At 64.4% G+C, this 54,994-nt stretch carries 60 protein-coding genes (2 of these 60 running past the window's edge); 26 read left to right on the top strand and 34 right to left on the bottom strand.

All coding sequences use genetic code 11. The features are described from left to right. On the bottom strand, positions 1 to 3 hold the beginning of the coding sequence (locus tag XW59_RS02165; RefSeq protein ID WP_047145453.1) for a DUF2628 domain-containing protein. 489 nt of this gene lie to the left of the window's left edge; the window shows 3 of its 492 coding nt (coding positions 1-3); the start codon lies at positions 1 to 3; its stop codon lies beyond the left edge, outside the window. Between the two features lie 9 nt (positions 4 to 12). Next, positions 13 to 618, bottom strand: a complete 606-nt coding sequence (hisB, locus tag XW59_RS02170) for an imidazoleglycerol-phosphate dehydratase HisB (RefSeq protein ID WP_047145454.1) — start codon at positions 616 to 618, stop codon at positions 13 to 15. Positions 619 to 813: 195 nt separating this feature from the next. On the opposite strand from hisB, the gene hslV reads away from it, so the two are divergent. The 4 genes from hslV to XW59_RS02190 all read left to right on the top strand — a co-directional run bounded on the left by hslV (position 814) and on the right by XW59_RS02190 (position 4,267). Next, entirely contained in the window at positions 814 to 1,362 is a 549-nt protein-coding gene (hslV, locus tag XW59_RS02175) for an ATP-dependent protease subunit HslV (RefSeq protein WP_047145455.1), read from the top strand. Next, complete coding sequence (locus XW59_RS02180) at positions 1,352 to 1,873, top strand: GNAT family N-acetyltransferase (RefSeq protein WP_047145456.1); 522 nt, start codon at positions 1,352 to 1,354, stop codon at positions 1,871 to 1,873. The genes hslV and XW59_RS02180 overlap by 11 nt, the downstream gene beginning before the upstream one ends. Then, positions 1,870 to 3,183, top strand: coding sequence for an ATP-dependent protease ATPase subunit HslU (hslU, locus tag XW59_RS02185; protein WP_047145457.1), 1,314 nt, complete (start codon positions 1,870 to 1,872; stop codon positions 3,181 to 3,183). The genes XW59_RS02180 and hslU overlap by 4 nt, the downstream gene beginning before the upstream one ends. Positions 3,184 to 3,307: 124 nt before the next feature. After that, the gene (locus XW59_RS02190) at positions 3,308 to 4,267 is read left to right on the top strand and encodes a DUF1402 family protein (protein ID WP_047145458.1); all 960 of its coding nucleotides are present in this window, start codon (positions 3,308 to 3,310) and stop codon (positions 4,265 to 4,267) included. A 9-nt stretch (positions 4,268 to 4,276) separates the two neighbouring features. On the opposite strand, the gene XW59_RS02195 is transcribed toward XW59_RS02190, so the two are convergent. The 4 genes from XW59_RS02195 to XW59_RS02210 are packed head-to-tail and all read right to left on the bottom strand — an operon-like array spanning position 4,277 to position 7,070. Beyond that, positions 4,277 to 4,663, bottom strand: a complete 387-nt coding sequence (locus XW59_RS02195) for a helix-turn-helix transcriptional regulator (RefSeq protein ID WP_047145459.1) — start codon at positions 4,661 to 4,663, stop codon at positions 4,277 to 4,279. After that, positions 4,660 to 5,217 carry a Smr/MutS family protein gene (locus XW59_RS02200; RefSeq protein ID WP_047145460.1) on the bottom strand — a complete coding sequence of 186 codons (558 nt, stop codon included), beginning with the start codon at positions 5,215 to 5,217 and terminating at the stop codon, positions 4,660 to 4,662. Before XW59_RS02200 ends, XW59_RS02195 begins: the two co-directional genes overlap by 4 nt. Continuing rightward, entirely contained in the window at positions 5,214 to 6,308 is a 1,095-nt protein-coding gene (locus XW59_RS02205) for a murein transglycosylase A (protein ID WP_047145461.1), read from the bottom strand. The genes XW59_RS02200 and XW59_RS02205 overlap by 4 nt, the downstream gene beginning before the upstream one ends. 60 nt (positions 6,309 to 6,368) lie before the next feature. Next, positions 6,369 to 7,070 carry a Tim44/TimA family putative adaptor protein gene (locus tag XW59_RS02210; RefSeq protein ID WP_047145672.1) on the bottom strand — a complete coding sequence of 234 codons (702 nt, stop codon included), beginning with the start codon at positions 7,068 to 7,070 and terminating at the stop codon, positions 6,369 to 6,371. Between the two features lie 167 nt (positions 7,071 to 7,237). Here XW59_RS02210 and XW59_RS02215 point away from each other — a divergent pair, with 167 nt between their 5' ends. Both XW59_RS02215 and secB read left to right on the top strand, forming a co-directional pair. Continuing rightward, positions 7,238 to 7,729, top strand: a complete 492-nt coding sequence (locus XW59_RS02215; protein ID WP_047145462.1) for an FxsA family protein — start codon at positions 7,238 to 7,240, stop codon at positions 7,727 to 7,729. A gap of 111 nt (positions 7,730 to 7,840) precedes the next feature. Beyond that, a complete protein-coding gene (gene secB / locus XW59_RS02220) occupies positions 7,841 to 8,347 on the top strand; it encodes a protein-export chaperone SecB (RefSeq protein ID WP_047145463.1) in 507 nt (168 codons plus the stop codon). A gap of 55 nt (positions 8,348 to 8,402) precedes the next feature. Here the strand turns inward: secB and dnaQ are convergent, their stop codons facing one another. From dnaQ to XW59_RS02245, 5 genes are read right to left on the bottom strand one after another with little or no spacing between them, the layout of a single operon-like run. Further along, positions 8,403 to 9,131, bottom strand: a complete 729-nt coding sequence (gene dnaQ / locus XW59_RS02225) for a DNA polymerase III subunit epsilon (protein ID WP_047145464.1) — start codon at positions 9,129 to 9,131, stop codon at positions 8,403 to 8,405. A gap of 49 nt (positions 9,132 to 9,180) precedes the next feature. Further along, positions 9,181 to 9,786: a dephospho-CoA kinase gene (coaE, locus tag XW59_RS02230; RefSeq protein ID WP_047145465.1), complete on the bottom strand. Its 606-nt coding sequence runs from the start codon at positions 9,784 to 9,786 to the stop codon at positions 9,181 to 9,183. After that, a complete protein-coding gene (locus XW59_RS02235) occupies positions 9,783 to 10,613 on the bottom strand; it encodes a shikimate dehydrogenase (protein ID WP_047145466.1) in 831 nt (276 codons plus the stop codon). Before XW59_RS02235 ends, coaE begins: the two co-directional genes overlap by 4 nt. Beyond that, positions 10,606 to 11,205, bottom strand: a complete 600-nt coding sequence (locus XW59_RS02240) for a Maf-like protein (protein WP_047145467.1) — start codon at positions 11,203 to 11,205, stop codon at positions 10,606 to 10,608. Before XW59_RS02240 ends, XW59_RS02235 begins: the two co-directional genes overlap by 8 nt. 43 nt (positions 11,206 to 11,248) lie before the next feature. Beyond that, the gene (locus XW59_RS02245; RefSeq protein WP_047145468.1) at positions 11,249 to 12,070 is read right to left on the bottom strand and encodes a pyruvate, water dikinase regulatory protein; all 822 of its coding nucleotides are present in this window, start codon (positions 12,068 to 12,070) and stop codon (positions 11,249 to 11,251) included. A 402-nt stretch (positions 12,071 to 12,472) separates the two neighbouring features. Here XW59_RS02245 and hemE point away from each other — a divergent pair, with 402 nt between their 5' ends. The 8 genes from hemE (at position 12,473) to XW59_RS02285 (ending at position 21,330) form a co-directional block, all read left to right on the top strand. After that, on the top strand, positions 12,473 to 13,507 hold the full coding sequence (gene hemE / locus XW59_RS02250) for a uroporphyrinogen decarboxylase (RefSeq protein WP_047145469.1): 1,035 nt from the start codon (positions 12,473 to 12,475) through the stop codon (positions 13,505 to 13,507). Next, positions 13,504 to 14,046, top strand: coding sequence for a protoporphyrinogen oxidase HemJ (gene hemJ / locus XW59_RS02255; protein WP_047145470.1), 543 nt, complete (start codon positions 13,504 to 13,506; stop codon positions 14,044 to 14,046). The genes hemE and hemJ overlap by 4 nt, the downstream gene beginning before the upstream one ends. Positions 14,047 to 14,208: 162 nt before the next feature. After that, the gene (gene rho / locus XW59_RS02260) at positions 14,209 to 15,474 is read left to right on the top strand and encodes a transcription termination factor Rho (RefSeq protein WP_136068182.1); all 1,266 of its coding nucleotides are present in this window, start codon (positions 14,209 to 14,211) and stop codon (positions 15,472 to 15,474) included. Positions 15,475 to 15,578: 104 nt separating this feature from the next. After that, complete coding sequence (gene mnmE / locus XW59_RS02265; protein ID WP_047145471.1) at positions 15,579 to 16,910, top strand: tRNA uridine-5-carboxymethylaminomethyl(34) synthesis GTPase MnmE; 1,332 nt, start codon at positions 15,579 to 15,581, stop codon at positions 16,908 to 16,910. A 161-nt stretch (positions 16,911 to 17,071) separates the two neighbouring features. Next, positions 17,072 to 18,946: a tRNA uridine-5-carboxymethylaminomethyl(34) synthesis enzyme MnmG gene (mnmG, locus tag XW59_RS02270; protein WP_137326964.1), complete on the top strand. Its 1,875-nt coding sequence runs from the start codon at positions 17,072 to 17,074 to the stop codon at positions 18,944 to 18,946. Further along, entirely contained in the window at positions 18,943 to 19,584 is a 642-nt protein-coding gene (gene rsmG, locus XW59_RS02275) for a 16S rRNA (guanine(527)-N(7))-methyltransferase RsmG (protein ID WP_047145473.1), read from the top strand. The genes mnmG and rsmG overlap by 4 nt, the downstream gene beginning before the upstream one ends. 27 nt (positions 19,585 to 19,611) lie before the next feature. Then, positions 19,612 to 20,412, top strand: a complete 801-nt coding sequence (locus tag XW59_RS02280) for a ParA family protein (protein ID WP_047145674.1) — start codon at positions 19,612 to 19,614, stop codon at positions 20,410 to 20,412. Between the two features lie 39 nt (positions 20,413 to 20,451). Further along, positions 20,452 to 21,330, top strand: coding sequence for a ParB/RepB/Spo0J family partition protein (locus tag XW59_RS02285; protein ID WP_047145474.1), 879 nt, complete (start codon positions 20,452 to 20,454; stop codon positions 21,328 to 21,330). Between the two features lie 65 nt (positions 21,331 to 21,395). Here the strand turns inward: XW59_RS02285 and holA are convergent, their stop codons facing one another. Next, positions 21,396 to 22,436 carry a DNA polymerase III subunit delta gene (gene holA, locus XW59_RS02290; protein ID WP_047145475.1) on the bottom strand — a complete coding sequence of 347 codons (1,041 nt, stop codon included), beginning with the start codon at positions 22,434 to 22,436 and terminating at the stop codon, positions 21,396 to 21,398. 251 nt (positions 22,437 to 22,687) lie between these two features. Here holA and XW59_RS29505 point away from each other — a divergent pair, with 251 nt between their 5' ends. Next, positions 22,688 to 23,086: a hypothetical protein gene (locus tag XW59_RS29505; RefSeq protein WP_052958134.1), complete on the top strand. Its 399-nt coding sequence runs from the start codon at positions 22,688 to 22,690 to the stop codon at positions 23,084 to 23,086. 76 nt (positions 23,087 to 23,162) lie between these two features. Here XW59_RS29505 and lpdA read toward each other — a convergent pair whose 3' ends face one another. After that, positions 23,163 to 24,569 (bottom strand): dihydrolipoyl dehydrogenase, encoded by a 1,407-nt coding sequence (lpdA, locus tag XW59_RS02300; protein ID WP_047145476.1) that lies wholly within the window; start codon positions 24,567 to 24,569, stop codon positions 23,163 to 23,165. Between the two features lie 61 nt (positions 24,570 to 24,630). Between lpdA and XW59_RS29765 the strand changes: the two genes are divergently transcribed. Then, the gene (locus XW59_RS29765) at positions 24,631 to 24,753 is read left to right on the top strand and encodes a hypothetical protein (protein WP_281406215.1); all 123 of its coding nucleotides are present in this window, start codon (positions 24,631 to 24,633) and stop codon (positions 24,751 to 24,753) included. On the opposite strand, the gene XW59_RS02305 is transcribed toward XW59_RS29765, so the two are convergent. From XW59_RS02305 to mdh, 8 genes are all read right to left on the bottom strand, one after another. Further along, positions 24,750 to 25,511 (bottom strand): SDR family oxidoreductase, encoded by a 762-nt coding sequence (locus XW59_RS02305; RefSeq protein WP_047145478.1) that lies wholly within the window; start codon positions 25,509 to 25,511, stop codon positions 24,750 to 24,752. The genes XW59_RS29765 and XW59_RS02305 overlap by 4 nt on opposite strands. Next, positions 25,499 to 25,993 (bottom strand): hypothetical protein, encoded by a 495-nt coding sequence (locus tag XW59_RS02310; RefSeq protein WP_047145479.1) that lies wholly within the window; start codon positions 25,991 to 25,993, stop codon positions 25,499 to 25,501. The genes XW59_RS02305 and XW59_RS02310 overlap by 13 nt, the downstream gene beginning before the upstream one ends. After that, the gene (locus tag XW59_RS02315; RefSeq protein WP_047145480.1) at positions 25,990 to 26,412 is read right to left on the bottom strand and encodes a VOC family protein; all 423 of its coding nucleotides are present in this window, start codon (positions 26,410 to 26,412) and stop codon (positions 25,990 to 25,992) included. The genes XW59_RS02310 and XW59_RS02315 overlap by 4 nt, the downstream gene beginning before the upstream one ends. 98 nt (positions 26,413 to 26,510) lie before the next feature. Next, complete coding sequence (gene odhB / locus XW59_RS02320; RefSeq protein WP_047145481.1) at positions 26,511 to 27,734, bottom strand: 2-oxoglutarate dehydrogenase complex dihydrolipoyllysine-residue succinyltransferase; 1,224 nt, start codon at positions 27,732 to 27,734, stop codon at positions 26,511 to 26,513. 40 nt (positions 27,735 to 27,774) lie between these two features. Further along, positions 27,775 to 30,762 (bottom strand): 2-oxoglutarate dehydrogenase E1 component, encoded by a 2,988-nt coding sequence (locus tag XW59_RS02325; protein WP_137326965.1) that lies wholly within the window; start codon positions 30,760 to 30,762, stop codon positions 27,775 to 27,777. Positions 30,763 to 30,905: 143 nt separating this feature from the next. Beyond that, positions 30,906 to 31,808: a succinate--CoA ligase subunit alpha gene (gene sucD / locus XW59_RS02330; protein WP_047145483.1), complete on the bottom strand. Its 903-nt coding sequence runs from the start codon at positions 31,806 to 31,808 to the stop codon at positions 30,906 to 30,908. A 6-nt stretch (positions 31,809 to 31,814) separates the two neighbouring features. Continuing rightward, the gene (gene sucC / locus XW59_RS02335) at positions 31,815 to 33,011 is read right to left on the bottom strand and encodes an ADP-forming succinate--CoA ligase subunit beta (protein WP_047145484.1); all 1,197 of its coding nucleotides are present in this window, start codon (positions 33,009 to 33,011) and stop codon (positions 31,815 to 31,817) included. 12 nt (positions 33,012 to 33,023) lie between these two features. Next, positions 33,024 to 33,989 (bottom strand): malate dehydrogenase, encoded by a 966-nt coding sequence (mdh, locus tag XW59_RS02340; protein ID WP_047145485.1) that lies wholly within the window; start codon positions 33,987 to 33,989, stop codon positions 33,024 to 33,026. Positions 33,990 to 34,252: 263 nt separating this feature from the next. Between mdh and XW59_RS02345 the strand changes: the two genes are divergently transcribed. Next, the gene (locus XW59_RS02345) at positions 34,253 to 34,672 is read left to right on the top strand and encodes a GNAT family N-acetyltransferase (protein WP_047145486.1); all 420 of its coding nucleotides are present in this window, start codon (positions 34,253 to 34,255) and stop codon (positions 34,670 to 34,672) included. Between the two features lie 4 nt (positions 34,673 to 34,676). Here XW59_RS02345 and zapE read toward each other — a convergent pair whose 3' ends face one another. Next, positions 34,677 to 35,846: a cell division protein ZapE gene (gene zapE / locus XW59_RS02350; protein WP_047145487.1), complete on the bottom strand. Its 1,170-nt coding sequence runs from the start codon at positions 35,844 to 35,846 to the stop codon at positions 34,677 to 34,679. A 37-nt stretch (positions 35,847 to 35,883) separates the two neighbouring features. Next, the gene (locus tag XW59_RS02355; RefSeq protein ID WP_047145676.1) at positions 35,884 to 36,432 is read right to left on the bottom strand and encodes a protease inhibitor Inh/omp19 family protein; all 549 of its coding nucleotides are present in this window, start codon (positions 36,430 to 36,432) and stop codon (positions 35,884 to 35,886) included. A 274-nt stretch (positions 36,433 to 36,706) separates the two neighbouring features. Between XW59_RS02355 and XW59_RS02360 the strand changes: the two genes are divergently transcribed. The 7 genes from XW59_RS02360 (at position 36,707) to XW59_RS02390 (ending at position 43,702) form a co-directional block, all read left to right on the top strand. Continuing rightward, the gene (locus XW59_RS02360) at positions 36,707 to 37,747 is read left to right on the top strand and encodes an MBL fold metallo-hydrolase (RefSeq protein ID WP_047145488.1); all 1,041 of its coding nucleotides are present in this window, start codon (positions 36,707 to 36,709) and stop codon (positions 37,745 to 37,747) included. Positions 37,748 to 37,814: 67 nt separating this feature from the next. Then, a complete protein-coding gene (locus XW59_RS02365; RefSeq protein WP_047145489.1) occupies positions 37,815 to 38,333 on the top strand; it encodes a DNA starvation/stationary phase protection protein in 519 nt (172 codons plus the stop codon). A gap of 92 nt (positions 38,334 to 38,425) precedes the next feature. Then, on the top strand, positions 38,426 to 39,307 hold the full coding sequence (gene dapF / locus XW59_RS02370) for a diaminopimelate epimerase (RefSeq protein WP_047145490.1): 882 nt from the start codon (positions 38,426 to 38,428) through the stop codon (positions 39,305 to 39,307). Next, complete coding sequence (gene mtaB / locus XW59_RS02375; RefSeq protein WP_047145491.1) at positions 39,307 to 40,590, top strand: tRNA (N(6)-L-threonylcarbamoyladenosine(37)-C(2))-methylthiotransferase MtaB; 1,284 nt, start codon at positions 39,307 to 39,309, stop codon at positions 40,588 to 40,590. Before dapF ends, mtaB begins: the two co-directional genes overlap by 1 nt. Before the next feature lie 10 nt (positions 40,591 to 40,600). After that, a complete protein-coding gene (ftsY, locus tag XW59_RS02380; protein WP_170990091.1) occupies positions 40,601 to 42,427 on the top strand; it encodes a signal recognition particle-docking protein FtsY in 1,827 nt (608 codons plus the stop codon). Next, positions 42,427 to 43,077, top strand: coding sequence for a septation protein A (locus XW59_RS02385; protein ID WP_047145493.1), 651 nt, complete (start codon positions 42,427 to 42,429; stop codon positions 43,075 to 43,077). The genes ftsY and XW59_RS02385 overlap by 1 nt, the downstream gene beginning before the upstream one ends. Before the next feature lie 10 nt (positions 43,078 to 43,087). Beyond that, entirely contained in the window at positions 43,088 to 43,702 is a 615-nt protein-coding gene (locus XW59_RS02390) for a pyridoxamine 5'-phosphate oxidase family protein (RefSeq protein WP_047145494.1), read from the top strand. Positions 43,703 to 43,768: 66 nt separating this feature from the next. Here the strand turns inward: XW59_RS02390 and XW59_RS02395 are convergent, their stop codons facing one another. The 6 genes from XW59_RS02395 to XW59_RS02420 form a co-directional block, all read right to left on the bottom strand. Next, a complete protein-coding gene (locus XW59_RS02395; RefSeq protein WP_047145495.1) occupies positions 43,769 to 44,548 on the bottom strand; it encodes a succinate dehydrogenase iron-sulfur subunit in 780 nt (259 codons plus the stop codon). A gap of 15 nt (positions 44,549 to 44,563) precedes the next feature. Beyond that, positions 44,564 to 46,396, bottom strand: coding sequence for a succinate dehydrogenase flavoprotein subunit (gene sdhA, locus XW59_RS02400; protein WP_047145496.1), 1,833 nt, complete (start codon positions 46,394 to 46,396; stop codon positions 44,564 to 44,566). Positions 46,397 to 46,420: 24 nt separating this feature from the next. Further along, positions 46,421 to 46,804 carry a succinate dehydrogenase, hydrophobic membrane anchor protein gene (sdhD, locus tag XW59_RS02405; RefSeq protein WP_047145497.1) on the bottom strand — a complete coding sequence of 128 codons (384 nt, stop codon included), beginning with the start codon at positions 46,802 to 46,804 and terminating at the stop codon, positions 46,421 to 46,423. 2 nt (positions 46,805 to 46,806) lie between these two features. Continuing rightward, positions 46,807 to 47,211 (bottom strand): succinate dehydrogenase, cytochrome b556 subunit, encoded by a 405-nt coding sequence (sdhC, locus tag XW59_RS02410; RefSeq protein WP_047145498.1) that lies wholly within the window; start codon positions 47,209 to 47,211, stop codon positions 46,807 to 46,809. Between the two features lie 265 nt (positions 47,212 to 47,476). Next, the gene (locus XW59_RS02415) at positions 47,477 to 47,830 is read right to left on the bottom strand and encodes a hypothetical protein (RefSeq protein WP_052958135.1); all 354 of its coding nucleotides are present in this window, start codon (positions 47,828 to 47,830) and stop codon (positions 47,477 to 47,479) included. A 79-nt stretch (positions 47,831 to 47,909) separates the two neighbouring features. Next, entirely contained in the window at positions 47,910 to 48,374 is a 465-nt protein-coding gene (locus XW59_RS02420; protein WP_047145499.1) for a GNAT family N-acetyltransferase, read from the bottom strand. 157 nt (positions 48,375 to 48,531) lie between these two features. Here XW59_RS02420 and XW59_RS02425 point away from each other — a divergent pair, with 157 nt between their 5' ends. After that, positions 48,532 to 48,894 (top strand): hypothetical protein, encoded by a 363-nt coding sequence (locus XW59_RS02425; protein ID WP_047145500.1) that lies wholly within the window; start codon positions 48,532 to 48,534, stop codon positions 48,892 to 48,894. A gap of 8 nt (positions 48,895 to 48,902) precedes the next feature. After that, on the top strand, positions 48,903 to 49,712 hold the full coding sequence (locus tag XW59_RS02430; protein ID WP_047145501.1) for a hypothetical protein: 810 nt from the start codon (positions 48,903 to 48,905) through the stop codon (positions 49,710 to 49,712). Here the strand turns inward: XW59_RS02430 and XW59_RS02435 are convergent. The 5 genes from XW59_RS02435 to XW59_RS02460 form a co-directional block, all read right to left on the bottom strand. Further along, positions 49,684 to 50,892: a GGDEF domain-containing protein gene (locus XW59_RS02435; protein ID WP_047145502.1), complete on the bottom strand. Its 1,209-nt coding sequence runs from the start codon at positions 50,890 to 50,892 to the stop codon at positions 49,684 to 49,686. The genes XW59_RS02430 and XW59_RS02435 overlap by 29 nt on opposite strands. A 95-nt stretch (positions 50,893 to 50,987) precedes the next feature. Then, entirely contained in the window at positions 50,988 to 52,196 is a 1,209-nt protein-coding gene (locus tag XW59_RS02440; protein WP_136068184.1) for a GGDEF domain-containing protein, read from the bottom strand. Between the two features lie 131 nt (positions 52,197 to 52,327). Beyond that, positions 52,328 to 53,737 carry a 3-isopropylmalate dehydratase large subunit gene (gene leuC / locus XW59_RS02445; RefSeq protein WP_047145503.1) on the bottom strand — a complete coding sequence of 470 codons (1,410 nt, stop codon included), beginning with the start codon at positions 53,735 to 53,737 and terminating at the stop codon, positions 52,328 to 52,330. Positions 53,738 to 53,971: 234 nt separating this feature from the next. Further along, on the bottom strand, positions 53,972 to 54,487 hold the full coding sequence (locus XW59_RS02455; RefSeq protein ID WP_047145504.1) for an MgtC/SapB family protein: 516 nt from the start codon (positions 54,485 to 54,487) through the stop codon (positions 53,972 to 53,974). A 116-nt stretch (positions 54,488 to 54,603) separates the two neighbouring features. Beyond that, positions 54,604 to 54,994, bottom strand: the 3' portion of a protein-coding gene (locus XW59_RS02460; protein ID WP_047145505.1) for a GNAT family N-acetyltransferase. The gene runs 131 nt beyond the window's last position; only the last 391 of its 522 coding nucleotides appear in the window; its start codon lies off the right edge, out of view; its stop codon occupies positions 54,604 to 54,606.

Here is a 54,994-nt window from a genome sequence, read left to right on the forward strand (position 1 = left end):
CATGGCGCGAGCTCATCCGTTCAGGGTTCCCTTGGTGGAGGGAATGGCACCCTCCTGGCGCGGATCGGGCTCCACCGCCGCCCGCAGCGCGCGCGCAACCGCCTTGAAGCAGGTTTCCGCGATATGGTGATTGTTGGCGCCGTAATGGTTGAGAACGTGCAGCGTGATGCCGGCGTTCTGCGCCAGCGCCTGGAAGAACTCGCGCACCAGCTCGGTGTCGAACGTGCCGATCTTCGCCGCCGGGAAAGCAACGTTCCAGACGAGGAAAGGCCGTCCCGAGACGTCTATCGCCGCCTTGGTCAGCGTTTCATCCATGGCAAGGTCGATCGAGGCGTAGCGGGCGATCCCGCGGCGCTCGCCCAGCGCCTTCGCCAGCGCCTGGCCGATGGCGATGCCGGTATCCTCGACCGTGTGGTGGTCGTCGATGTGGAGGTCGCCTTTCGCCGCGATCTTCATGTCGATCAGCGAGTGGCGCGAAAGCTGCTCCAGCATGTGGTCGAAGAAGCCGACGCCCGTGGCGATTTCCGAAACGCCCTTGCCGTCGAGATCGACGGAAACGCTGATCTCGGTTTCCCTGGTCTTGCGGCTGACGCTCGCCTTGCGCTCTGTTGCGGCCATCGAAGGCAACCTTTCCGATCGTGAAAGCGTGTGCGTCTTACCAGCATGATCGGCGAATTGCCAGCGTGCCGGAGGGCGCGGCATATAGCGAACGAGGGCGATTTGCATTCGGCCTGCAGCGACATACATATGCGTTCAGGCGGGCGGCGCTGCTTCAATCCCCTAGGCCGCCCGAAGGACAGTATCGGAGTTGATATGTCGAACGAATTGACAATGCACGCGACGACCATCGTCACGGTGCGCAAGGACGGAAAAGTGGTGATCGCCGGCGACGGGCAGGTAAGCCTCGGCCAGACGATCATGAAGGGCAACGCCCGCAAGGTGCGCCGCATCGGCAAGGGCAATGTGATCGCCGGTTTCGCCGGCGCGACGGCGGATGCCTTCACGCTTCTGGAACGGCTGGAAGCGAAGCTCGAACAATATCCCGACCAGCTCACCCGCGCCTGCGTCGAACTCGCCAAGGACTGGCGTACCGACCGCTATCTGCGCCGCCTCGAGGCGATGATGCTGGTGGCAGACAAATCGGCGACCCTGGCGCTCACCGGCAATGGCGACGTGCTCGAGCCCGAACAGGGCGTGATGGCGATCGGCTCCGGCGGCAATTACGCGCTCGCCGCGGCACGCGCGCTGATCGACACGGACAAGAGCGCCGAGGACATCGCCCGCAAGGCGATGCAGATCGCCTCGGAGATTTGCGTCTACACCAACTCGAACTTCGTGATCGAAACCCTCGATGCCGACTGACGGCCGCCCCCGCTACGGCTTCCGGCCGGTGGTCGAGGCCGATCTGCCGGTGATCACCGGCTGGCTGCGACAGCCGCATGTCGCGGAATGGTGGGATGATCCGGAGACGGAAATCGAATCGATCCGTGAGCATATCGACAGTGTTTCGGTCGAACCGCTGATCATCGAGCTGGACGGCCGGCCCATCGGCTACCTGCAGAGCTACGATCCGCATCTGGAGGATGACCATCCCTACCAGGACCAGCCGACCGGCACGCTCGGCATCGATCTTTCGATCGGGATTCCGGAGCTTGTCGGCAAGGGCCACGGCTCGGCGATCCTGCGCCAGTTCGCCGACGAGCTCTTCGCGGAAGGGACGCCGCGCGTGATCATCGATCCGGATCCGGCCAACGGCCGGGCAGTGCGGGCCTATGAGAAGGCGGGTTTCAAGGCATTCGACACCAGGACATCGCAATATGGTCCCGCCCTCATGATGGCGCTGGACGCACCAGAAGAAACGGAACAGCAATGACCACTTTCTCCCCCCGGGAAATCGTCTCGGAACTCGACCGCTACATCATCGGCCAGAAGGATGCCAAGCGCGCCGTGGCCATCGCGCTCAGGAACCGCTGGCGGCGCCAGCAGCTCGAGGGTCAGATGCGCGAGGAGGTGATGCCGAAGAACATATTGATGATCGGCCCCACCGGCGTCGGCAAGACCGAGATTTCGCGCCGCCTGGCGAAGCTCGCCGGTGCTCCCTTCGTCAAGGTCGAGGCCACGAAATTCACCGAGGTCGGCTATGTCGGCCGCGACGTCGAGCAGATCATCCGCGACCTCGTCGAGGTGGCGATCGGGCTCGTGCGCGAGAAAATGCGCGAGGACGTGAAGGCGCGCGCGCATATGAATGCCGAGGAGCGCGTGCTGGAGGCCCTCGTCGGCAAGACCGCAAGCCCGGCGACGCGCGATTCCTTCCGCAAGAAGCTGCGCGACAACGAACTCGACGACAAGGAGATCGAGATCGAGGTGGCCGACACCGGCAGCGGCGGCATGCCGGGCTTCGAGATTCCCGGCATGCCGGGCGCCAATATCGGCGTGCTCAACATCAACGAGATGCTCTCCAAGGCGATGGGCGGCCAGCGCACCAAGACGATCAAGACGACCGTCAAGGAATCCTACGCGATGCTCATCAGCGACGAGTCCGACAAGCTGCTCGACCAGGACGAGGTCGTCCAGCGGGCGTTGTCGGCGACCGAGAACGACGGCATCGTCTTCCTCGACGAGATCGACAAGATCGCGACGCGCGACGGCGGGCTCGGCGCCGGCGTCTCGCGCGAGGGCGTGCAGCGCGACCTGCTGCCGCTGGTGGAAGGAACCACGGTAGCGACGAAATACGGGCCGGTGAAGACCGACCACATATTGTTCATCGCTTCCGGCGCCTTCCACGTCGCCAAGCCTTCCGACCTGCTGCCGGAGCTTCAGGGCCGCCTGCCGATCCGCGTCGAGCTACGCGCGCTAGAGAAGGAGGATTTCCGCCGCATCCTGACGGAAACCGAGGCGAGCCTGATCAAGCAGTACATCGCATTGATGAACACCGAGGGCGTGACGCTGTCCTTCACCGACGACGCGATCGACGCCTTGGCCGGCATAGCGGTGGAGCTGAACGCCAGCGTCGAGAACATCGGCGCGCGCCGGCTGCAAACGGTGATGGAACGCGTGCTCGACGAAATCTCCTTCCATGCGCCCGACCAGTCGGGCTCGGAGACCACGATCGACGCCGATTACGTCGCCAAGCATGTCGGCGATCTCGCCAAGAACACAGATTTGTCGCGTTTCATCCTCTAAGGGTGGGCCGCATCCGAACCGCGACGCCGGGAGCCCTGACGAACGATTGATTCGCGGGGCTCTCGACTTGTCCGGCGCGGAACACTAATTTGCGGCTCCTCTCAATGGTCTCTCGCGGCAAATCATGAAGCTTTTCCTGCGGCTGTTCCTGTGCCTGGCCTTGTCGGCACCTGCTCTTCCGGCGGCGTCGGCAACCCTGGTTCCACCCGGCAACCGCTCAGCCGAACAACCAAACGTGCCATCGGCCTCGGCCAACCGCACGCGCGCGATGAAGAGCACCTACGACGCGAAGTACCAGAAGGTCTACGCGCTCTTCAAGAACGACGCCGCGCTGCGCGAGAAGATCCGCTTCTTCGCCGGCCAGTACGGCATCGACCCGCTTCACATCGTCGGCGCCATCGTCGGCGAGCACACCTACAATGTCGACGCCTACGACCGGCTGCAGACCTACTACGTCAAGGCGGTCTCCTATCTCGGCACCAATTTCGGCTTCAAGCACGATGGCGAGACCGTCGACGTCTTCATAGCGAGACCGCAATTCGCCGCCTGCGAGGGCAGGAAGGACAGCTACAGCCAATGGGCCTGCCGGGAAAACGTCTGGGACCGCGAGTTTCGCGGCAAGACCGTGGACGGCAGGAAATTCCCCAACGATCGGTTCGGGGCGGTCTTCTTCCAGCCCTTCTATGCGGGCCAGACCTTCGGCATCGGCCAGCTCAACCCGCTGACCGCGCTGCAGATGGGCGATCTCGTGCATAGGGTCTCCGGCTTTCCGAAGCTCGATCACCGCGATCCGCAGCAGGTCTACCGGACCATCATGGACCCCGACCTGACGCTGGCCTATGTCGCGGCGACGTTGAAGAAGTCGATCGACGCCTATCGTAACATCGCCGGCTTCGACATCTCGCAGAATCCCGGCATCACCTCGACACTCTACAATATCGGCAATCCGGAAGCCCGCGCCTATGCCCTGAAGGTGGAGAACGAGAGGCTGCGCCGCGAGGGCAAGCCGCCCCGCATGCCGCAGGAGAACTATTACGGCTGGCTCGTCAACGACAGGCTCGAAGAACTGAAGGCGCTCTTCTGATCCCGACGGCTATCGCCGCTTGCCTTTCGTCCTTCGCTTCTCCGCCATCTTGCCGATGCGCCCGGTCAGTTCGGCGATCTCCTCGGCGCTCAGCTTGCCGATCTCGCCGGCAACGAGATTGGCCAGATGGGTCGCCGGCGCCGAAAGCCGGGTCGTGTCGACGACGACGCGCGGATGCGAGGCCTGGGCGAGTTGCTGGAGCTCCTCCGCCTCGTCCCAGATGACGTTGAAATAGCCGACTATCTTCTGCAGGAGCGGCCAGCTCGGCGCGCCGCGCCGGCCATGCTCGAGCGCCGAAAGATAGGCTGGACTTACGCCGATCGCCTCGGCCATCTGTTTCTGGTTGACGCCCTTTTGCCGGCGAAGCAACCGCATCTTCTCCCCGAAGGGCGTCATGCGCCTCTGTCCTCCCGTCGCCGCAGGCGCACATAGATCGCGCCGCTGCCGCCATGGCGCCGTTCCGCGTCCTCATGGGCGCCGACCAGCGCCCTGAAGGGCGGCGTGGCGAACCAGGCCGGCACCGCCCGGCGCAGTACACCGTCGCTGCCCAGCGACGAGCCCTTGCCGGTGACGATCAGAACATGCCGCCGCCCGGCCGCATAGGCCTGGTGCAGGAAGGACAGAAGCAGCGAATGCGCCTCAGCCTGGGTCAGGCCGTGCAGGTCGACCTTGCCATCGATCCGCAGCTTGCCCTTCGCGAGCTTGCGATGGGTGGTGCGGTCGAGGCGATGCGGGTTGGGAGGCTGCGAGGCGGGGTTGTGCGGACGGGCCGGCGGCTCGGAGGCGACTTTTCTCGGCTTCGGCTTCTCTTCCAAAAGCGCGGCGAAGCTCTCGTCCTTCTCCGTTTCGTCCTCCACCACCTTGCCCGGCAGCGGGATCGCGGTTCGCGCCACCTTGGACCAGAGTATCCGGTCCTCCATGGAAAGGTTCTTCTCGTTGCGCCGACTCATCGACGCGCCCCGCCGAGAAGGCTGCGCGGAACGAGCGCATGGAAAACGGCAGCGTGCTTGACGACCCCGGCGATGTCGCCCGCGGCGTCGCCCGAACCCGCGAAGAGGTCGCCCCGCGCCGGGCCGACGATCGCCGAGCCGGTGTCCTGGGCGATCATCAGGCGACGAAAGGCGTCGCCGCCGAAGGCGCCGAGCGCCGGCGCATCGACATAGAAGGGCGTGCCGAACGTATGCAGCAGACGGTCCACCGCGATCGAACGACCAGGCGCCAGCGGCACCTTGGCGGCGGCGATCGGCCCGAGTTCCGGATCCTCGACCGGGGCTTCCGCAAAGAAGATATAAGAACGATTCTGCCGCAGAATCTCGTCTATTCTCGATGGATTTGCGCGAAACCAGGCCCTGATCGACTGCATCGTGACGTCTTTTGCGGGGATTTCGCCCAGTTCCACGAGGATTTTTCCCGCTCCGGTGAACCGCTGGCCGGATTTCGCCGCATAGGTGACGCGCTGCGTGCGGCCGTCCGGAAACCGCAGCCGCGCCGATCCCTGCACGTGGATGAAGAAGGCGTCGACCGGATCGTCGAGCCAGGCGATCGCCCTCGCGCTCTCGCCGAGAACGCCGGTCTCGATCGCCGGGCGGTCGAAATATTCGACGATACCCCGCCCCGTCCGGCGGCCGAAGGCGAGATAGGGATCGAGATCGGCCGGGCGGTTGTCGTCGTCGAGCGGCACCAGATCAGCCGGCGGCGCAAGCAGCGGAACGCGGCAGAGCCCGGTTCTCACGGGCGATGCATCGACGATCGGCTCGTAGAAGCCGGTGACGAAGCCGTCCTCGGCTATCCGGCAAGGCCGGAAATGACGTTCGAAAAAGGCGCGCGCGCCGGCCGTATCCAGCACGCCGAGGCCGCGGGCCTCGCGATAGGCTTCGTCGAAGGCCTCGAAGGCGACGCCGAGCGCGCCGGTTCTGTAGGGCTTTTCGGCCGCATGAACGGCGCACCGGCGGAAAGCCGTGAAGGCCTCCGCCGCGTCGTCCCGCGACCATCCGGGCAACTCGTCGTATGAAATCGGCCGGAACAATGAGGAAAGCGTCACCGGCGCGGTCCCGAACAGCTCATTGCCAGAACATGGAAGGCCCGACCATGAGGGCCGCCATCAATCCTCGGCTTCGGTGGCGACCAGCTTCCAGTTCGGGTCGCGCGAGCGCGTGTCGCGGGCAAAGGTCCAGACGTCCTTGACCTCGGCCACCGTCTCCGGATCGCCGTCGATGACCTCGCCGGCATTGTCGCGGGTCGCGGAAATCAGCTCGCTGACGACGCGCAAGGTGATGTGCGCCTCGCCGCCCTTCATCTCCGCGGCGACGATGTCGGCCTTGTCGATGCCGACGAAGGAGGACTGTATCTTCTCCGAACGCGACTCGCGGTCGGCGATCGCCGCGACGAAACCGTCATAGACCTCGCGCGAGAGAAGGTTCTTCAAGGTTTTGCGGTCGCCGTCGGCATAGGCCATGACGATCATCTCGTAGGCCATCTTGGCGCCTTCCACGAAGGTCTTCGGCTCGAAGGAAGGATCGGCATCCTTGATTGCGCGCAGGCCCTTGTTCAGGTCTGTTCCGGTCTTGGCGAATTCCTCGATCGCCGCATAGGCGTTCTCACCTTCCCCGGCCTTCCGGCGCGGGAGGGAAACCACGTTCTCGGACGAGGACGAGGTTTCAGCCTCGCCCTGGCGCGAGGAGGAATAAGGATCGAAAGGTTGCCGTTCGTTCCCGGTGCGCCGACCGAGCACGTTGCGCAGTTGCAGGAAGATCACGATCGCTGCAACCAGAAAGAAAATCGTCCCGAAATCGAAAAATTCCATGTCGTCCGCCAACTGACCCTGTCACCTCACAACTGCCACGCCGTAGCTGTAGCACTCAGGACGTTTAGAATGCATATAGAACGCATCCCGGCATCATTCAAATCAAAGCGTCGAATAACTATCTTCCGTCAACCCGGCCATTTTGACCGACAAGAGGTATCCGTTCTGTGAGACCGTCCATTCTCCCGTTCCTACTGCTTGCATTTCCGCTTGTGGAAATCGCCGGCTTCGTGGTCGTCGGCGGCTGGATCGGCGTGCTTCCCACGATAGCGCTGGTGATCGCAACGACCATCGCCGGCGGCCTTCTCCTGAGAATACAAGGCTTCGGTGCCCTGACGCGCATCCGGGCAAGCCTCGAGCAGGGCGGCGATCCCGGCCGCGAACTCGTCAACGCCCTCATGATCATGATGGCGGGCGTGCTGCTCCTGCTCCCCGGTTTCGTGACAGATATTCTTGGCATACTCCTTTTCATCCCGTGGATAAGGAATCTCGCCTGGATCTTCATAGGAAGGCACATTGTCGTGATCGCGCCGGATTTCCGAAGCGGCGCCCGCCCGAATTACGGCCGCGACGGCAGAACCATCGATCTCGACAGCGACGAATATTCGCAAGAGTCGAAACCGGACAGCCATCGCCCCTCGCTCGACGACAAGCGGTGAAGCGCCGGCCGAGGGGGCCGGCGAAGCTTGTCACGTGCCATTCACCATGCTAGCGAACGCTTCGATTTCATTCCCGGCCGGGAAACGGCTGACAGAAGAGGATTCCGGCTGATGGCCAAAAAACCAGAAGAAACCACTCCTCCCGCAGGCGGCGCGACTGCCGGAAATGGCGCGCAGCCCTCGCTGAACGTGCTTGCGCAGTACATCAAGGACTTCTCCTTCGAGAATCCCGGCGCGCCAGGTTCGCTGCGCGGCCGCGACAAGGCTCCCGGCATCAACATCAATGTGAATGTCAACGCCAATCCGATCGCCGAAGGCGAATTCGACGTGACGCTGACGCTGACGGCGCGAGCCGGCGGCGAGAAGGACGTGCTCTTCAACGTCGAGCTCGTCTATGGCGGCGTCTTCCGCATCCAGGGCTTCCCGCAGGAGCACATGCTTCCGCTGCTCTTCATCGAGTGCCCCCGGCTTCTCTTCCCCTTTGCCCGCCAGATCATCGCCGACGCGACGCGCTCCGGCGGTTTCCCGCCGCTGATGATCGATCCGATCGACTTCGCGCAGATGTTCCAGAAGCGCATGGCCGAGGAACAGTCGAAGGCGAAGGTTCAGGTAAGCTGATCCCAGCTTTTCCGGTCAAAAAAGAGGCCCGGCTCCAGCGGAGACCGGGCCTTTTTCATGCCGCTTCGGCATCTTTCGCATATTCGGGATCGATTTTCGCCCAGATGGGTTCCGATCCCAGCTCGGCGACCAGCTCGCGGTGCGCGGCGAGGTCGGCCTCGCTCAACCGTGGCGCCAGCGGTCGCGGACGAACCAGCGTCGTGGTGCCGAAGGCTTCCATATCGCCCTGCTCTTCGACGGCATTCGACTGGACCTCCAGTGACAGTGCGGCCTGCTTGCCGCCGATCAGCTCGATATAGACTTCGGCGAGAAGCTCGGAATCAAGCAGCGCGCCGTGCTTGGTCCGATGGCTGTTGTCTATTCCGTAGCGGCGGCAGAGCGCATCGAGCGAGTTCGGACCCATCGGATGCTTGCGCCGGGCGATCGCCAGCGTGTCCACCACCAGGCTCGGATCGACCGGCGCAACGCCGAGACGCGCGAATTCGGCGTTGAGGAAGCCGATGTCGAAATTCGCATTGTGCGCGATCAGCGTCGCGTCCTCGATGAAGTCCAGCAATTTCGCCGAGATTGCCTCGAATGTCGGTTCGCCGACGAGCTGAGCATCACTGATGCCGTGGACGGCGAGCGCCTCGGGGTGAACGGAGCGCCCCTGCGGATTGATGAAGACGTGGAAGGTGCGACCGGTCGGAAAACGGTTCACGAGCTCGACGCCGCCGAACTCTATGATCCGGTCGTCCTGGTTATCGAGCCCCGTCGTCTCGGTGTCGAATATGATTTCCCGCATCGAATCACTCCTCGGCCGATGATGGCACGAGACGCGGAAGCTTCAAACCTCAGAGCTCCGGTGCGCTATCCTTGTCACCAGCAAGCTCGGCGACGATCCCGATCACCGCCTGGCGAGCCGCTTCCATGCCTTGACCGGTGTCGATGACGAAATCCGCGCGGCGGCGCTTTTCCTCGTCCGGAACCTGCTTCGCCAGGATCGCCTCGAATTTCCCGACCGTCATGCCGGGTCGCGCGAGCACCCTTTCGCGCTGCACATCGGCGGGCGCGCTGACCACCGCGATGCGGTCCACCCGTCCCGTGCCGTTGGTCTCGAACAACAGCGGAATATCCAGAACGACCAAAGGCGTGCCTACGTTGCGGTTGCGCGCGAGAAAGGCGTCGGCGTCGGCGCGCACCAGCGGATGGATTATCGCCTCGAGGTCGCGCAACGCGGCCGCGTCGCCGAGCACCGCGGCGGCGAGCTTCAGGCGATCGACGGAACCTTTCGTCACGACGCCGGGAAACCGGGCCTCGATCAGTGGCGCGGCCTCGCCGGAATAGAGCCGATGGACGGTTTCGTCGGAATCGTGCACCGGCACCCCCGCATCGGCAAACATGCGCGCGGTAGTGGATTTGCCCATTCCGATTGAGCCGGTGAGGCCGAGAACGATCACGAATGTGCCTCCAGATCGGCAACGACGAGGGCATGGAGTTCCGCCGTGACCTCGGGCCTTACGCCGAACCAGCGCTCGAAGCCGGGCGTCGCCTGATGCAGCAGCATTCCAAGCCCGTCCACCGTCTTCAATCCCTCGGATTCGGCCAGGGCGAGAAGCGGCGTCTTCAGCGGCACATAGACGATGTCGGTGACGATCGCCTTGCGCGAAAGCGGGGAAAGATCGATCGAGATGCCCTCGGCTCCGTCCATGCCGAGCGATGTGGTGTTGACGAGGAGATCCGCGCCGTCGAGCGCGTCACGCATCGCTTCCCAGTCGTGCACCGAGACATTGCCGGCGCTTGCCAGCGCTTCGGCCCGGGCGCGCGTGCGGTTGAGCAGGCGGATATCCGAGAATCCCGCGTCTTTCAGCGCATGCAGTATGGCACGGGCTGCCCCGCCCGCCCCGAGCATGACCGCCGTTCCGCCTTCCCGCCATCGCGGCGCGGCGGCATCGAGATTGGCGGCGAAGCCATAGGCATCCGTGTTGCTGCCGCAAATGACGCCGTCCTCGATCCAGAGCGTGTTCACCGCGCCGATGAGCTCCGCCGCCTCGTCGCGCCTGGCCGTCTTGCGCCAGGCAGCTTCCTTGTGCGGGATGGTGACGTTGCCGCCGGCAAAGCCGCTTTCAGGCAGGCGGTCGATGAAAATCTCGAAATCGGCAGGTGAAAGCTCTATCGGATCGTAGCTGCCCTCGATCCCCAGCTTCTCCAGCCAGTGGCGATGGATGATCGGGGAACGGGAATGGCCTATCGGACTACCGGTAACGAAAGCACACCTTTCAGCCATCGATGGCACCCAGGTCGCGCAACCTGGCGAGGAGCGGAAGCAGCGGCAAGCCGACGATGGTGAAATGATCGCCCTCGATCCGTTCGAAGAGCTGAATGCCCCTGCCCTCGATCTGGTACGCGCCGACGCTGGTCAGCGCCGGCTCACCCACGGCCGCGAGATAGCGGCCGATGAAGCCCGGATCGAGCTGGCGCATGGTCAGGCGCGCGACCTGAACGTCGCGCCAGATGGTTTCCCCGTCGCGCACCAAGACGACGGCACTGTTGAGCTGGTGTTCTCGGCCCGAAAGCGCAAGCAGGCGGCGGCGCGCCGCTTCCATGTCGGCCGGCTTGTGCAGCACGGCGTCGCCCAGCGACAACGTCTGGTCGGAGCCGATGACGATCGCACCCGGATGGTTGGCGCTGACGTCGACCGCCTTCGCTTCCGCCAGCAACTGGGCGATGTCCTCGGGAGAAAGACCGGCATCCTCCACGGCGGCCTCGACGGCGCGCTCGTCTATGTCGGGATGGACGACCTCGAACGTCACGCCGGCATCCGAAAGGAGCTTACGGCGGTACGGGCTGCCCGAGGCGAGTATGATCTTCGGCGTCATCTTTCCTGTCCAGATGGAGCTGGGTCGCGACCTGAATGCTCCGTTAGCGCGACTTGTTGCGAAGGGCAACGATGGCGGCGGCCGTTTCCTCGATCGAACGACGGCTCACATCGATCGTCGGCCAGCCGTGGCGCGCGCAGATCTGGCGCGCATAGGCGAGTTCCTCCGCAATCGCTGCCCTGTCTATATAGGATTGCGCCTCGTAGCCGGTAGTGTTTCCCAGGATTCTGTTCTGCCGGACATGCGAGATGCGCTCCGCGCTCGCCACCAGCCCGACGATCAGCGGGCGCTTCGCGCCGACGAGGTTCTCCGGGATCGGCACGCCGAGCACGATCGGTATGTTCGCGGTCTTGATGCCTCTGTTGGCGAGATAGATGCTCGTCGGCGTCTTCGACGTGCGCGAAATGCCTATCAGCACGATATCGGCATCCTCGATGTCGCTGGGCAATTGCCCGTCATCATGCTCCATCGTGAAATTGAGGGCTTCGATGCGGCGGAAATATTCGGCGTCCAGAACGTGCTGCGCACCCACCCGCCGACCAGCCGGCGTGCCGAGATAGGATTGGAAGACGGTCAGCACCGGCTCGAGCACGGAAACCCAGGGCAGGCCCATCGCGGCGCAGCGCTCGTCGATCAACTTGGCGAGCGCCTGGTCGACGACGGTGTAAAGCACGATGCCCGGCGATTGATCGATCTCCTCCAGCACATTGAGGAGCTGCTTTTCGGTGCGGATCAACGGATAGATATGCTCGATCGCGCGCGCGTCCTTGTATTGCGCGGCCGCCGCGCGTCCGGCCGCGAGCAGCGTTTCACCGGTCGCATCCGAGATCAGGTGAAGGTGGAAGAAACTCTGCGGCTTGTTCACATGAAAGATCCAGGCCTGTTGGGAAATGTGGATAACGAGGGATCAAACCGGCCCGTACCGCGAGCGACTGTATCAGATGGCCATTTATCCACAATGAGGCCCCCTGTTGGCTTCGCGCCGGCGCTGTGAAAAACACCGTGGACAGCGGACTCCGTTCTTTTCCGCCGGAGTCCGGCCTGCGACGGAGTGCGCGGGTCAATCGACTGTATCTCCAGCGAAAAATCGGATAATCCCCAATGTTAACATTTCCTCCTCCGCACTGTACCGGGGAACTCCGACTCTGCGAACGGGAGGTGCGTCGTGGATGAGGGGAAGTTACCGATTCCAACAGAGTCTTAGAATCATCAGACTCTTTTCTAAGTAGATTTTCTTTAATTGATCCCGGATTCTGAAAGGGTGGAAATGGCCGAGACGCGAACCGTTCTGGAAGTCCTGCGCGGGAAGCAGATATTCCCGCCGCCTGTCTGGATGATGCGCCAAGCGGGCCGCTACCTGCCGGAATACCGGGAAACGCGCAAACAGGCGGGAAGTTTCCTCGACCTCTGCTACAATCCGGATTTAGCGGTCGAGGTCACGCTCCAGCCGATCCGACGCTTCGGCTTCGACGCATCGATCCTGTTCTCGGATATCCTCGTCGTTCCTCACGCGCTCGGACGTGACCTGCGTTTCGAGGAGGGCCGTGGACCACTGATGACGCCGATAGGCGCGGACGGGATCGCGAAGCTCGACGGAAGCGGGTTTCATGACCATCTGGCACCGGTCTACGAGACGGTGTCGCGTCTGCGAAAGGAACTGCCCGGCGAAACGACGCTGCTGGGCTTCTGCGGCGCTCCCTGGACGGTTGCGACCTATATGATCGCCGGGCACGGTACTCCGGACCAGGCGCCGGCCCGTCTGTTCGGCTATCGCGAGCCGGAGGCCATGGAGCGGCTGCTGGAAGTGCTGGCGCGGCACTCGGCGGAGTATCTGATACGCCAGATCGACGCGGGAGCCGATGCCGTGCAGATCTTCGATTCCTGGTCGGGCGTGCTCGACGAGGCCTGTTTCGAGGCTTATTGCATCAGACCGGTTGCCGGGATCGTCAGGCAGGTTCGGGCGGCTCATCCCGATGTGCCGATCATCGGCTTTCCGAAGGGTGCGGGCGCGCTCTATGAAAGCTATCGGGAGAGGACCGGGGTGACGGCGCTGGGCCTCGACTGGACGGTTCCGCCGGCGCAGGCGCTGCGGCTGCAGCAGCAAGGCGCCGTGCAGGGCAATCTCGACCCGCTTCGCCTGGTGGCCGGCGGCCGCGCGCTCGAGGAAGGCATCGATGCGATCCTGAATTCGCTCGGCGGTGGGCCGCTGGTGTTCAACCTCGGTCACGGAATAACGCCGGACGCACCGATCGGGCATGTCGAGGCGATGCTGTCGCGGGTCAGAAAGGCGGAAAGACGATGACGGAGAGTGCGGACAAGGCTTCTTCGAGTGGTGCTGCCGCGATGCGCAGGGCGGCGATCGCGCTCGCCATCTTCGCGCTGCTGGTGGCGCTGCTCTTCTACTGGAACCCGGCGGGCCTCTATCTCTGGGTCAAGGCGGTTCACGTGATCGCCGTGATCTCGTGGATGGCGGGCATGCTCTATCTGCCGCGGCTCTTCGTCTATCATGCGGACGCGATGAAGGGTTCGGAGAAGTCCGAGACCTTCAAGGTGATGGAGCGCCGTCTGCTGAGGGCGATCATCAATCCGGCGATGATGGTCACCTGGGTGGCGGGCCTGTGGCTCGCTTGGAACGGCTTCGCCTTTTCGGGCGGCTGGCTGCACGCGAAGATCGCACTCGTCGTGCTTCTCTCCGCCGTGCACGGCTATTTCGCCGGCGCGGTGAGGCGGTTCGCCGAGGATCGCAACGAAAGGCCTGCCCGCCATTGGCGCATCATGAACGAGGTGCCGACGGTTCTGATGATCATTATCGTCATCCTCGTGGTGGTGAAGCCCTTGTAGTTTGCCGGGGAAATCCTACCTTGCGCTTTTAGGGGAGGAGCGATAAGAGTCGGTCCTTCCCTCCACGCATGGCGAAGTGCATCTCTCCGCTTGACGCGTTCCTGACGCTCAACACTCCCGCCGGGCATTCCCTCCTACATATCCTACTCCAGAGTCCGCACGATGCAGGAAATGAAACTTCAAGAGCTCAAGAGCAAAAGTCCGACGGACCTCATCGCGTTCGCCGAATCGCTCGAGGTCGAAAACGCCAGCGTGATGCGCAAGCAGGAACTGATGTTCGCGATCCTGAAGAAGCTCGCGGCCCAGGATATCGAGATCATCGGGGAAGGGGTCGTCGAGGTGCTGCAGGACGGCTTCGGCTTCCTGCGCTCGGCCAATGCCAACTATCTGCCGGGTCCGGACGACATCTACATCTCCCCCTCCCAGATCAGGCGTTTTTCGCTGAAAACCGGTGATACGGTCGAGGGTCCGATCCGCAGCCCCAAGGAAGGCGAACGCTATTTCGCGCTTCTGAAGGTGAACACGATCAATTTCGAGGATCCCGAGAAGATCCGCCACAAGATCCATTTCGACAATCTGACGCCGCTCTATCCGAACGAGCGCCTTCGGATGGAAACCGACAATCCGACGACCAAGGATCTTTCGGCCCGCGTGATCGATCTCGTCGCGCCGCTGGGCAAGGGTCAGCGCGGGCTGATCGTCGCGCCGCCGCGTACCGGCAAGACGGTTCTCCTGCAGAACATCGCGCATTCGATCTCCTCGAACCATCCCGAATGCTACCTGATCGTTCTCCTGATCGACGAGCGCCCGGAAGAAGTGACGGACATGCAGCGCTCGGTGAAGGGCGAGGTCGTATCCTCGACCTTCGACGAACCGGCGGTTCGCCACGTGCAGGTCGCCGAGATGGTCATCGAGAAGGCGAAGCGCCTCGTCGAGCACGGCCGCGACGTGGTCATCCTGCTCGACTCGATCACGCGCCTCGGCCGGGCCTACAACACCGTCGTGCCGTCCTCCGGCAAGGTGCTGACCGGCGGCGTCGATGCCAACGCGCTGCAGCGCCCGAAGCGCTTCTTCGGCGCGGCGCGCAATATCGAGGAAGGCGGCTCGCTCACCATCATAGCGACCGCTCTGATCGACACCGGCAGCCGCATGGACGAAGTGATCTTCGAAGAGTTCAAGGGCACCGGCAATTCGGAAATTGTGCTCGACCGCAAGGTGGCGGACAAGCGCATCTTCCCGGCGATGGACATTCTCAAGTCCGGCACCCGCAAGGAAGACCTGCTCGTTGCAAGACAGGATCTGCAGAAGATCTTCGTGCTCCGGCGCATCCTCGCCCCGATGGGAACCACCGATGCGATCGAGTTCCTGATCGACAAGCTGAAGCAGACCAAGACGAATTCGGACTTCTTCGATTCGATGAATACCTGAGGCCAGCATAGCTCGATTCGGAATCGAAACGAATCTTCTGAAAGATTTGCAAAGACAAAGGATGCCTCGTCGGGCATCCTTTGTCTGTTTTGTTTGGGAGAGTCATGGCCGCGACCTTTCCGGATACGATCTTCGCGCTTTCGAGCGGTCGGCTGCCTGCCGGCGTCGCCGTGATAAGGCTTTCCGGCCCGCATGCGAGTTCGGTCGTCGCGTCCCTGACGGGCGGAACACCGCCGCTTCGGCAGATGGCCTACCGCGCCATCAAGGACGCGCAAGGCGGTGCGCTGGACAACGGTCTCGTCGTTTTCTTCGAGGGACCGGCCAGCTTCACCGGAGAGGATTGTGCTGAAATCCACCTTCATGGCGGCAAGGCCATCGTTGCGGCGGTGCTCAACCGGCTGGCTTCTTTACCAGGCTTGAGGCAGGCGGAGGCCGGAGAGTTCACTCGGCGTGCCTTCATGAACGGCAAGATGGATCTGACCGGCGCGGAGGCGATCGGCGATCTAATCCTCGCCGAGACGGAGGCGCAGCGGCGACTTGCGCTGAGCAACGCGGAGGGGCGCCAGGAAAGATTGTACGGTACGTGGCGCATGCGGCTCATCGAGGCGCGGGCGCTGATCGAGGCCGATATCGACTTCGCGGACGAGGCCGACGTTCCGGGCTCGGTTTCCGACGCGGTCTGGACGGACGTAAAGGGGCTGGCCAATGAAATCCGCAGGCATCTCGGCGGATATCATGCTGCCGAGATCATCAGGGACGGCTTCCGGGTCGTTCTGGTTGGGACGCCGAATGCCGGAAAGTCGAGCCTGATCAACGCGTTGGCTCGCCGCGACGTCGCCATAGTCACGGAGGAAGCGGGCACCACGCGCGACCTCGTCGAGGTTTCCCTGGATATTGACGGCCTGAAAGTCATCCTGACCGACACCGCCGGGCTGCGGGAAACGGAAAGCGCGGTCGAGCGAATCGGGATCGAACGCGCGCTTCAGGCGGCGCGAGGGGCCGATCTGGTGTTACGACTTTTCGACCTCACGGATTCGGATACGAAACGGAACGGCGAGTTTTTGGACGCGCCGGCGATTGGTGTCGGGACAAAGCTCGATCTTGTCGGCGGGCCCCCCGCCGATGACCCAAAAATGCTTCGGGTGTCCTCGCGCACCGGCGAGGGATTGGAACGGCTGATCCAGCTTATCGGAGCGCGGGCAGCCGAGGCGGCCGAAAAAGCCGCGGAAGTCGTGCCAACGCATCTTCGGCAGCAACGGTTGTTGCTCGATTGCCTGACGCATCTCGATCGAGCCGTCGAAGGTGTGGCTCTTCCATTGGAGTTACGGGCCGAGGAAATGCGGCTGGCGGCCGACGCGCTTGGCCGGATCACCGGCCGCGTCGATGTTGAAGATTTACTCGACGTGGTCTTTTCCAAGTTCTGCATCGGCAAGTGATTCACGTGAAACGGAACCGCCAGTAGGCGCGACTAGGGCGTGACTCACGTGAAACACTCGCCAAGTCGGCGGGAATTCTGTTTCACGTGAAACCAATGCCTTGACTTGCGCCCGTCGCGGGGACATTTGTCCGGCTGGATCTGATTCAAGGGAGTTCGAAAATGGATCGCGACTATGACGTTGTCGTCATAGGCGGTGGACACGCCGGGTGCGAAGCGGCCTCTGCTTCCGCGCGTGCAGGCGCTCGGACCGCGCTCGTCACGATGAAGAAAGAGACGATCGGCGTGATGTCCTGCAATCCCGCGATCGGCGGACTCGGCAAGGGTCATCTCGTCCGCGAGATCGATGCGCTCGACGGCCTGATGGGTCGCGTCGCCGACGCGGCGGGTATCCAGTTCCGGCTGCTCAACCGCCGCAAGGGACCCGCGGTTCGCGGGCCACGCACCCAGGCGGATCGGGCGCTTTATCGCCAGGCGATGCAAGCCGCCATAGCGACGCAGGAAAATCTCGAAGTCGTGGAAGGCGAGGTGTTTGATCTCGTGATCGAAAATGGCGTGGTCGCGGGGGTGCTGCTTGCGGACGGGACGAGACTTTCCTGCGCCGCCATTGTCATGACGACCGGCACCTTTCTGCGAGGATTGATCCATATCGGCGAGAAGAAGATTCCGGCCGGCCGCATGAACGAGAATCCGTCCATGGGTCTCTCCGCCACGATGACCCGCGCGGGCTTTGCGTTGGGAAGGCTGAAGACAGGCACCCCTCCCCGCCTCGACGGCCGGACCATCGACTGGTCGGCACTGGAGATGCAGGAGGCGGACGACGAACCGGCTCATTTCTCGCTGATGACCGATGGTACCGTGAACCCGCAGATCGCCTGCGGCATCACGCGAACCACGACGGAAACGCATCGGATCATTCGTGACAATCTCCACCGCTCGGCGATGTATTCGGGCTCCATCGAAGGTGTCGGCCCACGCTATTGCCCGTCGATCGAGGACAAGATCGTCAAGTTCGGTGATCGCGACGGGCATCAGATATTTCTCGAGCCCGAAGGCCTCGACGATCACACGGTCTACCCGAACGGGATCTCGACCTCGCTTCCTGAAGATGCGCAACGCGCGCTGGTTGCCTCCATTCCGGGGCTGGAGCGCGCGGTGATCACCCAACCGGGCTATGCGATCGAATATGACCATATCGATCCGCGCGAGCTGGAACTCACGCTTGAGACCCGGCGGGTGCCGGGCCTTTTCCTGGCCGGCCAGATCAACGGCACGACCGGTTATGAGGAAGCGGGAGCCCAGGGCCTCCTCGCGGGCCTGAACGCGGCCCGCAAATCGCGCGGCGAGACAAGCGTTACCTTCGGTCGGGGTGACGCCTATATCGGCGTGCTTGTCGACGATCTGACCAGCCGCGGCGTGAGCGAACCTTACCGCATGTTCACATCGCGCGCGGAATTCAGGCTATCGCTGCGCGCCGACAATGCCGATGAGCGCCTGACGCCGCTGGCAATCGATCTCGGGATCGCATCGGACGAGCGGTCAAAGCGGTTTCGAGCCCGAGCGGCGGAGCTCGACGAGGCGCGCGGGCTTTCCAAAGCGCTTTCGGTGACGCCGAACGAAGCGCGCCGCCACGGTCTCAGCCTGAATCAGGACGGCGTGCGGCGCACGGCATACGACCTTCTGGCCTATCCGGACCATGATCTCGCCCGGCTTGCGCAGATTTGGCCGGAGCTTGGGAATATAGTCCCACACGTAGCGGAGAAGCTCGAAACGGAAGCGAAATACTCCGTCTATGTCGATCGCCAGCTTGCCGATGCCGCCGTGCTCCGGCGAGAGGAGGCGACTGCCATTCCCGAGGATTTCGACTATTCCATCCTGCCGGGTCTGTCGAACGAGTTGAAATCCAAGCTGAATGCGCGAAGGCCGCGTTCCTTGACCGAGGCTCAGCGAATAGACGGAATCACGCCGGCTGCCTTGGCTATCGTTCTCGCCCATATCCAGAAGTCGACCCGGGAACAGCGTCGGGGTGCTGCGTGAGTTACGACAAGTTCTCGCGCCTTCAGGAAATCGCTGGAAGCGTTTCACGTGAAACATACGAAGAACTCCTGGAGTTCGAGGCGCAATTCCGGAAATGGTCGGTGCGGATCAACCTCGCCTCCCCGGCGACGCTCGACGCGCTTTGGGAGCGGCACATCCTCGACAGCGCGCAGCTTTTCACGCTCAAGCCTGAAGTGCTGAAATGGCTCGATCTCGGCTCCGGCGGCGGTTTTCCGGGCGCGGTGATGGCGATCCTGCTGCGCGAACGCGCGGGCGCCGACATCGATCTCGTCGAAAGCAACAACAAGAAGGCCGCGTTCCTGCAGACCACGCTCGCACGGTTCGGCGCGCCGGCTCGCGTCCACAAGAAGCGGATCGAGGATGCCGCAAGCCTCGTGAAAAACCGGGAAGTGGTCACCGCGCGGGCCCTGGCGCCGCTGCCGAAGCTCCTCGAACTCGCCGCGCCCTGGATACGGACCGGAACCGTCGGTCTCTTCCACAAAGGCCGGGATTACGCGGCAGAGATCGCAGAAAGTCGGAGCGCTTGGGATTTCGATCTGGTAGAACATCCCAGCAAGATCGATCCGGCGGGTCGGATTCTCGAAATATCCGCCCTCGAACCGCGCCGCGATCGTTGAATTATCGCGATTTCCGGGCCAATGACCATGAATTCCCGTCCCCGAATCATCACCGTAGCGAATCAGAAGGGCGGCGTCGGCAAGACGACCACGGCGATCAACCTGGCAACCGCGCTGGCGGCGATCGGCGAAAAGGTGCTGATCGTCGACCTTGATCCGCAGGGCAATGCCAGCACCGGCCTTGGCATCGACCGTCAGGACCGCACCATTTCATCATACGATCTGCTTCTCGGTACGGCCAATGTCGAGGACGCCGCGATGCAGACGGCCGTTCCCGGACTTTTCATCATTCCGTCCACCCTCGATCTGCTGGGCGTCGAGATGGAGATCGCGTCCGCTCCCGACCGGGTGCTGCGGCTGCGCAATGCGCTGCGCCGCTCGATGAACGATGCGACCACGCCCTTCGGCTATGTGCTGATCGACTGCCCCCCCTCGCTCAACCTACTGACGCTCAACTCGATGGCCGCCGCCGATTCGGTGCTCGTGCCGCTGCAATGCGAGTTCTTTGCGCTGGAGGGCCTCAGCCAGCTCCTGCAGACCGTGGAGCAGATCAGGGGCGCCATTAACCCGGACTTAACCATACAGGGCATCGTGCTGACCATGTTCGACGGGCGCAACAATCTCGCCAACCAAGTGGTGGAGGACGTGCGCGCGCATATGGGAGACAAGGTCTACGATACGGTCATTCCCCGCAATGTGCGCGTCTCGGAAGCGCCGTCCTACGGCAAGCCCGCCATCCTCTACGATCTGAAATGCACCGGCAGCCAGGCTTACCTGCAACTGGCATCGGAAGTGATCCGGCGCGAGCGACGCCTGCGCGCGGCCTGATACCGTCTCCAACCGCTGAAGAAGAGCCCGGACGAGAAAATGAACGAAGATCCTTCGAGAAAACGCCTCGGCCGCGGCCTCGCGGCGCTGATCGGCGAGATGGACAAGCCGGCGCAGCAATCGGCCAGGCCGAGTGTCGGTGCCGATTCGCGCGTTCCGATCGAGTTCATCTCTCCCAATCCGCGCAACCCGCGCCGCAGCTTCGCCGAAGCGGACCTTGCCGATCTCTCGCAATCGATCCGCGAGCACGGGATTGTCCAACCGGTGGTGGTTCGTCCGGCCGCCGAGATTGGACGCTACGAGATCATTGCCGGTGAACGGCGCTGGCGGGCGGCGCAGCGTGCCGGCGTCGCCGAGATTCCGGTCATCATCCGCGACGTCGACGACCGTGTCGCGCTCGAGCTGGCGATCATCGAGAACGTCCAGCGCGCCGATCTCAATCCGGTCGAAGAAGCGCTGGGATATCAGCAGCTTATCGATGAGCACAACTACACCCAGGCCGATCTCGGCCAGGTGATCGGCAAGAGCCGGAGCCACGTCGCCAACACGTTGCGGCTCTTGAAGCTGCCCGAGGTGATCCGCGACATGCTGGTGGACGGTGCGCTTTCGGCTGGCCATGCGCGCACCCTGGTGACTTCCGACGATCCCGCCGCGCTCGCCAAGCGCATCGTGGAGGAAGGGCTTTCCGTCCGCCAGGCGGAGGCGTTGGCGCAGCAGCCGACGGTGCGGGAGACGACCGGCGGCAGCGAGCGGCAGCCCGTGCAGAAGGATGCGGACACTGTGGCGCTCGAAAAGATGCTGTCCGACGTGATCGGCATGAACGTCTCGATCCGGCACGGGCAGAAGGGCGGTGAGGTGCGGATTTCCTACCGCACGCTCGATCAGCTCGACGAGCTCTGCCGGCGGCTGCAGCGATAACAACGGCTGGTTTCCGCCGCGATCGGATGCGGTGGAAAAACGAAGCCGCGCTTTCGGCCCATGCCTCAGCGGCGGGACCGGGCGCTTTCCACGACGAGGGCGATGAGCGCCTGCCTGGCTGTTGCCTCCGCCAGATCCGGCCGGCGGCGGGTCAGAAGCACGGCGCCCTGCAGGCGATCGAGGGCGCGCGCCAGCGCTGGCGGAGACCAGCGCGCCAGGGCATCCTCCACCAGCTTGCGGCGCGAGAAGAAGACCGGCGGCCGGGCCGAGGCGACCACGGCGGCCGCCGTTCGCGAGGTCTTTTCCATGTCGGCGCGCATGAGCTGAAGCGACTGGAACTGTCGCATCGCGCCGGACAACACCAGGAACGGATGGTTGCCGGAAGCCATGAGCTGGGCGAAAGCCACGTCGAAGTCTCCGGCCTTGCCGGCGAGGACCGCATCGACGGCATTGTCCACCGACACGGCCGAGACATCGCCCGCCGTGGCACGCACGTCCTCGATTTCGATCCTGCCCTTGCCGCGGCAGTAGAGGGCCAGCTTCTCGACCTCGCCGCGGGTCGCCAGACGGTCGCCACCGAGATTGGCGCGCAGCGCCTGTCTGGCGTCAAGCGTGATCGTCAGCCCTTCCCGTGACAGTTCCTCGTCGATGATCGCGTCGATCGAGCGCCCGTCATCGGCGTAGCATGGCAGGGCGATGCCTTGCGCGGCGCCTTCCACCATGCTGCGCAGCGACGCCCCCTTCTTGAGGTCGCCCGCCTCGATCAGCACGGTGGTTTCCGCTGGCGGCTGGGCAAGCAGCACCTTGACGTCGTCGGCGAGCGCCTTCTGCGCGGCGGCGCCCTTCACCCAGACCAGCCTGCGGTCGGAAAACATCGGCACGGTGCCGGCCTCGTCGAGCAGCCGGCCCGGCATCGCATCGACATCGGAAGCGTCGAGACGCACCACAGAAAAAGGATCGTCGACGGAAAGACCCGACTGCCGGGCCACGAGCCTCGCCCGCTCGGAGACCAGCCCGCGATCCGGTCCGTAGATCAGAATGACGCGGTAATACGGATCCGGGCGCCGCAGCCAGCCGTCGACTTCATGTGCCTTTTTCTGTGCCATGCGTATCTGGCTAGCACACGGAAGGCGTGGTTCGCAGCATCAAAAACCAGCCCTGAAAGCAGCTTGCCGCCGAAATTGGCGGGCGATGCGGCTGGAGTTATCTAAACCTTTGATTTTCAAAGGGAATTTTCCAAGGCTGTCGATATGGGACCTACGCGTCGTTCCGGACAACACGCGGGGTTGTGGTGTGATGGAACTCCTGACGCTCAAAAAACGTTGAAATACATTGAGCTAGCGAAGGGAGTGCTGCAATGAACGACCCACGACAGGACCCGACGCACGGAAAGCCGGCCGATCCGATGGATCCCCGGGCCGGTGCGGGTCCTTCCTACACCGATCCGGCAACTGATCCCCATCCGGTAAACGAACCGGTGCGAGGTGGCGGACGAAGCGGCTTGATCATCGCCGCCGTCATCGCCGCGCTGCTCGTCATCGCGCTGATTGCCTTCAGCAGCGGTCCTGGTACAGATCCCGGCACGACCGCGGATGTTCCGGGCACGACGACGGAGGAGACGGCACCGGGCGCCGCCCCGACGGCACCGACCGCTCCGGCTCCGGAATCAACGGCGCCTGCCGCTCCAGCTCCCGCGCAGCCTCCGAGCGATGCGCCGGCGGCACCGGCAGATCAGCCTCCGGCGGCCAACCAGTAGGCCCGAACGAAAAAAGGCGGGCTCAACGGCCCGCCTTCATACTTATCTTCTCCGCCGCTCGCCGAGCGGTGGAGGCCTAGATGTGTATAGGCTTGAAGAAGGTCGCGAGGGCGGCTTCGCGAACGGCCTCCGACATGGTCGGATGCGCATGGCAGGTGCGTGCCAGATCCTCCGCCGATCCGCCGAATTCCATCAGCACGGCCGCTTCGTGGATCATCTCGCCGGCTCCGAAGCCGACAATATGGACACCGAGAACGCGATCCGTGGCCTTGTCGGATAGAATTTTCACGAAACCGTCCGTGTGCAGCATCGCGCGGGCGCGCCCATTCGCCGTGAAAGGAAATTTGCCGGCTTTGTATTCGATGCCGGCCTTCTTTAATTCTTCCTCGGTTCTGCCCACGGACGCGACCTCGGGGCTGGTGTAGACCACGCTCGGAATGACGTCGTAATTCACATGGCCCGCCTGCCCCGCGATCATCTCGGCAACGGCGATGCCTTCGTCCTCGGCCTTGTGGGCGAGCATCGGGCCGGCGATGACGTCGCCGATCGCATAGACGCCGGCGGCCGAGGTGGCGTAATGGGCATCCGTCTTGACCCGACCCCTTTCATCGAGGGCAACGCCGGCCTTTTCAAAGCCAAGACCCTCCGTGTAGGGCTTGCGGCCGGTCGCGACCAGAACCGCATCGGCCTCGATGGTTTCGGCATCGCCGCCCTTGACCGGCTCGAAGGTCACCTTCGCGCCTTTCCTGGTCTTCGAGACGCCGGTCACCTTGGCGCCGAGCTTGAATTCCATGCCCTGCTTGGCCAGCATGCGCTGAAACTGCTTGGCGACCTCGCCGTCCATGCCGCCGAGAATGGTGTCGAGATATTCGACCACGGTGACCTTGGAACCGAGGCGCGCCCAGACCGAGCCGAGCTCGAGCCCGATGACCCCGCCACCGACGACGACGAGATGGCCGGGCACCTTCTGGAAATCCAGGGCGCCGGTGGACGAGACGATGGTCTTCTCGTCGAACTCCACCTCGACGCCCGGAATGCCGGCGACGTCGGAACCGGTGGCGATCACGATGTTCTTGGCTTCGATCTCCTGGGCGGAGCCGTCCGCCGCGGTAACGGCAACCTTGCCGCCTCCAAGCAGGCTGCCGGTGCCCTGGTAGGTATCGATCTTGTTCTTCTTGAACAGGAAGGCGACGCCGCCGACGTTGGCCGAAACCGTCGCATCCTTGTGGGCGAGCATCTTCTTCAGGTTGAGCTTCGGCGAAACCTCGATGCCGAGCCCGTCGAAGGAATGGCCGGCCTCGGCGAACATTTCGGATGCGTGCAGCAGGGCCTTGGACGGGATGCAGCCGATGTTGAGGCAGGTGCCGCCGAAGGTTTCGCGCTTCTCGACGACGGCGGTCTTGAGACCGAGCTGAGCCGCCTTGATGGCGCAGACATAGCCGCCCGGGCCGGTTCCGATCACGACGAGATCGTATGAAGACATGATGATTTCCCTAATTGAGTCGGCTGGAAAGGTTTTGCGTGAGGCAAGAGGAGGATCAGGCGTGGACGAGTCCCGCTTCCAGGAGGTTGCGGAGCACCATATCGATTGCTCCGCGTTCGGCAACAGCAGGCACCGGATTTGCGGCGCCATGGCGAAGATGGGGTCGGACGACGGTCATTTCTAGCGACCACCGCTGACGGTCAAGAGCGAACCCGTCGTATAGGACGACTCGTCAGAAAGAAGCCAGAGTACGGCATTCGCGATCTCGCGCGCCTTGCCTTCCCGCTTCATCGGCACGAAACCACGCATGGCGGCGATCCGGTCCGGCTGGCCACCGGAAGCATGAATCTCGGTGTCGACGATGCCGGGGCGCACGGCGTTCACGCGGATGCCCTCCTCCGCCACCTCGCGCGCCAGCCCGACCGTGAAACTGTCGATCGCGCCCTTGGAGGCGGCATAGTCCACATATTCACCCGGCGAGCCGAGCGTGGCGGCGACGGAAGAAATATTGACGATCACGCCGCCCCTTCCGCCATGCCGCGTCGACATGCGCCTGACGGCTTCGCGTGCGCACAGCATCGAACCGATCACATTGACGCGCATCATGCGGGTAAAGCGCGCGGCACTCATCTCGTCCACGCGGGACTTGGCGTCGACCACGCCGGCATTGTTGACCAGCGCGTCGAGTTTGCCGAAACGTTCATCGACGGCGCGGAAGACGGAAAGGACGTCGGCTTCCTCGCCGACGTCTCCCCTGACGGCGAAAGCCTCGCCGCCATTGCCAGAAATCTCGGCGACGAGCGCGTTGGCGGCGTCGGCGTTCGACACGTAGTTGACCGCCACCCCGTAGCCGGCGGCGGCAGCCAGCCGCGCCACTTCCGCGCCGATACCGCGGCTCGCGCCGGTGACGAGAAGGCTCCTTCGCTCCGTCATTCCTGACATCCTTTCAGCGTGAACACGTCCCAAGGCATCTTTTCCAGGTTCTCGCCTATCACGGCGGCGTAGCGCAGGCCGTAGGCAAGATCAGGGAAGATCAGCGTCTTCGGCGCCGGCTCGCCCTGTCCGGGCAGCAGCGCGACGTCTCCCTGCTCGTCCACGGCATAGATGACGCCCTGCCAGGCCGTGCAGGCCTCTATCTCCGCGCCGGTCACGTCGCCCTCGGGGCATTCGTGCATCAGCATGCCGTTCGGGCGGGCGACGCCCTCGCTCCACATCACCACCCCGTCGGCGACGAGGTCCTTCGGCAGGATCATACGGAATGCGTTGGTGACCGCCGCCGCTTCCGCCGGTCGGAACTCGACGGAGGCCCCGATCTCGGGTTCGCCGTAGACCGCGAGCTCGATGGGGCAGGCGGCGAAGGCGGAGGAAGCAAATGCCACCGTGAGTGCCGCAGAAATTGCTGCCGTACAGCCTGCCGTGCTCATCCGCCAAGCCCCGCATTGAAGGCCCAGACATGACCGAATGGATCGGCGATCTTCGCGTAGCGAGCGCCCCAGAAGGCGTCTTCCGGACTGGAAATGACGGTCGCCCCATGGATTGCGGCTCGTTCGACCGCGCGGTCCACCTCCGCGGGTGAGGCGAGATTGACGTTGATGGTCAGCCCGGCGCCGCCGCGGGTCAGCGGCGACAGAACGTCCGACGCGAATTCCGGGAATTCGTCGTGCAGCATGACCTCGCTGCCGAACATTGCTAGATTGGCATGGAGCACGCGGCTGCCGTCATCGGCCATCTGCTCGTAGGTCTCGACCGCACCGAATGCCTCTTCGTACCAGGCGATCGCTTCCTTGCCGTTCTTGACGCAGAGATGGACCTGGATCGGCGGCAGGTCTGAACCGAAGGCCATGGAAAGCTCCCCTTGCCAAAGCGGGCGTTCGAGTTGCCTCGCCCGCCCGCATCTTACAGGACTTTCGTTACCGGACAGCCCCCGAGCGTCGACTGATCCTAGAGATCAAGGACCAGACGCTCCGGATCCTCGAGGCTTTCCTTGACGCGGACGAGGAAGGTCACCGCTTCCTTGCCGTCGACGATGCGGTGATCGTAGGAGAGCGCCAGATACATCATCGGGCGGATGACGATCTGACCACCGACGACGACCGGGCGCTCCTGGATCTTGTGCATGCCGAGAATGCCGGACTGCGGTGCGTTGAGGATCGGCGTCGACATCAGCGAACCATAGACGCCGCCATTCGAGATGGTGAAGGTGCCGCCCTGCATGTCGGCGACGGAGAGCTTGCCGTCGCGCGCCGCGATGCCGAGACGACCGATTTCCTTCTCGATATCGGCGATTCCCATCTGGTCGGCGTCGCGCACCACCGGGACCACAAGGCCCTTGTCGGTGCCGACGGCCACGCCGATATGGGCGTAGTTCTTGTAGATGATGTCGGTGCCGTCGATCTCGGCATTGACCGCCGGGATCTCCTTCAGCGCATGCGTCACCGCCTTGGTGAAGAAGCCCATGAAGCCGAGCTTCACGCCATGCTTCTTCTCGAAGACGTCCTTGTACTTAGAACGCAGGTCCATGACCGCCTTCATGTCGACCTCGTTGAAGGTCGTCAGCATGGCGGCCGTGCTCTGGGCGTCCTTCAGGCGTCGCGCGATGGTCTGGCGCAGCTTGGTCATGCGCACGCGCTCCTCGCGCACCGCATCGTCGGCCGAGGACGGCGCGCGAGCGGCGACCGGAGCCGCCGCCGGCGCGGAAACGCCCTTGGCGACCGCGTCGAGCGCATCGCCCTTCAGCACCTGGCCACGCTTGCCGGAGCCGGCGACCTGATCGGCGGAAATGCCGGCCTCGGTGAGGATCTTCGCGGCGGCGGGCGCCGGCGGCATCGAGGTCTTCTCCGCGGGCGCGGCGGCGGACTTGGGCGCCTCGGCCTTCTGTTCCGCCTTCGGAGCCTCGGCCTTCGGCGCTTCCTTCTTGGCGGCGCCGGCGCCTTCCGCGATCGAGCCGAGCAGCGCGCCCACCTCGACGGTCTCGCCCTCCTGCACGGTGATTTCCGCGAGCGTGCCCGCGGCCGGAGCCGGCACCTCGATCGTCACCTTGTCGGTTTCCAGTTCCACGACCGGCTCGTCGACGGAGATCGCGTCGCCCGCCTTCTTGAACCACTTGCCGATGGTCGCTTCGGTGACGGATTCACCAAGTGTGGGGACGCGAATTTCGGTTGCCATTGTTCTGTTCCGTTGCCTGTTTTCGCTTTGTCTCGGTTACCTATTCACCAAGCGCGTCCTCGAGGAAGGCCTCGAGCTGCGCCAGATGCTTCGACATCAGACCCGTCGCCGGCGACGCCGAAGCCGGACGGCCGGTATAGCGCACGCGCTGGTGCTTCGCGTCGATGTGGGCGAGCACCCATTCCAGATAGGGATCGATGAACGACCAGGCGCCCATGTTCTTGGGCTCTTCCTGGCACCACACCATCTCCGCATTGCGGAAGCGCGACAGTTCGTTGATCAGCGCCTTCGCCGGGAACGGGTAGAGCTGCTCGACGCGCAGCAGGTAGATGTCGTCGATGCCGCGCTTCTCGCGCTCCTCGTAGAGGTCGTAATAGACCTTGCCGGAGCAAAGAACGACGCGGCGGATCTTCGAGTCCTTGACGAGCTTGACCGGCTCGTTGCCGAGATATTGCGCGTCGTCCCACAGCAGGCGGTGGAACGAGCTTTCGCCCGACATTTCCGAGAGCGTCGAGATCGCGCGCTTGTGGCGCAGAAGCGACTTCGGCGTCATCAGGATCAGCGGCTTGCGGAAGTCGCGCTTGAGCTGACGGCGCAGGATGTGGAAGTAGTTAGCCGGCGTCGTGCAGTAAGCGACCTGCATGTTGTCTTCCGCGCACATCTGCAGGAAGCGCTCAAGACGGGCCGAGGAATGCTCGGGCCCCTGCCCCTCGTAGCCATGCGGCAGAAGGCAGACGAGACCCGACATGCGCAGCCACTTGCGTTCGCCCGACGAAATGAACTGGTCGAACACGACCTGTGCGCCGTTGGCGAAATCGCCGAACTGCGCTTCCCACAGTGTCAGGGCGCGGGGCTCGGCCAGCGAGTAGCCATATTCGAAGCCGAGCACGGCCTCTTCCGAGAGCATCGAGTTGATGACCTCGTAATTGGCCTGCTGCGGGCCGAGATTGTTGAGCGGAATGTAGCGGTCCTCGTTCTTCTGATCGTAGAGGACCGAATGGCGCTGCGAGAAGGTGCCGCGCTCGGAATCCTGGCCGGAAAGCCGGATCGGATTGCCGTCCATCAGGATCGCGCCGAAAGCCAGGGCCTCCGCCGTCGACCAGTCGATGCCCTCGCCCGTGTCGATCGCCTTGCGGCGGTTCTCCAGGAAGCGGCCGATCGTACGGTGGACCTCGAAATCCTTCGGCACCTCGGTGAGCTTCTTGCCGATCTCCTTCAGCGTCTTGACCGGCACCGAGGTTTTGCCGCGGCGCTGCTCGTCCTGATTGTCGGCGGTGCGCAGGCCGGTCCAGGCGCCGTCGAGCCAGTCGGCCTTGTTGGGCTTGTAGGACTGGCCGGCTTCGAACTCGGCTTCCAGATGCGCGCGCCAGTCGGCCTTCATCTGGTCGATCTCGCCCTCGCTGATCAGCCCTTCGGAGATCAGCTTGTCGCCGTAGAGCTGCACGGTGGTGCGGTGCGCGCGGATCGACTTGTACATGATCGGCTGGGTGAATGCCGGCTCGTCGCCCTCATTGTGGCCGAAACGGCGGTAGCAGAGCATGTCGATGACGACCGGCTTGTGGAACGTCATGCGGAACTCGGTGGCCACCTTGGCGGCGTAGACGACCGCTTCCGGATCGTCGCCGTTGACGTGGAAGATCGGCGCCTCGATCATCTTCGCCACATCCGAGGGATAGGGCGAGGAGCGCGAGAAGCGCGGATTGGTGGTGAAACCGATCTGGTTGTTGATGATGAAGTGCAGCGTTCCCGCCACGCGGTGGCCGCGCAGGCCGGAAAGGCCGAGAATCTCGGCCACCACGCCCTGGCCGGCGAAGGCGGCGTCGCCGTGGAGAAGCAGCGGCATCACCTTGGCGCGCTCCTCCTGCGGCACGACCTCCTCGCGCTTGCGGCCGTAGAGCTGGTCCTGCTTGGCGCGGGCCTTGCCCATGACGACCGGATCGACGATCTCGAGATGCGAGGGGTTCGCGGTCAGCGACAGGTGCACCTTGTTGCCGTCGAACTCGCGGTCGGAGGAGGCGCCGAGATGGTACTTGACGTCGCCCGAGCCTTCAACGTCGTCGGGCGCGAAGGAGCCTCCCTTGAACTCGTGGAAGATCGCGCGGTGCGGTTTGGCCATGACCTGGCTCAGCACGTTCAGACGGCCGCGGTGGGCCATGCCGAGGACGATTTCCTTCATGCCCATGGCGCCGCCGCGCTTGACGATCTGCTCGAGCGCCGGAATGAGCGATTCGCCGCCGTCGAGGCCGAAGCGCTTGGTGCCCTTGTACTTGACGTCGATGAACTGCTCGAAGCCTTCAGCCTCGATCAGCTTCTGCAGGATCGCCTTCTTGCCGTTGGCGGTGAATTCGATGCCCTTGTCGGGACCTTCGATGCGCTCCTGGATCCAGGCCTTCTCGTCCGGATTGGAAATGTGCATGAACTCGACGCCGAGCGTCGAGCAATAGGTCCGCTTGAGGATGTCGAGCATCTCGCGGATGGTGGCGTATTCCAGCCCCAGAACGTGATCGATGAAGATCTTGCGGTCGTAGTCGGCCTCGGTGAAGCCATAGGCCTCGGGCGACAGCTCGTTGTAGTCCTCGAGCGGCTTGGCGATGCCGAGCGGATCGAGATTGGCGTGAAGGTGGCCGCGCATGCGGTAGGCGCGGATCATCATGATGGCGCGGACCGAATCGCGCGTGGCGCGCAGTACGTCCTCGCCGGAAACGGCGACGCCGTCGGTGGCCGCCTTGTCCTTCACCTTCTTTTCGAAATACTTCTCGACCGCCCCCCAATTGCCATCGAGAGCGGAGACGAGCTCGCCATTGGCGGCCTGCGGCCAGTTCGGCTTCGTCCAGGAAGCGCCGGCGGCGTTCTTGCGCACGTCCTCGGCATTGTCCTTGAGGGCGCCGAAGAACTCGCGCCACTCCTCGTTCACCGTGGTGGGATCGTCCTGCCAAGCCGCGTAAAGGCTTTCGATATAGTCGGCGTTGCCGCCGTAGAGGAACGAACTGATGGAAAATTGGTCGTTGGCCTGATCTTGTCGCGCCATTTCTCTTTCGGAGCTTCCGCTCCGTCTCCTTAAAGCCCGCGGTCCCAGCCGCCTCGGCGGTTATTCCGCCCCGTTCCCCGAACGAATGCCGTCTTATTCAGTTCAAATGTGCCGGGCAGATGGCCGCCCGGCACATAATTTCGTCAACCCTTGATCGCTTCGACCAGCGTCACGCCGAGGCGTGCCGGTGACGGCGACACGCGGATGCCCGCGGCTTCCATCGCGGCGATCTTGTCTTCCGCGCCGCCCTTGCCGCCCGAAATCACGGCGCCGGCATGGCCCATGGTGCGGCCGGCGGGAGCCGTGCGGCCGGCGATGAAGCCGGCCATCGGCTTCCTCCTGCCGCGCTTGGCCTCGTCGCGCAGGAACTGCGCGGCATCTTCCTCGGCCGATCCGCCGATCTCGCCGATCATGATGATGGACTTGGTTTCGTCGTCTGCGAGGAACATTTCCAGCACGTCGATGAATTCGGTGCCCTTGACCGGGTCGCCGCCGATGCCCACCGCCGTCGTCTGGCCGAGGCCTTCATTCGTCGTCTGGAACACCGCCTCATATGTAAGCGTGCCGGAGCGCGAAACAACGCCCACAGAACCCTTGCGGAAGATGTTGCCGGGCATGATGCCGATCTTGCACTCGTCGGGCGTCAGCACGCCGGGGCAGTTCGGGCCGATGAGTCGGGACGTGGATTTGTCGAGCCGCGCCTTGACCTTGACCATGTCCGTCACCGGAATGCCCTCGGTGATGCAGACGATCAGCGGGATTTCCGCGTCGATCGCCTCGACGATCGCCTCGGCGGCGCCTGCCGGCGGAACGTAGATCACGGAGGCGTTGGCGCCCGTCTGTTCCTTGCCTTCGGCGACCGTCGCGAAGATCGGAAGGGTTTCGCCCTTCGCGCCGGTCCATGTCTCTCCGCCCTTCTTCGGGTGGATGCCGCCGACCATCTTGGTGCCGTGGTAAACGAGCGCCTGCTCGGTGTGGAAAGTGCCGGTCTTGCCGGTCAGGCCCTGGACGAGAACCTTGGTGTCTTTGTTGACGAGAATGGACATCTTGGTTCAGTTCCCCTTCACAGCCTTGACGATCTTCTGCGCCGCATCGTCGAGATCGTCGGCCGAGATCACGTTGAGGCCGCTCTCGTTGATGATCTTCTTGCCGAGCTCGACATTGGTGCCTTCGAGGCGAACCACGAGCGGCACTTTCAGCCCCACTTCCTTGACCGCCGCGATCACGCCTTCGGCGATGACGTCGCATTTCATGATGCCGCCGAAGATGTTGACGAGGATGCCCTCGACGGCCGGGTCGGCGGTGATGATCTTGAAGGCCGCCGTCACCTTCTCCTTGGAAGCGCCGCCACCGACGTCCAGGAAGTTTGCCGGCTCAGCACCGTAGAGCTTGATGATGTCCATCGTCGCCATGGCAAGGCCGGCGCCGTTGACCATGCAGCCGATATTGCCGTCGAGCGCGACATAGGCGAGGTCGTATTTCGACGCCTCGATCTCCTTGTCGTCCTCTTCGGTGGTGTCGCGCAGCTCGACCACGTCCGGGTGACGGAAGAGCGCGTTGTTGTCGAACGACACCTTGGCGTCGAGAACGCGCAGGCGACCGTTGGTCATCACGATCAGCGGATTGACCTCGAGCAGGCTCATGTCCTTCTCGGCGAAGGCCTTGTAGAGGATCGGGAACAGCTTCTCGCCATCCTTGGCCGCCTCGCCGGAGAGCTTCAGCGCCTCGTTCAGCTTGGCGGTGTCCGCGGCGGTCACGCCGGTCTCGGGGTCGATCGCGACGGTGATGATCTTCTCGGGCGTTTCCTCGGCGACCGCCTCGATGTCCATGCCGCCCTCGGTGGAGACGACGAAGGCGATGCGGCCGACCGAGCGGTCCACCAGGATCGACAGGTAGAGCTCGCGGTCGATGTCGGCGCCGTCCTCGATATAGAGGCGGTTGACCTGCTTGCCTTCCGCGCTGGTCTGCTTGGTGACCAGCGTGTTGCCGAGCATTTCCTTGACGTTGACGACGACGTCCTCGACGGACTTCGCCAGCCGCACGCCGCCCTTGGCGTCCGGGCCGAGCTCCTTGAACTTGCCCTTGCCGCGGCCGCCGGCGTGGATCTGGCTCTTGACCACGTAGAGCGGGCCCGGGAGCTGCTTCGCCGCCGCTTCGGCCTCTTCCGGCTTGAGAATGGCGACGCCGTCGGCAACCGGAGCGCCGTAGCCCTTCAGAAGCTGCTTGGCCTGATATTCATGGATGTTCATATGGTCTCCCCCTTAATTCTTCAGGGCCGGTGCGATGGCGATGCAGGCCTCGCAGAGGCCCTGGACGGCGGCGACGGAGCTGTCGAACATCTTCTGCTCGGTCTTGTTGAGGTCGATCTCGATGACGCGCTCGACACCACCGGCGCCGATCACCGTCGGCACGCCGACATACATGTTCTTGACGCCGTACTGGCCGCTCAGATGCGCGGCGACCGGAAGCACGCGCTTCTTGTCCTTCAGATAGGATTCGGCCATCTGCACCGCCGAAGCCGCCGGCGCGTAGTAGGCCGAGCCGGTCTTCAGGAGGCCGACGATCTCGGCGCCGCCGTCGCGGGTGCGCTGGACGATCTGGTCGAGCTTCTCCTGGGTGGTCCAGCCCATGTTCACCAGGTCGGGAAGCGGAATGCCCGCCACCGTCGAATAGCGGGTGAGGGGAACCATCGAGTCGCCGTGGCCGCCGAGCACGAAGGCCGTCACGTCCTCGACGGAGACCTTGAATTCCTCGGCGAGGAAGTAGCGGAAACGGGCCGAGTCGAGCACGCCGGCCATGCCGACGACATGGCTCTTCGGGAGCCCCGAGAACTTCTGCAGCGCCCAGACCATGGCGTCGAGCGGGTTGGTGATGCAGATGACGAAGGCGTTGGGCGCGTATTTCTTGATGCCGGCGCCGACCTGTTCCATGACCTTGAGGTTGATGCCGAGGAGATCGTCGCGGCTCATGCCCGGCTTGCGCGCCACGCCGGCGGTGACGATGCAGACGTCCGCACCCTCGATCGCGGCATATTCGTTGACGCCGACGAGGCGAACGTCGAAACCGTCGACCGGCGAAGATTCGGCGATGTCGAGCGCCTTGCCCTGCGGAATGCCTTCGGCAATGTCGAACAGGACGACGTCGCCAAGTTCCTTCAGCCCGATCATGTGAGCGAGCGTGCCGCCAATCATGCCGGAGCCGATGAGGGCGATCTTGTTGCGAGCCATGATGATTGTTTTCCCTTATATGATGCCGGAGCGAAGGTGTACCGGCCACGAGCGGTTGATGCCGAGACTTTCCGGACACGGGAGGCCGTCCGAAATTCGCGGAGGAGATAAACAGATCATGTGGAAAACTCAACCGATTCTTTCGAGCTGAATAGTTTCAATCGGTTAGATAATTATGAATTTACGTAAACGTAAAAGTTTCAAAGGGAGGCGCAGATCGACAGGGGAACATTCGCTTTCACAGACATCGCTGGAGATACGACATGAACGTTGAAATCCGCCGGGTGGCCGCCGGCGACGAGGCGCTGTTCGCGCGCATCGCCGAAGGGGTGTTCGACGAGCCGGTCGATGCCGCGCGCCTCAAGGCCTATCTCGCCGAGCCCGGTCACTTCATGCTCGTCGCCATCGCTGAGGGCGAAACGGTGGGGCAGGCGGCCGCCGTCATCCACCGCCATCCCGACAAGGCGACCGAGCTTTATATCGACGAGGTCGGCGTGGCCGATGCATGGCGGAGGAAGGGGATAGCCCGCCGGCTGGTCGAGGAGATGCTGCAGCTCGGCCGCTCGCTCGGCTGCGAGGAGGCATGGCTCGGCACCGAACACGACAATGTCCCGGCCCGCCGGCTCTACGAATCCTTCGATGCCGATCGGGAGGACTTCGTCATGTATGTCTTCAAGCTTTGAGGTGCTACTCGGCCGCTATGCGGGCCCGGCTCGTCTCCAGCCATTCGCGGCTCTGCATCTCGGTGAGCCGCGACGCGGTGCGCTCGAATTCGAAGGCTTCGGTGCCGATCCTGCCGGCATAGAGCTTTTCGGGCGCGGCCTCGGCGCTCATCACAAGGTGGATGTGGTTGTCGTAGAACGTGTCGATCAGCAGGATGAAGCGCTTCGCCTCGTTGCGTTTCTCGGCGCCAAGCACCGGCACGCGGTCGATGAAGACGGTGTCGAAACGTGCGGCGACCGCGAGATAGTCGCGCGCGGCAAGCGGGCGCTCGCACAGATCGGAGAAGCCGAAGCGGGCGGCGCGGCCGTTGGCGAGCGGCACCGCCACGCTGCGTCCCTTGACGGTGAGCGTCATGGGATGCGCCTCGTGGCCGGAGGTTGCCACCGCCCAGGCCTCGTCCATCAGCCGGTCCGCCTCGGATCCGAGCGGCGTGATGTAGACGGGCAGCCGGTTCAGCTTCTCGCGGCGATAATCCGTATCGCCGTCGAGGCTCATGATCGATGCATGGTTTTCGAGGATGGCGATGAACGGCTCGAACAGGCCCCGGTTGAGCCCATCGCGATAGAGATCGCGCGGCATGACATTGGAGGTTGCGACCAGCACCACGCCCTGATCGAAGAGACCGGAGAAGAGCCGTGACAGCACCATGGCGTCGGCGATGTCGGTGACCGTGAATTCATCGAAGCAGAGCACCCAGGCTTCCTCGGCGAGGGCCTTCGCCACCGGCGGGATCGGGTCCGTTTCGCGCGTCTTTCCATCCTTCAGCGCCTGGCGGTGCTTCTGGATACGGTCGTGCACGTCGGCCATGAAGTCGTTGAAATGCGCGCGCCGCTTGCGCCGCACCGGAACCAGCTCGAAGAACATGTCCATGAGCATGGTCTTGCCGCGCCCGACGTCGCCGTGGACGTAGAGGCCCTTGACGAGCTCGCGCCTCGGCCGGCGCCTGGCGAAAAGCCAGCCGAGCGAGCTCGACTTGGCCTCCAGCCGTTTCGTGGCGATCTCGGCGATCAGGCGGTCGAGCGCGTCGGCGACCGCAAGTTGCGACGCATCGCTCGCGATCTGCGCCGTCGCGACGAGATTCTCGTATTTCTGGCGCACCGAACGGAACGTCGACAGGCCGTCATGCGGGGACATAGAGCGACCCTGTCATACCGTTCGGCTTGGTAAACGATCAGCGGGTGAGCGAGATGGACTGGCCGCCGCTGGTCTGTCCCTCGAAGCGCTCGCCGCCGGAGGAATAGAGCTGGGCGAGACTGTTGCCGCTCTCGTCATAAAGGGAGAGCTGCTTGCCGGAAACGTTCCACGACTTCACCCCGTCGAGCGGAGCGGGGCACCGCAGCGGGCCGGCGCGGAAACCCTGGCCGAACTTCGTCTGCGGCGTGGCGATGCGGCAGCTCTGGCCGGCCACCGACGCGTTCCAGACACCGGCGACGCCGCCGGCGGTAACGTCGGGCGCACTCTGTTCCAGCGCCGCCATCTGCTGCGTGTCCTGAGGGGTGCTTTCCGCTCCGGGCGCGGCGGGGAATTGCGACGGATTCATGGTTCCGGGCTGAGCGGGAGGCGGCAACTGGCTTGCAGTCACCGAACCGGCCGGGGCGGGACTCAGCGGGGCCGGAGCGGGCTGCCGCGTGTCCACCTGCGAGAACCGGTCGCTCTGGCACCCTGCCAAGACAATCGAAATGAAAGTCGCGGCGAGGACGCCACTTTTGCTCAGACCCATCGTCACCTCCGTCGGGACGACGTCGAGCGCCCCGGTGGTTTTGTTGCATTTCCATCGCCAGAATAGTGGCGATCTTGGGGAATTCCAACATAACATGGTTAAATTACGGTTTCCGAAGCTTCCGAATTCAATCTTCGGGTCCGCTATCCGCACCGGTAGCCAGCCAGCGGGCGCGCCGACGCGGCATTCGCGAAGCGTTTGCTTGAAGCCTGCGTCATCATCACTATGTTGCAGCCGCTGACAGGCGCAACCGCGCGAAAACGATCGGTCCCGAATGATCTGGCGAAGGAAATCCGGCAACCGCTACTATCAGGGCCCTGTCGGCGATCATTTCGACGGCAACGTCTTCTTCAATCCCGGTGGCCGGGCACCGCGCGGGCTTGCGGATTTCCTGCGCTGGCAGTTCGGCGGGGGCAGGGTGCCCTGGCCCGCGACCTGGCCGAGCCCGTTTCCGCAGGCAAAGCCCGACGCGCGCGTGGAGGGAAAAGGGCTTCGGGTCACGATGATCGGCCATGCGACGCTCCTCATTCAGCTGGCGGGCGTGAACATCCTCACCGATCCGGTCTGGTCGCAGCGCGCCTCTCCCTTCGCCTTCGCGGGCCCGAAGCGCGTGAACGCGCCGGGCGTCGCCTTCGAGGATCTGCCGAGGATCGACCTCGTTCTGGTCACCCACAACCACTACGACCATCTCGACGTGGCGACTCTCGCCCGGCTGGCGCGCGATCACGATCCGCTGATCGTTACCGCTCTCGGCAACGACGCGATCATCGCGAGAGCCGTGCCCGGCGCGCGCATGGAGGCGCTCGACTGGGGGCAGGCCCTGGAGGCGGACGGCATCACGATCCATGCCGAGCCGACGCATCACTGGTCGGCGCGCGGGGTGGGGGACCGCCGCATGGCGCTGTGGGCCTCCTTCGCGCTCGTCACGCCCGCGGGCAGCATCTATCATGTCGGCGACACCGGCTTTCACGAGGGCATCAACTACCGCAAGGCGGCCGAAAAGCATGGCGGCTTCCGCCTCGCGCTCCTGCCGGTCGGCGCCTATGAGCCGCGATGGTTCATGGAGGCGCAGCACCAGAACCCGGAGGAGGCGGTGGAGGGCATGTTGCTGGCAAGGGCGGCTTTCGCCGCCGGGCATCATTGGGGCACCTTCCATCTCACCAACGAGCCGATAGACGAGCCGCGCGAGAAGCTTTTCGAGGCGCTGGATGCCCGGGGGATAGCGCGTGAACGCTTCCGCCCGCTGCAGCCGGGCGAGTCGTGGGACGTGCCGGAAACCACTGGAAACGAAGCTTGCGCGGCAACTTCCGATTGATGGCAGGGAACGGAGTGCCGCCGTGCGCATTTTCAGAGGTTGATCCATCAATCGAGGGAGGTCCTCCATGCCGGCCACCAGCACCGCCAAGAGCCGCCGCAAGGCCCCGTTAACGACGCCCACCGGTCTCGGCGACAATGCGCGCCGCGACATCACCGGCGCGCTCAATGCGCTGCTCGCAGACGTCTTCGCGCTCTATCTGAAGACCAAGAATTTCCACTGGCATGTCAGTGGTCCGCATTTCCGCGACTACCATCTGTTGCTCGACGAGCAGGCCGAGCAGATTTTCGCGATGGTCGACGTCCTGGCCGAAAGGGCCCGCAAGCTCGGGGGAACGACGATACGCTCGATCGGCCATGTCGCGCGGCTCCAGCGCATCGACGACAACGACGCCGATTTCGTATCGCCGCAGGACATGCTGAGCGAGCTGCGCGACGACAATGAAGCGCTGATCGCAAGCATGCGCGGCGCGCATGACGTCTGCGACGAGGAAAACGACGTCGCGACCGCGAGCCTTCTGGAAAACTTCATCGACGAGGCCGAGCGTCGCGTCTGGTTCCTGTTCGAATCCACCCGCAAAGGCTGAGCCTGCCGAAACGGCTTCGTGAAAGGTCCGTGGCCGTGGCGGCGGACCCTTCTCTCTGGTAATTCGCCGTCATTTCCGCCATATAGGCCGGAATGAGCAGGACGACGCCTTTTGCACGAATGAACGGGGCCGGCAACGAGATCATCGTCGCCGACATGCGCGGTCGCGCGGACCGTGTTTCGCCGGCCGCGGCGATCGCGCTCAACGCCGATCCGGCCACCAGGTTCGACCAGATCATGGCGATCCATGATCCCCGCACGCCGGGCACCGCCAATTATATCGAGATCCTGAACTCCGACGGATCGATGGCACAGGCCTGCGGCAACGGCATGCGCTGCGTCGTGCAGACGCTTTCGGCGGAGAGCGGACAGTTGCGTTTCACCTTCGAAACGATCGCCGGCATCCTTAGCGCGCATGTTCACGAGAACGGGCTGATCTCGGTCGACCTCGGCACGCCACGCTTCGGCTGGCGGGACATTCCGCTGGCGGAGGAATTCCGCGACACCCGCGCGATCGAGCTGCAGATCGGCCCGATCGACGACCCGGTGCTGCATTCGCCTTCAGTCGTGTCGATGGGCAACCCGCACGCGATCTTCTGGGTGGACCGCGACGTCTGGTCCTACGAGCTGGACCGTTTCGGGCCGCTTTTGGAAAATCATCCGATCTTTCCCGAACGCGCCAACATCACGATCGCGCAGGTGACCGCGCCCGACGCCATGACCATCCGCACCTGGGAACGCGGCGCGGGCCTTACGCTTGCCTGCGGCTCGGCCGCCTGCGCGGCCGCGGTCAGCGGCGCGCGCACCGGGCGCACCGGCCGCAAGGTCACGCTGACCGTGCCGGGAGGCGTGCTCGAGGTCGAGTGGCGCGAGGACGACCATGTCGTCCTGACCGGCCCGGCGGAATTCGAGTTCTCCGGCGCCTTCGATCCTGCCTCCGGCGCGTGGATGCGCGACGAGAAGGGGGCGGCGTGATGGGGGTGGACGTCGTCACCTTCGGCTGCCGTCTCAATGCCTATGAATCCGAAGTCATCCGCCGCGAGGCGGAAAGCGCGGGCCTGTCGGGGCTGAAGGGCGGCGCGATCGTCGTCAACACCTGCGCGGTGACCGCCGAGGCGGTCCGGCAGGCGAAGCAGGCGATCCGCAAGGCGCGTCGCGAAAATCCCGAGGCCCGCATCATCGTCACCGGCTGCGCGGCGCAGACCGACCCGCAGGGTTTCGCCGGCATGGGCGAGGTCGATCTCGTGCTCGGCAACGAGGAGAAGCTGAAGGCCCACAACTACCGGGCGTTGCCCGATTTCGGCGTGAACGACATGGAGAAGGCGCGCGTCAACGACATCATGTCGGTGACGGAAACCGCCTCGCACATGGTCGACGCGATCGAGGGCAGGGCGCGCGCCTTCGTGCAGGTGCAGAACGGCTGCGACCATCGCTGCACCTTCTGCATCATTCCCTACGGACGCGGAAATTCGCGCTCGGTGCCGATGGGCGCGGTGGTCGAGCAGGTCAAGCGACTGGTCGGCAACGGCTATGCGGAAGTGGTGCTGACCGGCGTCGACCTGACCAGCTACGGCGCCGACCTGCCCGGCGCGCCGAGGCTCGGCAGGCTGGTCTCCACCATTTTGCGCCAGGTTCCGGACCTTGCCCGGCTGCGCCCCTCCTCGATCGATTCCATCGAGGCCGACGCGGACCTGATGCAGGCGCTGGCGACCGAGGCGCGGCTGATGCCGCATCTGCACCTCTCGCTGCAGGCCGGCGACGACATGATCCTGAAGCGGATGAAGCGCCGTCATCTGCGCGACGATTCGATCCGCTTCTGCGAGGAGGTGCGCGCGGTCAGGCCCGACATCGTCTTCGGCGCCGACATCATCGCCGGCTTCCCGACCGAGACCGACGCGATGTTCGAGAATTCCCTGCGCATCGTCGAGGAATGCGGCCTGACCCATCTGCACGTCTTTCCGTTCAGCCCGCGCGAGGGCACGCCGGCGGCGCGCATGCCGCAGATTGCCCGCCGGGTCGTGAAGGAACGTGCGGCGCGCCTGCGCGGCGCGGGCGAGGCGGCATACCGGAGCCATCTCGCAGCGCTTTCGGGCACCAGCCAGCGCATATTGATCGAGCGCGAAGGCATCGGCCGCACGGAAGGCTTCACGCTGGCCGCGATCGACACGGGCCGGCCGGGCGAGATCGTGGAGGCGCGCATCGCCGGCAATGACGGAGAAAAGCTCGAAGCGGCGACGCTTGCCGTTCGGGCCGCCTGAGAGACTTCGCATGGCTTTGGGATTCATCAAGAAAATCTTCTCCTTCGGAAGGAAGGAGGTCGAGGAAGCTCCTGCCGAGCAGCCCGTTCAGCCGGTGGAGCAGCAGGCGGCGGAGGCCCCCGTCCAGTCCCCGGTGCCGGAATTCCTGCGCCATCCGGAAGAACCGGTGGAGAAGGCGGAGCCGACGCCGGTCGCAGGGACGCCGGATGAGCAGGCATCCTCGCCGCCCGAGGAGCCATCGCCGACGGAAGCACCCACGAGACCACAGATTCCGGAATTCCTGCGCCGTTCGGAAACGGAGGCCGAGCCGGCGGTGGACGCACCTTCGCCCGCACCGGTTTCCGAGGAACCGAAGCCCGCGCCGGCCGAGGAGCCCACAGCTCCGCCGGAAGCGCCCGTCGAACCGCCTGCTCCCGAGCCGGAGCCGGAACCGCCGGTGGAAATACCCGTCGAGGAGCCGCCCGCGCCGCAACCCGAGCCGGTACCGCCCATCGAACCAGTGAAGCCGGACGAGAAGCCGGTGGAGGTTCCGTCCGAACCGGCAGTTCCCGCCGAGGTGCCGACCGAACCAGAACCCGCGCCAGCACCGCGCCCGGTGCCGGAGGTGCCTATCGAGGTTCCCGAACCGGCGCACGAGGTTCCGGATGCGGAGCCGGTGAAGCCCGTCGAACCGCCGCTGGAAGTACCGACGCCGGCCGAGCCCGAAACGCCGCGGCCGGAACCGCAAACCCCTCCAAAAGCCGAAACTCTGCCGGAAGTGCTTCCGTCGGAGGTATCGTCGGCTCCCACGCAGCCCGCGCCGGAAGTCGTTCCGCCTCCTCCGGTCGCGGAAAAGCCAAATCCGGCCGCCAAGGTGACCGTTTCAAAGGCGGTGGAGCGCAAGGCGGAGCCGGAGCCCGCCGTATCGGCGCCGACGCCGCGGGTGCCGTGGTTCCAGCGCCTGCGCGAGGGCCTTTCGCGGTCGTCGCGCGAGCTTCGCGACAATATTTCCGGGGTCTTCACCAAGCGGAAGCTGGACGAGGACACGCTGCAGGACCTCGAGGACGTGCTGATCCGGGCCGATCTCGGCATGGAGACCGCGATCCGCATCACGGACTCGCTCGCTTCCGGCCGCTTCGGCCGCGACATTTCCGACACGGAGGTGCGCACGGTCATGGCCGAGGAGGTCGAGAAGGTGCTGGCGCCCGTCGCATTGCCGCTGGAGCTCGACCTGTCGCATAAGCCGCATGTCGTTCTCGTCGTCGGCGTCAACGGCACGGGCAAGACGACGACGATCGGCAAGCTTGCCGCCAAGCTCACCGAGGGCGGGCTTTCGGTGACGCTTGCCGCCGGCGACACGTTTCGCGCCGCGGCGATCGAGCAGCTCAAGATCTGGGGCGAGCGAACCGGTTCGCCGGTGATCGCCTCGAAGCTCGGCGCCGATGCGGCGGGGCTCGCCTGGGATGCCTGGCAGAAGGCCAAGGAAGCGGGCTCCGACGTCCTCATCATCGACACGGCCGGACGCCTGCAGAACAAGGCCGAACTGATGGCCGAGCTGGAGAAGATCGTGCGCGTGCTCGGCAAGCACGATCCGGAGGCGCCGCACACCGTGCTCCAGACCGTCGACGCGACCACCGGTCAGAACGCGCTCAACCAGGTCGAGATATTCCGCAACGTCGCCGGCGTGAACGGTCTCGTCATGACCAAGCTCGACGGAACGGCGCGCGGCGGTATTTTGGTCGCAATCGCCGCCAAACATAAGCTGCCGGTCTATTTCATCGGCGTCGGCGAGCAGGTCGACGATCTCGAACCCTTTTCCGCAAGCGATTTCGCCAAGGCGATCGCGGGAGTTTCCTGATGAGCAATCGCATCCTCGAACGCGACCCTTCCGATCCGAAGAAGAAGGAGGAGATCAATCCCCTCCTCAAGCTCGCGCTCGAGCTCGGGCCGCTGCTCGTCTTCTTCTTCGCCAATTCGCGCGGCGAATGGCTGGTCGAGAAGTGGCCGGTGCTCGGCGAATTCGGCGGCCCGATCTTCGTTGCCACCGGGCTCTTCATGATCGCCACCGCGATCGCGCTGGCCGCATCATGGCTGCTCACCCGCACATTGCCGATGATGCCGCTCGTCTCCGGCGCGGTGGTCTTCGTCTTCGGCGCGCTGACGTTGTGGCTGCAGGACGACGTCTTCATCAAGATGAAGCCGACGATCGTCAACACGCTGTTCGGCACGGTGCTTCTCGGCGGGCTCGTGTTCGGCAAGGCGCTGCTCGGCTATGTCTTCGATTCCGCCTTCAAGCTCGACGCCGAAGGCTGGCGCAAGTTGACCTTCCGCTGGGGCGTGTTCTTCATCTTCCTGGCCCTAGTCAACGAGGTCGTTTGGCGTAACTTCTCGACCGATGCCTGGGTCGCCTTCAAGGTCTGGGGCATCATGCCGATCACGCTCGTCTTCACCTTCAGTCAGATGCCGCTGATCATGCGCCATTCGCTGGAGGAGAAGAGCGCAAAATAAGAGGGGAAGAATGGAATTCATCACCACGCGCGAGGCGCTGCGCTCGCACTACAAGCAGCCGGGCGATGGCGCGGTGCGCAAGGAGCTTCGGCTGCTCGACGGCCACAGCCGCTCCTTCATCGCGCGCAGCCCCTTCGTGCTCATCGGCTCGTCCGATGGGGCGGGCAACGCCGATGTGACGCCGAAAGGCGACAAGCCGGGTTTCGTGGCGGTGCTCGACGACAATACGCTCGCCATTCCCGACCGGCCCGGCAACAACCGGCTCGACACCTGGGAGAACATCATCGCAAATCCGGCCGTCGGCCTGCTCTTCCTCATACCGGGCATGAACGAGACGCTGCGCGTCAATGGCGACGCCCGGCTGACGGTGGACGAAGGCCTGCGCGCGAAGTTCGAGATCGACGGACGCCTGCCGCTCAGCGTCCTCGTCGTCACGGTGAAGGCCTGCTACATGCATTGCGCCAAGGCCTTCATGCGCTCGGAGCTGTGGAAGCCGGAGACCTGGCCCGACCGCTCGAAGCTGCCGACGCTCGGCGAGATCCTGCGCGACCAGCTCGCGCTTTCGGAAAGTGCCGCCCAGCTCGACGATTCGCTCGACAAGGCCTACCAGAGGTCGCTCTGGTAGAACGCAAAGCGCCGGCACGAGGCCGGCGCCTTCCAATTCGGGTTCCCGCTTTTCGGGGATCATCCGCTATACGCGGCGTTCCACCATCATCTTCTTGATCTCGGCGATCGCCTTGGCGGGGTTCAGGCCCTTCGGGCAGGCCTGCGTGCAGTTCATGATGGTGTGGCAGCGATAGAGCCGGAACGGGTCTTCCAGATTGTCCAGCCGCTCGCCGGTGGCTTCGTCGCGGCTGTCGATCAGCCAGCGATAGGCCTGCAGGAGCACGGCGGGGCCGAGATAGCGCTCGCCGTTCCACCAGTAGCTCGGGCACGAGGTCTGGCAGCAGAAGCACAGGATGCACTCGTAGAGGCCGTCGAGCTTGGCGCGGTCCTCGTGGCTCTGCCGCCATTCCTTGGCCGGCTCCGGCGATACGGTCTGCAGCCAGGGCTGGATCGAGGACAGCTGCGCGTAGGGCACGGTGAGATCCGGAACCAGGTCCTTCACCACCGGCATATGCGGCAGCGGATAGACCTTGACCGCGCCGGAAATGTCGTCGGCACCCTTGGTGCAGGCGAGCGTGTTGGTGCCGTCGATGTTCATCGCGCAGGAGCCGCAGATGCCCTCGCGGCAGGACCGGCGCAGCGTCAGCGTCGGATCGACCTTGTTCTTGATCCACAGAAGGGCGTCGAGGACCATCGGCCCGCAATCGTCCATGTCGACATAGTAGGTGTCGACCCGCGGGTTCTCGTCGTCGTCCGGCGACCAGCGGTAGATCTTGTACTCGCGCAGATTGGTGGCGCCGTCCGGCTTCGGCCAGGTCTTGCCGGCATTGATGCGCGAGTTCTTGGGAAGGGTGAGTTCGACCATGTTCGTCCCTTACGATCAGTAGACCCGCGCCTTGGGCGCGATCTTTGCCGGGTCGATGCCGCCTTCGTCATAGGACAGCATGGTTTCGGTGTGGACGGGGCGGTAGTCGAGCGTGACCTTGCCCGCCTCGTCCACCCAGGAAAGCGTGTGGACGCGCCAGTTGACGTCGTCGCGCGAGGCGAAGTCCTCGCGCGCATGCGCGCCGCGGCTCTCCTTGCGCGCCTCGGCGCCGTAGACGGTGGTGATGGCGCAGGCCATCAGGTTTTCCAACTCCAGCGTCTCCACCAGATCCGAGTTCCAGATCATCGAGCGGTCGTGGACCTTGATGTCGGGAAGCTCGCTCCAGATCTCGGAGATGCGGCGGCAGCCCTGCTCGAGCGTTTCCTGCGTGCGGAAGACGGCGGCGTCCTCCTGCATGGCGCGCTGCATCTTCTCGCGAAGCTCCGCGGTGGGCTTGGAGCCGTTGGCGTGGCGGATGCGGTCGAAGCGTTCCATGATCCTGTCGACGGCGGTTTCGTTGATCGCCGGGATCGGACCTTCGCGGTCGATGACCTGGCCGGCGCGGATCGCGGCGGCGCGGCCGAACACGACGAGATCGATCAGCGAGTTGGAGCCGAGGCGGTTGGCGCCGTGCACGGAAGCGCAGCCCGCCTCGCCGACCGCCATCAGACCCGGCTGGATGCGGTCCGGCTGGTCCTTGGTCGGGTTGAGCACCTCGCCCCAATAGTTGGTCGGGATGCCGCCCATATTGTAGTGGACCGTCGGTAGCACCGGGATCGGCTCGCGGGTCACGTCGACGCCCGCGAAGATCTTGGCGCTCTCCGAAATGCCGGGCAGGCGCTCATGCAGGACGGCCGGATCGAGATGGTCGAGATGCAGGAAGATGTGGTCCTTCGCCTTGCCGACGCCGCGGCCCTCGCGGATCTCCATCGTCATGCAGCGCGAGACGACGTCGCGGGAGGCGAGGTCCTTGGCCGACGGCGCGTAGCGCTCCATGAAGCGCTCGCCCTCGGAATTGACCAGATAGCCGCCTTCGCCGCGAGCGCCCTCGGTGATCAGGCAGCCCGCGCCGTAGATGCCGGTCGGATGGAACTGCACGAACTCCATGTCCTGGAGCGGCAGGCCCGCGCGGGCCACCATGCCGTTGCCGTCGCCGGTGCAGGTGTGGGCGGAGGTCGCGGAGAAGTAGGAACGCCCGTAGCCGCCGGTGGCGAGCACCACCATCTTGGCGGCGAAGCGGTGGATGGTGCCGTCGTCGAGGTTCCAGGCCACGACGCCGGTGCAGACCCCGTCGGTCATGATCAGGTCGAGCGCGAAATATTCGATGAAGAACTGCGCGTTGTTCTTGACCGACTGGCCGTAGAGCGTGTGCAGGATGGCGTGGCCGGTGCGGTCGGCCGCCGCGCAGGTGCGCTGCACGGGCGGGCCGTCGCCGAAATTCTGCATGTGGCCGCCGAAGGGCCGCTGATAGATCTTGCCTTCCTCGGTGCGCGAGAACGGCACGCCGTAGTGCTCGAGCTCGTAGACGGCGGCCGGCGCCTCGCGCGCCAGATATTCCATCGCGTCGACGTCGCCGAGCCAGTCGGAACCCTTGACGGTGTCGTAGAGGTGCCACTGCCAGCTGTCCGGGCCCATGTTCTGGAGCGAGGCGGCGATGCCGCCCTGCGCCGCAACGGTGTGCGAGCGGGTGGGGAAGACCTTGGTGATGCAGGCCGTTTTCAAGCCCTGCTCGGCCATGCCGAGCGTGGCGCGCAGGCCGGCGCCGCCGGCTCCCACCACGACCACGTCGAACTTGTGGTCGACATAGCGATAGGCGCCGGTCGAGGCTCCCGGCTTGGGCTGGTTCATTCTCGTTTCTGCCTTGGCCACGCCTCAGCCTCCGAATGCGATCTTGAGCAGCGCGAAGATCGAAGCCGCGCCGACGATGAGGGGAAAGAAGGTGTTGAGCATCAAGAGGACGACCTTGAAGAGCTCGTCATGAATGTAGTCCTCGATGATCACCTGCATGCCGAGCTTCATGTGATAGAGCGCCGAAAGCAGCATCAGGCCGAGCAGCAGCGCCACGAACGGGCTGCCCAGCGTCGCGCGGACCTCGGCATAGCCGGCGCCGCTGAGCGAGATGATCAGGCCGACGAAGAACAGGACGAGGAAGAGGTTGGAAACCGCGGTGAGGCGCTGGCGCCAGAAATGCTGGGTGCCGTCCTTCGCGGAGCCGAGGCCGCGTACACGGCGAAGCGGGGTACGGAAATCCGCCATGATCAGGCTCCTCTCGCGAGATAGAAGACGACCCAGAGCAGGATCGTCAGCGCCACCGATGCCACGATCGAAGCCTGGGCGAAGCGGGTGGCGGTGTGTTTCTCCAGTCCCACGCCGGTGTCCCAGATCAGATGACGGATGCCGCCCAGCATGTGATGGATCAGCGCCCAGGTGTAGCCGAACAGGACGAGCCGGCCGAACCACGAACCGTAGACGGCGCTGACGGCGGCGAACCAGCTCTCGGACGTCGCGGCCGCGATCAGCCACGCGGCCACCAGCAGGGTGCCGAAATAAAGCGCGCCGCCGGTTATGCGATGCACGATCGACATCAGCATGGTTGGAATCAGCCGGTAGACCTGAAGGTGCGGCGAAAGTGGTCTGGCGCGGGTGGCTGCGGATTTGCTCATGGCTCCCCCAATCTGGCGGTCGCGGGCTCCGGAGCGGCTGCGATGCTGCAATGCCCGCCTGGATTGCGACCTCTTGGCTGCCGGCTTTCTAATGCGCTTTTTGCACCGCGTCAAAGCCGGAAAACCGCTTGGAACCGATGGCTTAGGCGGAAAATGTAAATGGAGGGGAAACCGGCCGCGCGTTCAATCGATTGAAGCGCCGGCAGGGCGCCGCGCTGCGATCCTCAAGGGCGAATCACTTGTCGAATTTCTTCGCCCGCGCGATTCAGCGCTTGCAGTTGAGCGGCTCCCGCCCGGCCTTCATCCACAGCGCTTCCGGACCTTCGAGAACCAGCGCGTAGCCTCCCTCGCCATAGCGGTTGTTCTGGGTGGGAGGCGATGCGGGCAGGCTGATATTGTCGCCCTCGACATCGACGATCGTCACCGAATTGGTGCGGTTCTCGATCGACATGTCGCCGCTGTCGCCGCAATGGTAGGTGGCATAGCGGGGCTGCGACTGAGCTATTTCCTGCGTGGATTTCTCCTCGCTGTCGGCGACGCATCCCGCAACGACGAGGACAGACGCGATCGCCAGGGTCAGACGCGCCGCGAGCGACGTCGTTGTTCGATTCGATGTCATGGCGCGAAGAGGTAGCCGCTTCGGGCATGAAAATTCAACCCGCAAACGATCACGTTGCGCAACGGCAGGTGGCAGAGGGTCACTTCGCCGCGTCGAAGCGGATCATGAAGCTGGTCCAGTCGGCAGGCACGGCGATCTGCTCGTAGAGCTTGCGCCCGTCCTCCGGCTGCCGCGGCGCATTGAGCACCAGCCGGGACCAGCCGCGATCCTCGGCCTGGTCGGCAAGCAGGTCGACCAGCGCCTTGGCAATGCCTTTCTTGCGATGGTCGTGATGCACATAGACATGGTCGACCTGACCGCAGCGCAGGCCGGTGACGGGATCCGGGAGGTCGGTGAAGATGGTGAAGCCGACGAGCTCGCCGTCGAGGCGCGCGCCCATCACCTCGGCGGTGCGATCCTGGAGGAGGCCCTCGGCGTAGAATTCGTCCGGACGCCGCGGCGCACCGCGCTTGAGCGCCTGGGCATAGGCGGCGAGAAGCGGCGCCAGGTCGTGCGCGTCCTTGAGGCGCAGCAATGCTATTTCGACGTCGTGCTGCTCGGCCATGGCTCGTTCCTCATGTTCGAAGCCCTGTCTTCCGCGAAATTAACCATGTTTGTCAATTGCGTCCCGACTTTCGGCGTCTGGCCGGTGACAAGGGTTAAGAAAAGGTTAATTTTGAGGGGAAGGAGGCCGCGCCGAACTCGTTCATGGAGCCGACAGGATGCGCCTGACCAGAAAAGCCGAATTCCGCGCGGGCCTCGCGGCCCTGGCGCTCACAATCTCCGCAATCGGCATGGCGAATGCCGGAAGCCTCTACGAGGATCAGGTCCACGCCGATTCGTTCGGCAATCTCGTGGTCTACAGCTCGGCGGGATACAAGCGCATCCTCGTCGGCAAGGGCTATGCCGCGGAAAGCTACAACCTGACCGGTTCCTATCACGAGCCGGAAATCCTGCTTTATGACGCGCCGCCCCCGCAACGCCGTCTGCGCTGCAGCCGCTATCCGGTCGTGCTGCATGGCCGAAGCTACATGTACGGTCTGCCGAGGAACGTGGTTCCCGTACCGACAGGCATCTGCAGGTGACGACGTCCATGTCCGCGAGCGCGCCTATGGGCATCCGCCGGGGCGGACCGGCGGCCGGCGCGACACGTTATCTCAGGCGCTTCGACCGAAACGGAACGATGCGATGGGCGGCGCGTGGCGCGCTTCTCGGCGTCGCCGCGGCGCTGGCGATCGAGGCGGGAATGGTTCCCGACCGGGGAAATCCGGCGGCGGCGATCGAAACGGCCGTCCATGAAGCGGCACCGCCGCTGGGTCTGCGTGCCGGGGAGCCGCTGCCGGCCTCCTTTCTCCAGCCCGCCACGGCGAACGGAGAGTTTTTCCAGCCGATGCGCTTCGAGCTTGCGGCCGCAGGCGTGCTTGCCGCCCGGGGCAGCATCGGTCCCGGCGCGGCGGGGCGGCTCGACGCGGAGCTTCAGGCGCGGGGCGGGCAGGTGAGGGCGATCGCCTTCGATTCGCCCGGCGGCTCCCTCGACGACGCCATGGCGATTGCAAGATTGATACGCGAGCGCGGCATCGACACGCGTGTCGCCGACGGGGCGATCTGCGCGTCCTCCTGTCCGCTGGCGCTCGCCGGCGGAGTGGCGCGCAGCGTCGGCGCCGGGTCGCGGATCGGACTGCACCAGTTCTATGCGGACATGGCGGCCACGAGCTCGGCGCAGGCGATGTCGGACGCCCAGATGACGACGGCGCGCATTTCCCGCTATCTGGCGGAGATGGGCGTCGATCCGGCGCTTTGGCTGCACGCGCTCGATACGCCGCCGCAATGGCTCTATTTCCTGTCGTCCGAGGAGATGCGGAGATACCGCCTGGTCACCATGCCGGAGGTGGCTGGCCGCTAGAGGCTCTGCGGCGGTCGGTCTCCAGCGGGATCAGCGAAGTCCTCACGCAATCGCGCCCCGCGCGCTTCGCTTCATAAAGCGCGGCGTCCGCTCTCGCGAGGAGGGCGGAAGCGGACTCGCCCGGCTGAAGTTCCGCCACGCCGAAGCTCGCGCTGAAGCGCTTCCTCGCAGGCAGGCCCTCCATGCGAAGCTGGCCGAAGACGGAGCGCGCGCTCTCGGCGAAAAGCCTGCCAGCGGCAAGATGGCTGCCCGGCAGAAGGGCGGCGAATTCCTCGCCGCCGATCCGCCCGATCAGGTGATGGTCCGTCGACGCCTCCTTCAGTATGGAGGCGAAGACGGCGATCAGCCGGTCGCCGGCGGCATGGCCGAACGTGTCGTTGACCGACTTGAAATGGTCGAGATCGCAGATCACCAGCGTCATCGGCACACCGACGGCGCTCCTCGCGACCATCTTCTCCAGACGCTCCTCGAAGCCGCGCCGGTTGAGTACGCCCGACAGGGGATCGGTTTCCGATCTCGCGGTGACGTCCCGCAAGATGTCGATCATCAGCATCGTCATCAACAGCAGCGCGGTGGCGACCGCGAGCACCGTTCCCATCGACTGCGAGATGAGCGCGTAGGTCGTGCCGAGATAGGATTGCGGGTCGGCGCCGATGCCGCCGACGAGCGTGGCAAGGGCGGGCTTCGACAGGAAGTGCACGGCGCTGAAGAGCAGGAAGCCGGCGAGCGCATAGTCGAGCGTGCGGCGCGTGCCGGCCTTGAGGACGATCCATGCGCCGATCGCCTGCATTACGAAATAGGGAGCCTGATAGAGGAACATGCGCAGTACGGATTCGCGCGGCATGTCCTGCGTGACCATGGCGACGGCCACCGAGGCGACGTAGGCGCCGGCCATGAGGTAGCCCGGCACCCGAACCGCATATCTTCGAGCGATACCGACATTGAGGACCGTCAGCGCGGAAAGGAAGGCCAGATAGGCGACGAGCGCGGGCATCCGCACCTCGGTCATCGCGGGGAGCAGGAATTCGCCGGCGACGTTCACCATGCCGAAGGCATAGGCGGCGGCGAACCAGCGCGCCGAGGCGTAGTGCCTGTCATAGAGCGCGATCACGACGAAGAAGGCGCAGAACAGACCCGCGATGAGCAGGTTTATGATGACCACGACACTCGCGCCGCTCATGGACGGTTCCCCAGCATTACCCCAGGGGCAATGTCGCCGAACTCGCCAAAGAACAGGTTAACATGATCGCGTTTTGGCAAGGCCCGCCGGAAGTGTCACGCCCTGTCGGCCTCAACCTCGGCCTCGGGCGCGGACTGCCCGCCGGAAAGCTCGCCAGCGCTGACGCGCACCCGGTCGCGACCGGCCTTCTTGGCTTCGTAGAGCGCCCGGTCGGCGCGGGCGGAGAGATGCGCCAGGTTCTCCGTTGCCATCAGTTCGGCCACGCCGAAGCTCGCGGTGAAGCGCAGATCCGGCGGCAGGCCGGGGATGGAAAGCGTCGCGAAGGCGGCGCGCACGCCCTCGGAAAAGAGGCGCGCCGTGCTGACATTGGCTCCGGACATGAGAATCGCGAACTCCTCGCCGCCGACACGGCCGACGAGATGCTGGTTCCTGAGCGTCGCGCGGATGCATTCGGCGAAGGTGGCGATCACCTTGTCCCCGCATGCATGGCCATAGGTGTCGTTGATCGACTTGAAGTGATCGAGATCGCAGGCGACCAGCGCGACCGGCATGTGCTTGCGCCGCGCATGGGAAATCGCCTCCAGCGCACCTTCCTCGAAGCCGCGGCGGTTGAGCAGGCCGGAAAGCGGATCCGTCAGCGATTCCCGGCGCAGCTCGTCGAGAAGATCGATGGCGATGGCGGTGACGAGGGACAGGGCGAAGGTAAGCAGGAAGAGCGCGGCCGAGGACGTCAGCGTGATCCAGTAGAGCGATTCATAGAAATGTTCGTAGCTCAGATAGGACGGCTCGAGCCAGGTGGTGATCAGCGGCCTGGGGAAGAAGGTAAGCGCCCAGAAGGCGATCACCCCGATCAGGAGATTGTCGATCGGCTTCCTGTTCGCGACCGCGCGTATCTCGGCCGCCAGAACGAGGCAGATGCCGCCGAAGGCGAAATTGACGATGTAGATGCGCCAGGTGATGTCCGGGTCGACATAGAGAAACCACGAGAACATCGCCAGCGCGGGCAAGGCGATGAGGAAGAGCGCGCGATAGGGCGGCTTGCGCCTGTACCGCTCCAGGCAGCCGACGCTCAGCGTTATGCTGGCCAGCACGAAGAGCGTGTTGGAGCAAAACCGCGCCACCGAGGCGCCGAACGGGACGGCGAAATACTGCATGAGAAATGCAAAGGCCAGAGCGACGAAGCCGACGCAGAGGATGGCGATGTAGCGACGATGGCGTTGCTGTTTCCAAAGCACGAAGAATGCCGCCGAAAAGACCAGCGACATGCCGGGATTGATCAGCGCTATGAAAACGCTTTTGTCCAAATCGCCCGTGCCCACACCTATCGAGACGGCGAGCTTAGACCTGAAGGAACAACAAGCAGTTAAATGAAAACCTAGAAATCAAAAGGTCCGACGCCGAAGGGCGATCGCCGCCCGGCGCCGGACCATCCGGTTCAATTCCAGTCGCGGATGTCGACGAAATGGCCGGCGATCGCCGCCGCCGCCGCCATTGCCGGAGAGACCAGATGGGTGCGACCCTTGAAGCCCTGGCGACCCTCGAAGTTGCGGTTCGAGGTCGAGGCGCAGCGCTCGCCCGGCTTCAGCCGGTCGTCGTTCATGGCGAGGCACATGGAGCAGCCCGGCTCGCGCCAATCGAAGCCCGCGGCGATGAAGATCTTGTCGAGACCCTCGGCCTCCGCCTGCTCCTTGACCAGCCCCGAGCCCGGAACGATCATCGCATCGACGCGCGGATTGACGGTCTTGCCCTCGACCACCTTGGCGACGGCTCGGAGATCCTCGATGCGGCCGTTGGTGCAGGAGCCGATGAAGACGCGATCGATCTCGATGTCTGTGATCTTCGTGCCGGGGGTGAGGCCCATATATTCGAGCGCGCGTTTCTTGGAGTTGCGCTTGTTCTCGTCGGCGATCTCTTCCGGATCGGGAACGGCGCCGGTGACCGAGGCGACGTCCTCGGGCGAGGAACCCCAGGTGACGATCGGCGGCAGCGAGGCCGCGTCGAGCACCACGACCTTGTCGAAATGCGCGCCCTCGTCGGTGTGCAGCGTCTTCCAATAGTCGAGCGCCATGTCCCAGGCCTTGCCCTTCGGCGCTCGCGGCTTGTCCTTCACATAGGCGAAGGTCGTCTCGTCCGGCGCGATCAGGCCGGCGCGGGCGCCACCCTCGATCGACATGTTGCAGATCGTCATGCGGCCTTCCATCGACAGCGCGCGGATCGCCTCGCCGGCATATTCGATGACGTAGCCGGTGCCGCCGGCCGTGCCGATCTCGCCGATGATGGCGAGCACGATGTCCTTGGCGGTGACGCCGGGAGGAAGCTGGCCGTCGACGCGCACCAGCATGTTCTTGGCCTTCTTCTGGATCAGCGTCTGGGTGGCGAGCACATGCTCGACCTCGGACGTGCCGATGCCATGGGCGAGCGCGCCGAAGGCCCCGTGGGTGGAGGTGTGGCTGTCGCCGCACACGATCGTCATTCCAGGCAGGGTGAAGCCCTGTTCCGGTCCGACGATGTGGACGATGCCCTGGCGGACGTCGTTCTCCGAATAATACTCGACGCCGAAATCGGCTGCGTTCTTGGCCAACGCCTCGACCTGGATGCGGCTTTCCTCGTTCTTGATGCCGTTCTTGCGGTCGGGCGAGGTCGGCACGTTGTGATCGACGACGGCAAGCGTCTTCTCGGGCTGGCGGACCTTGCGGCCCGACATGCGCAGCCCCTCGAAGGCCTGCGGGCTCGTCACCTCGTGCACGAGGTGACGGTCGATATAGAGCAGGCAGGTACCGTCGTCCTGCCGGTCGACCACATGGTCGTCGAAAATCTTGTCGTAGAGGGTACGCGGTGCGTTCATTTTCTTACATCCGTCGATGCGTCAGGGATAGGAAGGATTGCCGGCCGGGACCGGAAAAGCGGCGAAATCAGCCCGCGCGGGCAAGCAGTGCGCCCGAAATCCAGGCAAAGAAACGCGACGGCAGGCGCTTGTGGTCCTGCAGCACGAACCTCTTATAGGCCGGATTTCCGAAGAGTTCTTCCATGGGAGTGCTCATACCAGCCTTTTGCCGCTCCGGCAATCGGCCGGCCCGGCTCAGCGCCCGCGGCTTTCATTGGGACGCGCCTCGGCCCCGTTCCGTCTTGCGAGAAGCTTTTCGAGCTGGTGCATCAGCCCGAGCACCACAACCGCGAGCAGGGTGACGAAGGCGGCGATCTGCCAGAAGCCGAGCCCGCTGGAGAGCCCGATCGATCCGGCGAGCCACATTCCGGCTCCCGTCGTCAGGCCCTGGACCTTGCCTCTCGCGAAGATGATCGTTCCCGCGGCGAGGAAGGCGACGCCGGCCGTGACCGCCTCGATCAGCCGGATCGGGTCGAGGCGGGCCGAATTTTCGTCGAACTGCGTGCTGTGCACGATCTCGATGCCGAGGACGGCGAAAGTGGCGGCGGCAAGCGACACCAATATGTGCGTTCTCAAACCGGCCGGATGGTTGCGCCATTCGCGCTCGAAGCCGACGATCGCGGCAAGCACGGCGGCGAGCATCAGCCGCGCCGCGATGACGCCGAAGGGCAGCCAGGTCGAATGGCCGATATCGTCCAGGATTTCCTGCATGCCGCGTGACCCCTAGCCCATGACACCGCCCGCCCGAAGTCGATTTCTAACGCGCCGTCACCCCATCCGTTCCCTGGGCGGCCGGGTCCGCATCGGGCGAGGCCATGGCGGCCGGCTCAGCGTCCGGGGCGCAGGTCTATCGCCAGAAGCTCTTCATCGAAATATTGGCCGTCGATCAACAGCGCGTCGCGCTCGAGCCCATAGGGCTGGAAGCCGAGCTTGCGGTAGAGCCGCCGCGCCGGTTGGTTGTGCGCCGCGACCGTGCACTGGAGGATGACGCCGAGGCCGCGCGCGTGCTCCATCACCGCCTCGACCAGCGCGCGGCCGGAGCCCGACCCGCGCCATTGGGGTACGACATAGACGGCGACCATGGTGGCCTTGTGGCGCATCTTGATCCGCTGGTTCGGCACGTAGCCGGCCATGCCGACGAGTTCCCGGCCCGCGAAGGCGCCGAACATGGCGCCCGGCGGCGGCGGAGCGACGCGCATCTCGATCTCGTCATCGGAA

The organism is Aquamicrobium sp. LC103, from assembly GCF_001014615.2.
In the GTDB taxonomy this organism is placed as follows: domain Bacteria; phylum Pseudomonadota; class Alphaproteobacteria; order Rhizobiales; family Rhizobiaceae; genus LBCQ02.

Coding starts and splice junctions, on each gene's coding strand:
- mnmG (WP_137326964.1), top strand. CDS start 17,072: ATGGATCGCGACTATGACGTTGTCGTCATAGGCGGTGGACACGCCGGG.
- sdhD (WP_047145497.1), bottom strand. CDS start 46,804: ATGGCGGATTTCCGTACCCCGCTTCGCCGTGTACGCGGCCTCGGCTCC.
- hisB (WP_047145454.1), bottom strand. CDS start 618: ATGGCCGCAACAGAGCGCAAGGCGAGCGTCAGCCGCAAGACCAGGGAA.
- XW59_RS02285 (WP_047145474.1), top strand. CDS start 20,452: ATGAACGAAGATCCTTCGAGAAAACGCCTCGGCCGCGGCCTCGCGGCG.
- XW59_RS02240 (WP_047145467.1), bottom strand. CDS start 11,205: ATGACGCCGAAGATCATACTCGCCTCGGGCAGCCCGTACCGCCGTAAG.
- mnmE (WP_047145471.1), top strand. CDS start 15,579: ATGGCCGCGACCTTTCCGGATACGATCTTCGCGCTTTCGAGCGGTCGG.
- XW59_RS02305 (WP_047145478.1), bottom strand. CDS start 25,511: ATGTCAGGAATGACGGAGCGAAGGAGCCTTCTCGTCACCGGCGCGAGC.
- XW59_RS02355 (WP_047145676.1), bottom strand. CDS start 36,432: ATGGGTCTGAGCAAAAGTGGCGTCCTCGCCGCGACTTTCATTTCGATT.
- rho (WP_136068182.1), top strand. CDS start 14,209: ATGCAGGAAATGAAACTTCAAGAGCTCAAGAGCAAAAGTCCGACGGAC.
- XW59_RS02430 (WP_047145501.1), top strand. CDS start 48,903: ATGTCCGCGAGCGCGCCTATGGGCATCCGCCGGGGCGGACCGGCGGCC.
- XW59_RS02420 (WP_047145499.1), bottom strand. CDS start 48,374: ATGGCCGAGCAGCACGACGTCGAAATAGCATTGCTGCGCCTCAAGGAC.
- sucD (WP_047145483.1), bottom strand. CDS start 31,808: ATGTCCATTCTCGTCAACAAAGACACCAAGGTTCTCGTCCAGGGCCTG.
- XW59_RS02315 (WP_047145480.1), bottom strand. CDS start 26,412: ATGGCCTTCGGTTCAGACCTGCCGCCGATCCAGGTCCATCTCTGCGTC.
- mtaB (WP_047145491.1), top strand. CDS start 39,307: ATGGGGGTGGACGTCGTCACCTTCGGCTGCCGTCTCAATGCCTATGAA.
- dnaQ (WP_047145464.1), bottom strand. CDS start 9,131: ATGCGGGAAATCATATTCGACACCGAGACGACGGGGCTCGATAACCAG.
- XW59_RS02415 (WP_052958135.1), bottom strand. CDS start 47,830: ATGACATCGAATCGAACAACGACGTCGCTCGCGGCGCGTCTGACCCTG.
- hslV (WP_047145455.1), top strand. CDS start 814: ATGTCGAACGAATTGACAATGCACGCGACGACCATCGTCACGGTGCGC.
- XW59_RS02180 (WP_047145456.1), top strand. CDS start 1,352: ATGCCGACTGACGGCCGCCCCCGCTACGGCTTCCGGCCGGTGGTCGAG.
- ftsY (WP_170990091.1), top strand. CDS start 40,601: ATGGCTTTGGGATTCATCAAGAAAATCTTCTCCTTCGGAAGGAAGGAG.
- XW59_RS02325 (WP_137326965.1), bottom strand. CDS start 30,762: ATGGCGCGACAAGATCAGGCCAACGACCAATTTTCCATCAGTTCGTTC.
- holA (WP_047145475.1), bottom strand. CDS start 22,436: ATGGCACAGAAAAAGGCACATGAAGTCGACGGCTGGCTGCGGCGCCCG.
- XW59_RS02435 (WP_047145502.1), bottom strand. CDS start 50,892: ATGAGCGGCGCGAGTGTCGTGGTCATCATAAACCTGCTCATCGCGGGT.
- sdhC (WP_047145498.1), bottom strand. CDS start 47,211: ATGAGCAAATCCGCAGCCACCCGCGCCAGACCACTTTCGCCGCACCTT.
- XW59_RS02200 (WP_047145460.1), bottom strand. CDS start 5,217: ATGAGTCGGCGCAACGAGAAGAACCTTTCCATGGAGGACCGGATACTC.
- XW59_RS02390 (WP_047145494.1), top strand. CDS start 43,088: ATGGAATTCATCACCACGCGCGAGGCGCTGCGCTCGCACTACAAGCAG.
- XW59_RS02360 (WP_047145488.1), top strand. CDS start 36,707: ATGATCTGGCGAAGGAAATCCGGCAACCGCTACTATCAGGGCCCTGTC.
- lpdA (WP_047145476.1), bottom strand. CDS start 24,569: ATGTCTTCATACGATCTCGTCGTGATCGGAACCGGCCCGGGCGGCTAT.
- XW59_RS02395 (WP_047145495.1), bottom strand. CDS start 44,548: ATGGTCGAACTCACCCTTCCCAAGAACTCGCGCATCAATGCCGGCAAG.
- XW59_RS02455 (WP_047145504.1), bottom strand. CDS start 54,487: ATGCAGGAAATCCTGGACGATATCGGCCATTCGACCTGGCTGCCCTTC.
- XW59_RS02310 (WP_047145479.1), bottom strand. CDS start 25,993: ATGAGCACGGCAGGCTGTACGGCAGCAATTTCTGCGGCACTCACGGTG.
- XW59_RS02425 (WP_047145500.1), top strand. CDS start 48,532: ATGCGCCTGACCAGAAAAGCCGAATTCCGCGCGGGCCTCGCGGCCCTG.
- hemE (WP_047145469.1), top strand. CDS start 12,473: ATGGCCGAGACGCGAACCGTTCTGGAAGTCCTGCGCGGGAAGCAGATA.
- XW59_RS02345 (WP_047145486.1), top strand. CDS start 34,253: ATGAACGTTGAAATCCGCCGGGTGGCCGCCGGCGACGAGGCGCTGTTC.
- sdhA (WP_047145496.1), bottom strand. CDS start 46,396: ATGAACCAGCCCAAGCCGGGAGCCTCGACCGGCGCCTATCGCTATGTC.
- XW59_RS02190 (WP_047145458.1), top strand. CDS start 3,308: ATGAAGCTTTTCCTGCGGCTGTTCCTGTGCCTGGCCTTGTCGGCACCT.
- zapE (WP_047145487.1), bottom strand. CDS start 35,846: ATGTCCCCGCATGACGGCCTGTCGACGTTCCGTTCGGTGCGCCAGAAA.
- dapF (WP_047145490.1), top strand. CDS start 38,426: ATGAGCAGGACGACGCCTTTTGCACGAATGAACGGGGCCGGCAACGAG.
- XW59_RS02385 (WP_047145493.1), top strand. CDS start 42,427: ATGAGCAATCGCATCCTCGAACGCGACCCTTCCGATCCGAAGAAGAAG.
- hslU (WP_047145457.1), top strand. CDS start 1,870: ATGACCACTTTCTCCCCCCGGGAAATCGTCTCGGAACTCGACCGCTAC.
- XW59_RS02195 (WP_047145459.1), bottom strand. CDS start 4,663: ATGACGCCCTTCGGGGAGAAGATGCGGTTGCTTCGCCGGCAAAAGGGC.
- XW59_RS02365 (WP_047145489.1), top strand. CDS start 37,815: ATGCCGGCCACCAGCACCGCCAAGAGCCGCCGCAAGGCCCCGTTAACG.
- sucC (WP_047145484.1), bottom strand. CDS start 33,011: ATGAACATCCATGAATATCAGGCCAAGCAGCTTCTGAAGGGCTACGGC.
- XW59_RS02210 (WP_047145672.1), bottom strand. CDS start 7,070: ATGGAATTTTTCGATTTCGGGACGATTTTCTTTCTGGTTGCAGCGATC.
- secB (WP_047145463.1), top strand. CDS start 7,841: ATGGCCAAAAAACCAGAAGAAACCACTCCTCCCGCAGGCGGCGCGACT.
- XW59_RS02280 (WP_047145674.1), top strand. CDS start 19,612: ATGAATTCCCGTCCCCGAATCATCACCGTAGCGAATCAGAAGGGCGGC.
- odhB (WP_047145481.1), bottom strand. CDS start 27,734: ATGGCAACCGAAATTCGCGTCCCCACACTTGGTGAATCCGTCACCGAA.
- leuC (WP_047145503.1), bottom strand. CDS start 53,737: ATGAACGCACCGCGTACCCTCTACGACAAGATTTTCGACGACCATGTG.
- XW59_RS02235 (WP_047145466.1), bottom strand. CDS start 10,613: ATGGCTGAAAGGTGTGCTTTCGTTACCGGTAGTCCGATAGGCCATTCC.
- mdh (WP_047145485.1), bottom strand. CDS start 33,989: ATGGCTCGCAACAAGATCGCCCTCATCGGCTCCGGCATGATTGGCGGC.
- XW59_RS29505 (WP_052958134.1), top strand. CDS start 22,688: ATGAACGACCCACGACAGGACCCGACGCACGGAAAGCCGGCCGATCCG.
- hemJ (WP_047145470.1), top strand. CDS start 13,504: ATGACGGAGAGTGCGGACAAGGCTTCTTCGAGTGGTGCTGCCGCGATG.